This is a genomic window from uncultured Tissierella sp., assembly GCF_902479755.1.
Lineage (GTDB): Bacteria > Bacillota > Clostridia > Tissierellales > Tissierellaceae > Tissierella > Tissierella carlieri.
In genome coordinates this window covers 1-57,671 of record NZ_CABSQO010000026.1, presented here as the reverse complement: position 1 = coordinate 57,671, position 57,671 = coordinate 1, and the positions used below count along the sequence as shown (strand labels likewise).

Here is a 57,671-nt window from a genome sequence, read left to right as displayed (position 1 = left end):
GAAAAATGGTAAAAGAATAGACACAAGGATACTAACACAATCAGCTTTTCTAGTGGCGTTGTCAATTGCATTGACAAGATTTGCATCTATTATGGTGCTTCCGACTTTGAGAATAGGCTTTGGAGAGTTACCAATAATGTTGAGTGGAATGTTATTTGGACCAATAGTTGGGGGAATATCTGGAGCAGCTGCAGATCTAATAGGTATTATGGTTAATCCTCAAGGACCACCTCATTTTGGATTCACTTTAAGTTCTATGTTATGGGGTATAATACCAGGGCTTTATGTTCTCTATTTCAGAAGAAAAGATACAAAGAGCAATCCATTCTCGATACTAAGAGTTTTTGCTATGGTTAGCACATGTTATATAATAATATCTTTGGGTTTAAATACTTACTGGCTATCTCAGTTATATAACAAAGGTATTATTGTGATACTACCAAGTAGAATTCTAACAGCTTTAGTTAATATACCAATTCAAAGTATGATTATCACTTACTTGATAAAATATCTTAAAAACATTGTAGCATTCTAGGAGGTTTAAATGAAAAAAGTATTAGCTTTAGTTGGTAGTCCTAGGAAAGGAAAAAATACAGATAACTTATTAGAATTTTTATTAGATGGAATTAGAGAAAATGATTATGAAATTAACAAAATATATTTAATTGATAAAAAAATAAATCCTTGTACTGGATGCGATTATTGCGGAAAGATAGAAGCCTGTGTAAGTAAAGACGATATGAGTTCTATTTATGAAGGCTTTGATAATAGTGATATAATAATATTAGCAGCACCTATTTATTTTAACTCAGTAAATGGGGTGACAAAAAATATGATAGATAGATGCCAAAAATATTGGTCCTTAAAATACTCTTTAGGTAAGCAGTACAAGCGAAATGAAGAGAGGACAGGTGTGTTTTTAGCTACAGGCGGAGCTCCCTTTGCATATAATCAGTTTAATGGCTCTATAGCTGTGATGGACTATTTTTTTAAGGCTATAAATGCTAATTACAAAGGAAACTATTTTATATCTAATACAGATGAGGAGCCTGTAGATAAAAGATTAGATGTTAAGGAAGAATTATATGAAATAGGCAAAAATATTTGGAACATAAAAGACTTCTACCTTCACAGGTAGAAGTTTTTTATAACGAATAGGAAAGTTCCACTTTAATGTTTCATATCAAGAACTTGACCATAATGAATTTTAAGCAGATCACTTAAATTTTTGATTCCGGGCAAATCGCTTATGCATTGGTCAATAAAAGCATTCTCTAATATGACATTAAAAGCTTTTCTTATATAAGGAGGTGTAAAAAATGATAAGATTTTTAACGGCTGGCGAATCCCATGGTGAATCTCTTGTAGGCATAATTGATGGAATACCTGCTAATCTATATCTGGATATAGATTATATAAATAAAGACTTGAAAAGGAGGCAGATGGGGTTTGGTAGATCAGCTAGAATGCAAATAGAGAGTGATGAAGTAAATATATTATCAGGTGTAAGTAAAAATTTTACCACGGGAAGTCCTATTACTATATCCATTAAAAATAGAGGTACAAATATTGAATTGGTAGAGGTTACCAAACCAAGGCCAGGTCATGGAGATTTAGCAGGTGCATTAAAATATAATCAAAAGGGTGGCAGGAATATTCTAGAGAGAGCATCGGCAAGAGAAACAGCTATGCGTGTAGCCTTAGGCAGTATCTGTAAACTCCTATTAAAAGAATTTAATATAAATATTTACAGTCATGTTATAAATATAGGTGGTGTAAATTCAAATATTGATTATTACAATGGCTTGGAAATTAGGGAGCTTACTGGAGTTGATCAGTCAAGTATTAGAGTAATTGATAAATGTTCTGAGAAGAAAATGATAAATAAAATCCAAGAAGCAAAAGAAGATGGAGACACATTAGGTGGGATTATAGAAATTATAGCCAGTAATATTCCTATAGGATTAGGTAGTCATGCTAATTGGGATACAAAACTAGATGGAAGACTGGCAGCAGCATGTATAAGTATACAGGGGATAAAAGGTATTGAATTTGGATTAGGGGGTATTGCAGCATCAGCCTTAGGGTCCAAATTTCATGATGAGATTCTCTACGATGATAATAGGTATAAGAGAAGAACAAATAATGCGGGGGGAATAGAAGCTGGTATATCAAATGGAGAAGATATAGTTATAAGGGTAGCTATGAAGCCAATACCTACTCTTAAGAGACCTTTAGAGACTGTGGATATGCTGACTAAAGAGAAAGCAATTGCACAATTTGAAAGGTCAGATACATGTGCAGTTCCTTCTGCTAGTATAGTTGCCGAGTCCATGGTAGCATATATATTAGCAGACGAATTAATTAAAAAATTTGGAGGAGATTTTTTAGAGGAGATTAAGATTAATTATAATAATTATCTTAAATATTTAGAAAGCAGGTAATGAGATGGTGTGGAAACAGGTAGATAATATATGGGAAGAATTATATCAATATTTGATTGATGATAATTTTATTCTTGTAACTGATAAGAATGTATATAATATATATAAAGAAGAATTAGAGAATTTATTAAAGGGGAGAGAAGAAATATATATAATTCCTTCAGGGGAAGCCAGCAAAAACCTAGAGGAATTATCCAATATATATAGTTTATTAATCCAAAGGAATATTGATAGAAAAGGTAGGATTCTTTGTCTAGGTGGCGGAGTGGTAGGGGATTTAGCAGGTTTTGCTGCTGCGACATACAAAAGAGGAATTGAATATGTTCAGATTCCTACAACTTTATTATCTCAAGTTGATAGCAGTATAGGAGGTAAGACGGGAATAGATTTTTCTGGCCATAAAAATATAATAGGTTCTTTCCATTTTCCTTTAATAACTTTAATTTGTACTTCCTTTATTCATACATTGCCAGAAAAAGAAATCACCTGTGGACTTGGAGAAATAATTAAATATGGCTTAATCCAGGATTATAATTTTTTTAAATATATAGAGAGAAATATGAATAAAGTTTATAGTAGAGATATGAAGGTACTCTCATTTATTATAGAAAAATCTATAAAAATAAAATTGTCTATGGTAGAGAAAGATAAATTAGATGCTGGTATTAGGCAAAACCTAAACTTTGGACATACTGTTGGTCATAGTATAGAATCTTTTTTTGGATATACAAAATATAATCATGGTGAGGCAGTTATACTTGGTATGATGTATGAAAGCAATATTGCCTATAAAAGAAATCTTATAGATAAAGAATATTATAATGAAATCATAAAAGTATTGAGTCCTTTAGTGGAACAAATAATTTTTAGTAATGATGAAATAAATATTCTTTTAGAATATATGAAGAACGATAAGAAAAATAAATATGGGAAGATTTCCTTTATTTTACCTGTAGGAAGGGGTAAAGTAAATATATTTTATGATGTAGAAGAAGAACTTATTATAAAAGCAATATTAAATGATTATAAAAAGGAATAATTTATGAGAATTTTCCTATGAGTTATAAAACCAGTTGAAAATAAATTTTTTATAGTTGAAAGGGTGTAGATTTTGAAGATAGAAGGAATAAAAGCTTTAAGAGGTGAAATAAAAATACCAGGTGATAAATCTATTTCTCATAGGGCGGTAATGCTTGGCTCCATTTCTAAAGGAGAAACGACTATTGAAAATGTTTTATTATCTGAAGATACTTTAAGAACAATTGAATGTTTTAGAGAAATGGGTATTAAAATAGATATCGATGGAAAAGAGAATAGGGTGAGAATTCAAGGCAAGGGGATATATAGCCTAGAAAAACCTAATAAACCTCTAGATTGTGGCAATTCAGGTACTACAATGAGGTTGTTAGCTGGAATACTAGGGGGGCAAAAATTTTCTTCAACTCTTATAGGAGATGATTCTTTAAGTAAACGACCAATGGATAGAATTATTATTCCCTTAACCAAAATGGGGGTAAATATTAAAGGGGAAGAAAATAAATATCCCCCACTTAGGATCTATCCTTCAGATGGATTGCAGGGAATTGAATATGAGTTACCTATTGCTAGTGCTCAAGTGAAGTCTTCTATTCTCCTTGCTTCTATTTACAGCAAAGGAAAGACTAAAGTTATAGAGAAAAAAACAACTAGAGATCATACCGAAAGAATGCTTGAATATTTTGGGCAAGGGGAGTTTAAAGGCAAGGAAATTTATGTTCCTGGAGATATTTCCTCTGCATCATTTTTTATAGTAGGAGCTAGTATAATTAAAGATTCCTCTATTGTCATTAAAGATGTGGGAATTAATCCTACGAGATCAGGGATTATTGATGTAATAAAGGCTATGGGAGGAAATCTCAGGATAGAAAATATAAGAACTATAAATAATGAGCCTATTGGAGATATACATGTTTCCTACTCTCCATTGAAAGGAATTAAATTAGATGAAAACATTATAGGAAGGTTAATTGATGAGATTCCTATAATAGCTGTAGCTGCTGCCTTTGCAGAAGGTACTACAATAATTAGAAATGCAGAAGAGCTTAAATATAAAGAAACTGATAGGATAAAGGCTATGGTTAATGAGCTGAGGAAAATGGGTGCTGACATTGAAGCGTTGTCAGATGGATTAATAGTAAATGGGAAAAAATCTTTAAATCCGACCAATGTGAATACTTATAATGATCATAGAATTGCAATGGCTCTATCTATAGCAGCCTTAAATATAATAGGAGAATCGAAGATTATAGATACTCAATGTGTAAATATATCATATCCTAATTTCTATGAGACCATGTGGGAGATATTGGAATAGTCTTTGATTTTTTTGGGACAAAGTTTTATAATAAATCTAGGATACATAATTTATAGGAGGATGAAGAAAAATGAGAACACAATTACCAATAGCTTTATCAAATAAACATATACATTTAAGTCAGAAAGATTTAGATATTTTATTTGGAGAAGGATATCAATTGACAAAGATGAAAGACTTATCTCAACCAGGGCAATATGCCTGTGATGAAAAGGTTGACGTTGTAGGACCGAAAGGCATATTAAAGGGCGTAAGAATATTAGGACCAGTTAGATCAAACACTCAATTTGAGTTATCAATATCAGATGCCTTTGCATTAGGTGTAAAACCAATGGTTAGAAATTCTGGTGATATTAAAGGTACTCCAGGGGCAAAACTTATTGGTCCAAAGGGTGAGGTCGAAATATCAGAAGGCATCATAGTAGCAGCAAGGCATATTCATATGCACACAAGTGATGGAGAAGAATTTGGGGTAGCAGATAAAGATATAGTAAGTATAAAAGTAGGTGGAGAAAGAGGTTTAGTATTTAATAATGTATTAGTTAGAGTATCTGAAGATTTTGCTCTTGAAATGCATGTTGATGTAGAAGAAGGAAATGCAGCAGGAATAAAGAATGGGGATTTGGTGGAGTTAGTCAAATAACTTTGGAGGTGACATGATGGTAAATATATTAGGAATGATAGATCATACTGTATTGAAGCCAGAAGCCACAAAAGATATGATTGAAACTTTATGTAAAGAAGCAATGGAAAATAATTTTGCTGCTGTATGTGTAAATCCTTATTATGTAAAATTTTGTAAGGATATTTTAAAGAATTCAAATGTAAAAGTGGCGACTGTTGTAGGATTTCCATTAGGTGCCAATACAAAAGAGGTTAAAGCTTTTGAAGCTATAGATGCAATAAACAATGGTGCTGATGAAATAGATATGGTAATTAATATAGGAGCTTTAAAGATAAAAGATTATAAAACTGTTAAAGATGATATAAAAGCTGTGGTGGAATCATCTAGAGGTAAAGCAATAGTAAAAGTAATAATAGAGACATGCCTTCTTACTGATGAAGAAAAAATTAAGGCCTGTGAATTTTCTATGGAAGCAGGAGCTGATTTTGTGAAAACATCAACGGGATTCTCCACAGGCGGTGCAACTGTAGAAGATGTAAGGTTGATGAAATCTGTAGTAGGAGATAAATTAGAAGTTAAGGCATCTGGAGGAGTTAGAGATTTGGAGTCCGCAAAGAAAATGATAGAAGCAGGTGCTACTAGATTGGGAACTAGCTCTGGTGTTAAAATAGCAAAAGAAATCTAAAAAAATAAATATTTTCCTTTTCTTGTTATAAAATTTGAAAATTATGAAAAACTATAATAAGAGGAGGGATAAATTGAAAAGATATTTATTATTTATATTAGCTTTAATGTTGTTTTTACAAATTGGCTGTAAGGCTGTTAAAGACGAAGAAATAGTTGAGATAGAGGAGCCGGAGGATACAGCAGTAGAAGTATCAATCGAAGATAAGATAATAATAGATAGGTCAGAAGATTTGGCGGATTATGTAGTTGAACTTTTTGGTATAGATGATGCAGCAACTATTATCTTCAACGATACAGCGCTGGTTTCTGTAATCATGGCACATGATACAGTGCTTACAGAAGATACTAAAGACTTAATTAATAGCTTAGTCATGGAAAAGGATGCAGGGATTAAAGAAGTATTAATATCTAATGATGAAAAGACTTTTTTTCAGATTGTACAGATTATAAGTGATCTATTGAATGGTTCACCCTATGATAAACATGTTGGTGAAATTAGTAAAATGATTGAAAAAAACAAATAATAAATCTGAAACCCAATTGGAAAGATTGGGTTTTTTGTATTTTTTTATTAAATACATAATATTAATATAAGTAACAAATTTAATTTTGGGTATAGTAAAATAATATATGAGAAGGAGGAATCAATTTGACACTAAAATCAGAAAGAATCAAAATTGGAAATGGGATATATTTAAACTTAATAAGAACAGATAAATTTAAATCTAATTTACTTAGTTATTATTTTTTAAGACCCTTGTCTAAGGAGGAGGTTACCAAAAATGCTTTACTGCCCTTAGTCCTTAAGAGAGGTACAGCTGAATATGATACAAACTTAAAGATACAAAGAAAGCTAGAAGAAACCTATGGAGCAAGCCTAAGTATAGCTATTAATAAAAGAGGCGAGAAGCATGTTCTTAGATTTACTGTAGAGACTGTTAATGGTGATTATGTAGGTGATGGAGATTATATTTATGAAGTAATTAATCTCTTGAAATCTATTATTTATAATCCAGCTTTGGAAAAAGGATATTTTAGAAGAGATTATGTTGAACAAGAAAAAGAAAATTTGAGACATAAAATTGAAGGAAGAATAAATGATAAAAGATCTTATGCCCTAGATAGATGTATAGAAGAAATGTGCAGAAATGAAAAGTTTAGTATTTTTCCGTTAGGTAATATAGATGATTTGGAAAATATAGACGAAGGCATATTGTATAAGCATTATCAAAATGTAATTAATACATCTCCTATAGAAATATTTTATGTTGGGGAATATGATGAAAAATTAATAGAGTATATTAAAAATATAGAAAAAGTAGAAAGAGATAGCGTTATCACTATACCAAGGGAACAAATTATATCAGGAGTTCAAACTAAAAATATGGTGCATGAAGATTTAGATGTAACTCAAGGGAAATTAGTACTGGGTTACAGAACGGGAATTCCCTATGAGGATAGATTATATAATGGCCTTATAGTAGCAAGTGATATTCTAGGTGGGGGGCCAAATTCTAAATTATTTAGAAATGTAAGAGAAAAGGAAAGTTTAGCTTATTATATTACTTCTACTATTTATAAATATAAATCCATTATGTTAATAGATGGTGGTATTGAATTTAATAATTTTGAAAAAACAATAGATATTGTAAAAGAGCAGTTAGAAGAAATGAAACATGGAAACTTTACTGACGAAGATATAGAGGTATCAAAAAAATCCATAAAATCTTCAACGGAATCTATTAGAGATAGTATTTTTCTTATATCGGAATATTTCTTTAGTCAAATATTATCTGAAGATAGTAGATCTTTGGAAGAAATTTTAAGAGATATTGATAGTGTTAGTAGAGAAGAGATAACAGAAGCTATGTCGAAGGTTGTTCTTGATACTATATACTTCATGAAAAATTCAAAAGCTTAGAAATGACATAGATACTAAAACAGCCTAAAAATAGAAGGAGGTATATAAGTTGGATATCAAAATATACGAAAACGAAAAAATAAGAGAAAAACTTTATTATAAAAAGATGAAATCTGGCTTAAAAGTTTATTTTATGCCAAAGGAAGGATATACAAAACAATATGCAATATTTGCCACTGATTATGGTAGCATTGATAATGTATTTACACCAATAGGAGAAAAAGAAACAGTAGAAGTGCCTGAAGGCATTGCACATTTTTTAGAACATAAACTTTTTGAAGAGCCTGAACAAAATATTTTTGATAAATTCTCCAGATTAGGAGCAAATGTTAACGCTTATACTAATTTTACTCAAACAGCATATTTGTTTTCATCTACTGAAAACTTTTATGATAATCTGGCCCTATTGGTAGAGTTTGTACAGCATCCATATTTTACTGATGAAAATGTAGAAAAAGAAAAGGGAATTATTGCCCAAGAAATAAATATGTATAGAGATAATCCAAGTTGGAGGGTATTTTTTAATTGCCTAGGTGCAATGTATAATGAAAATCCAGTAAAAATAGATATAGCTGGAACTGTGGAAAGTATCCAAAATATAAACAAGGAACTACTTTATAAATGCTATAACACATTCTATAGCCCAACCAATATGGTTATATTTATCGTAGGCGATCTATCCTTTGATGAGATAATCAAAGTAATAGATGAATCAGAGAAAAAGGATTATAAGGAAGTAGAAAAAATCAATAGAGTTTTTCCAGAGGAACCTAAAGAAGTAAGAGAAAAGTTTATTGAAGAAAGCATGATGACGTCTAGCCCTTTGTTTTATATTGGATTTAAGGATACAAATAATGAGCTAGAGGGAGAAAAGCGAGTTAGAAAAGATTTTATTACAAATTTTATACTTGATATGTTATTTGGATCTAGCTCTGTATTTTATAATGATATGTATGAAGAAGGGCTTATTGATAGTAGTTTTGGAGCATATTATACAGGGAAAAAATCCTATGGACATTCTATGATTGTAGGTGAATCAAAGGATCCCAAAGAGGTATATAATAGAATCATGTTGTTCTTTGAAAAAGAAATAACTTCAATTTTATTAGAAGAGGATTTCAATCGTATAAAGAAGAAAAGTATGGGAGAGTTCCTAATGGGGCTGAATTCTGTTGAATTTATTGCAAATACATTTATTTCTTTGTATTTCGATGATTTCTTATTAATAGATTATTTAGATATCTTGGAATCTATTGAATATAAAGATATAGTTGAGAGATTTAACAATCATTTTACAAAAGATAATTCTGTCTTGTCCATAATAAATCCCTTGAGATAATAGAAATCAATCTTAATTTGTGATATACTAGTCCAATGAAGTATTTTGAAAGGTGGTTTTATTATGGATCCAATTGCATTTCAGATTTTTGGACTTGAAATTAGATGGTATGGTATTTTAATTGCTACAGGGGTACTAATAGGTACTATACTTGCTATTCGAGAAGCTAAAAGAGTTGGACTTGATGAAGAAACTTTAATGGATTTCCTAATATGGGAAGTTCCTTTATGTTTAGTAGGTGCGAGATTGTATTATGTAGTATTTAGTTGGGATATGTATAAGTATAATCCTATAGAAGCATTAAATATTAGAAATGGGGGATTGGCAATACATGGAGCCATAATCACTGCTATTATTGTAGCCATTATTTTTACCAGAATTCGCAAAATAGATTTTTGGACAATTGCAGATGTATGTGCTCCTAGCTTAATACTAGCTCAGGCAATAGGGCGATGGGGAAATTTTATAAATCAAGAAGCCCATGGTGGTCCTACAAATTTACCTTGGGGAATTATGGTAAATGGAGTAAAGGTACATCCTACTTTCCTTTATGAATCCATTTGGAATTTCTTAGTTTTTTTGTTCCTTCTATGGTATGGAAAGAATAAACAAAAAGTTAAAGGAGAAGTTTTTCTATTATATTTATCCTTATATTCATTTATTAGATTTTTTATAGAAGGACTTAGAACGGATAGCCTAATGTTTGGACCAATTAGGGTTGCGCAGCTTGTAAGTGTAATAGGAGTTGTTATTCCAATGTATATATTTTATAGAATAAGAAAAAATATAAAGAATAAATTTTAACTGTTGGTAAAAAATGCCAGCAGTTTTTTTATGTCATTTTACCCTGTAATGTCGAAAAATAGAGAACTATGACTAAAGTACTAAATTGTTTTTTTTCAAAAAAGGGTGGAAGGATTTTTTAATTTAGTGTAGAATAGTATATATAGTGGTAGAAAGTGGTGGAAAGTGGTAAGAAATATACAGCAAGTGAGTGATTGGTATGTTTATTGGTGAATATCAACATACTTTAGATACTAAAGGAAGAATAATAATGCCTTCTAAATTCAGAGAAGAATTAGGGGAAGAATTTGTTATGACTAAAGGACTTGATAATTGCCTCTTTGTATATCCTAAAAATGAATGGGCTGTTTTAGAAGAAAAACTTAAAACATTACCACTTACCAACCGTGATGCGAGAGCATTCATTAGGTTCTTCTTTGCAGGAGCTAGTGAAGGTGCTTTAGATAAGCAAGGGAGAGTTCTTATACCAGCTAATCTTAGGGAACATTCCAGATTAGATAAAGATGCTGTAGTTATAGGTGTATCTACTAGGATAGAGATTTGGAGCAAGGAAGAATGGGATGCTTACAATGATGATGATAATTTATCTTATGATAGTATAGCAGAGAAGATGGCTGAGTTAGGGATATAACTGGGGGAGATTGTATGAAATTCGAGCATATATCAGTTTTATTGAAGGAAATATTAGATGGATTAAATATAAAAGAAGATGGAATATATGTAGATGGAACTTTAGGAGGTGCTGGCCATTCAGCTGAGATTGTGAAGAGATTAACTACAGGAAAGTTAATAGGAATAGACCAAGATTTAAATGCATTAAAAAAAGCAAGTGAAGTACTTAAAGAATATAGTGACAAGGTAATATTAATTCACAATAACTATGAAAATATATATGAAGTATTAAGTGATTTAGGGATTGAAAAAGTAGATGGAATTCTTTTGGACTTAGGTGTGTCATCACATCAGTTAGATGAAGAAAGCAGAGGGTTTTCCCATAATAAAGATGCACCATTAGATATGAGAATGGATGAGACAAGTTCTTTTTCTGCTTGGGATGTAGTAAATAAGTATTCTGAAGAAGAATTGGAAAAAATCATCTGGAATTACGGTGAAGATAGATGGGCTAGAAGGATAGCTAAGTTTATTGTTGAAGAAAGGAAAGAAAAATCTATTGACACAACACTTCAGCTAGTGTCAGCTATTAAGAAAGCAATACCAAAGGAAGTAAGGAAAGATGGACATCACCCAGCTAAGAAAACATTTCAAGCGATTCGCATAGAAGTAAATAGAGAGCTAGATGTTTTAATAGAATCAATTCCTAAGATGGTGAACCTTTTAAATCCAAATGGTAGATTAGCTATTATTACTTTTCATTCTTTAGAAGATAGAATTGTAAAAGAAGGATTTAAGGAATTATATCTTGACTGTATTTGTCCACCACATTTACCAAAATGTGTATGTCAGAAAACTAGAGAGATAGAAATTATTACTAGAAAACCAATAATACCAAGCGAAGAAGAAATAACTATAAATCCTAGGTCTAGATCAGCTAAGCTTAGGATAGCTGAGAAACTTAATGTTCTAAATAGAAAAGGGGGAGAATAAATTGTTAGTAGCGAAAGAGCTTAGTTATTACCCTACAGAAGCACTAGAAGTCAAAGAGAAACCAAGAAAGAAAACAAGGAAAATACAAGAAAAAAAGAAGAAGAAAAATAATAGCCTTGCAAAGCTGACAATTATGAGTATACCTATGGTAATCTTAGGGATAGCTTTATCTATATTATTTCGATATGCAAATATAACAGCAGTGAGACAAGAAATAACTAATTTAGAAAGGCAGAAAGTAGAGCTTGAGAAGGTAAAATTAGATTTAGTAGCTGATCTTGAAGGAATAAAATCCTCAGTAAAAATTGCAGAGGATGCAGTTACAAAATTAGGCATGAATTATCCAACTGAGGGACAGATAGTATACGTTTCAATAAATGACAATAAAGTGGAACATGTGGAAAAAAATAGTATTGGAAAGCAAATAAGAAAGGTATTTAGCATGGTTACAAACTTGTTTTAGGAGGTAGTTGCTTTGGCAAAACCCAGTTATTCATCTAAGAAAAGATTATTATTTGTTTTTGGTGTAGTAGTTATGGTTTCTATACTTTTGATTGGAAGATTAGGTTACTTACAGATAGTAAAAGGTGAAGAACTGAAGAAAGGTGCATTAGAACAGTGGACCAAAGGAATAACTATAAAATCAAAACGTGGAGTTATTTATGATAGGAAAGGCAAAAAGTTAGCAGTAAGTATAACAGCATCTACAGTATGGGCTAGTCCGCCTGATATAAAAGATGCTCATAAAACGGCAAAAGAAGTGGCGAGAGTTTTAGGCCTAGATGAGGAAGTTGTATATACAAAGATTACTAAAAAGATAGGAACTGAAAAATTAAAACAGTGGATAACTAGAGAAGAAGCCGCAGAGTTGAGAAAATTAAAATTACCTGGTATAGAAATAGTAGATGATAATAGAAGATATTATCCATATGGAAATTTTGCTTCTTTTGTATTAGGTTTTACTGATATTGACAATAATGGATTATATGGGATTGAAAGGACCTATGACAAATATTTGACTGGTACACCAGGAAAATGGGTAAAAACTACAGATGCAGCAAGTAGACAATTACCTTTTGATGGTGAAAAGATATATGAAGCATCAGATGGGCTGTCAGTTGTTTTAACTATAGATGAGACAATACAACATTTTGCAGATAAAGCAGCTGAAGAAGCTGCAATAGTTACAGGCGCTAAGAATGTTTCTATTATATTGATGGAACCAAAAACAGGAGATGTTTTAGCGATGTCTTCTAAGCCGGATTATGATCCTAATAATCCAAGAATACCATTAAATGAAGAAACTAAAAAAGAATGGGAAGCATTGCCACAGGAAGAGCTTCAAAAACGTTGGTATGATATGTGGAGAAATTTTGCTATCAATGATGCCTATGAACCAGGATCAACATTTAAGGTAATTACTGCAGCTGCTGCCATTGAAGAGAATATTGCTAACCTAAACTCTCACTTTTATTGTAATGGGTTTGTTAGAGATATAAAAGGTGTATTATTAAGATGTGCTAGATGGTATAATCCTCATGGAGATCAGACATTTATAGAGGCAATGAACAATTCCTGTAACGTAGCTTTTGTTGATTTAGGTAGAAAAGTAGGGAAAGAATTATTATATAAATACATAAAAGCTTTTGGATTTGGTGAAACCACAGATATAGATTTAAATGGAGAACAGGGAGGCATTATACCAGCTAGTACAGATAGCATAAAGGAAGTAAATTTGGCTACAATGTCCTATGGTCATGGTATAGCAGTTACTCCTTTACAGTTAATTAATGCAGTATCTTCCATTGCTAATGGTGGTAATTTAATGAAGCCTAGACTTGTAAAAGAGTTAATAGATGATGAAGGAAAAATTGTTGAAACATTTGAGCCAGAAATAAAAAGAAAGGTTATATCAGAATCAACTTCTAAGACTATAATGGAAATGTTAGAAAATGTAGTTAGTGAAGGTACAGGAACTAAGGCATATATTCCAGGATTTAGAGTAGGTGGAAAAACAGGTACTGCTCAGAAGATTATTGATGGTAGATATGCACCAGGTAAGTATATTGGCTCTTTTGTTGGTGTAGCTCCAGCAGATAACCCCCAAGTGGCAATATTGGTTGTAGTAGATGAACCTGTTGGGCAATATTATGGGGGAACTATAGCAGCACCTATAGCTAAGACTGTGTTAGAAGAGACTTTGAACTATCTCGAAGTTACACCAGTTTTTACAGAAGATGAGAAAGGGCAAATTATTGAAAAGGTAATAGTACCAGATGCGAGAAATATGAAGATTGGTGATGCAGGAAAGATTTTCACTGAGAAAGGACTAAAGTATACAACTGAATATTTAAACTTAACCTCTGATTCAGTTGTAATAGATCAATTTCCATTGCCAAATACAGAAGTTCAAAAAGGTTCAATAGTAGATTTATATGTAAATGAAAAAGCAGGAAAACGAATCATAATGCCTTATCTTATTGGAAAAGATAAGGAAGATGTAATTAAAATTCTTGATGAGTTAAATCTAAATTATGAGCTAAAGGGAGAAGGAAAAGCCAAGACTCAAAATCCAATACCTGGTGAAGAGATACCTATCAATACAAAAATAGAGGTTGAATTTGGTGAGACATAAGAGTAATATAATTAGAGGCAACTTAAATGAAGTTGCCTTTTAGTTAATATTTTCATATAGGATAAAAGAAAGTAGGTGCATTATGAATCTAAAGTATATTACAAGAGACTATGAATTTGAGTTAATTAAAGGAAAACTAGACATAAATATAACTGGAGTTGAAAATGATTCAAGGAAAATACAAAAAGGGAACCTATTTATTGCAGAAAAAGGATTTACTGTAGATGGACATGATTACATTGACAAGGCAATAGAAAATGGAGCTGTAGGAGTAGTAGTAGAGAAGCAAGTATCTATTGATGAGGATATTACAGTAATTAAGGTGGAAAATTCAATAGATGCACTGGCAAAATTTTCTGGTATCTTTCATGAAGAGCCATGGAAGAATCTGCAGATGATAGGTATAACGGGAACTAATGGCAAGACATCTATCACTTATTTTATTAAAAGCATATTAGAGGAAAACAATAAAAAAGTAGGGATTATTGGAACTATTGGAGCAGTTATTGGAGATGAAAATATAAAAATTGATAATACTACGCCAAATGCCTTAATTATTCATGATTTATTAAAGAAAATGGCAGATATAGAAACAGATACTTGTATTATGGAAGTTTCATCTCATTCTTTAGAACTTAAAAGAGTAGAGTATATGGATTTTCAAATAGGATTATTTACTAATCTTACTAAAGATCATTTAGACTATCATGAAACAATGGAAAAATATTTTAATAGTAAATTAAAGCTTTTCTATAAAACAGATAAAGCTAATATAATAAATATAGATGACGATTATGGAAAGAAGATTGTTGAAATAGTAGGGGAAAGGGTGCCTTTACTAACATATGGAATAAAGGAAAAGTCAGATGTTTTTGCATCTGATATAGAATTTACATTATCTAAAGTCAGATTTACTTTAAATACTCCTAAGGGTAAAACTAATGTACTTCTAAATGTACCAGGAGAGTTTAGTGTATATAATGCATTGGCAGCAGCAGCTTGTGCATATTCATATGAAATTCCTTTAGAAATTATTAAAAAGGGGCTAGAAGCAGTTGAAGAGATAAAGGGAAGATTCGAGGTTGTGCCTACAAATACTGATTATACGGTTATTATTGATTTTGCCCATACTGCAGATGCTCTAGATAAGGTACTTACTGTCATTGATGAATTTGCAGAAGGTAGAAAAATAGTTGTATTCGGGGCAGGTGGCAATAGAGACAAGACTAAAAGGCCAGAAATGGGAGAAACTGTAGGACGTCATGCAGATTTATTTATAGTTACATCAGATAATCCAAGGTATGAGGACCCAGAGATGATAATTGAAGATGTTTTGGTTGGTACAAGAAAAGCAAATGGAAAATATATAAAAATAGTTGATAGAATAGAAGCCATAAAATATGCGATAGATAATGCTAGACCTAAAGATATAATATTGCTAGCTGGAAAGGGGCATGAAACTTATACCCTTATTAAGGGAAAAACTTATCCCTGTGATGAAAGACAAATTGTTCTTGATTATTTACATTCAAAGAATAATTAAGACTTGGATTAGATACTTGAGAGGAGAAAATAAATGATTGAATATATAGATATTTTTAGAACAATTTCCATTTCTTTTTTGATTACTCTTATTCTGGGTCCAATAATGATTCCATTATTAAGAAGACTGAAAATAGGGCAAAGTGTTAGAGATGATGGACCACAAACCCATTTAAAAAAATCTGGAACCCCTACTATGGGTGGAATTATTATTTTTATAGCTTTAGTCATTACAGTATTGACATCAGGTATGATGAATAAGGATATGTATATTCTGTTAATATCTACTTTTGGTTTTGGTTTAATTGGATTTATTGATGACTACATAAAAGTAGTTAAAAGAAGATCATTAGGACTTCGAGCTTATCAAAAATTAATAGGGCAAGTAATGTTAGCTACTGTACTGGCAGTTTATCAATCATCTACATCTATTTTAGGCACTAAACTGATTGTACCTTTCTTGAACAATCAATATTTAGATTTAGGTCCTCTTTATATTCCATTTATTGCTTTTGTAGTAGTAGCTACTGTAAATGCAGTAAACTTAACTGATGGCTTAGATGGATTAGCATCTGGTGTCACATTAATAATATTATCCTTTTTTGGACTTATTGCATTAAATTGGGGTATGGGAAGCATCTCCATATTTTCAACTGCATTGGCAGGAGCATGTCTGGGATTTTTGATACATAATGCACATCCGGCGAAGGTATTTATGGGAGATACTGGATCATTAGCCTTAGGAGGTGCAGTCGCAGCCATAGCCATACTATTAAATATTCCCCTTGTAATACCAATAGTAGGTGGAGTTTATTTTATAGAGACTTTATCGGTAATTATACAAGTAGCATCTTTTAAATTAACTGGGAAAAGAGTATTTTTGATGGCACCGCTACATCACCATTATGAGCAAAAAGGCTGGAAAGAAACTAAAGTAGTAGCAGTGTTTTGGACTGCCACAGTAATTCTTTGTTTGATTGGAATTTTAAGTTTAATTTAAGGAAAGTGAGCTGGTTTTATGTACTTGAAAAATAAAAGGGTTTTAGTTCTTGGACTTGGTGTCTCTGGATTGTCTACTGTAAAAGCTCTTCATAGATTGGGAGCAAATATTGTAGTATCTGATTCTAAAACTAAAGAGGAATTGAAGGATTTTTTTGATAATACTAAAGATATATATGTTGAAAAACATTTAAATACTAATGATATACCTTTAGAGGATATTGATTTAATAGTTAAAAGTCCTGGTATTCCACCAACAGCTCCTATTTTACTAAAGGCTCAGCTAAGAAATATTGAAATAACAACAGATATTGAACTTGCATATAGGATTTCTCCTACAGATAGGATAATAACCATAACAGGTACTAATGGAAAAACAACTACTACGGCTTTAATAGGTGAAATTTTTAAGAAGGCTGATTACAATACATATGTTGCAGGGAATATCGGTGTTGGTATTCTATGGAATATGGTGAATGCAGAAAAAGAAGATGTTTTTGTAATAGAAGCCAGTAGCTTTCAATTAGAAAATACTATATATTTTAAACCAAGAGTAAGCCTTATAACTAATATTACACCAGACCACTTAAATTGGCATGGTTCATTAAATAATTATATTAGTGCTAAGAAAAAGATATTTAAAAATCAAGATGAATCTGATTATACAGTATTAAATTATGATGATAAGACTCTTAGAGAAATGGAAGAGGAAGTTAATTCAAATATTATTTGGTTTAGTGTAAATCATAAATTAGATAATGGTGTATATATTGATGGTGACTATATAGTTATAAAAGATGGAGAAACCATTATAAAAGCCCTACCACACAAAGACCTTAAAATAATATTAGAAAATGCACTAGCAAGTATTGCAGTAGGATGGGCTATGGGCATAGACGTAGAAATAATAGCAAAAGTTTTATCAGAGTTTAAAGGATTAGAACATAGAATAGAATATGTAGAGACTATAGATGAAATGTCTTTTTATAATGATTCTAAAGGAACAAATCCTGATTCAACTATTAAAGCAATAGAAGCTATAAATAGTCCAATAATATTAATAGCAGGTGGGTATGATAAGGGATCTGAATTCGATGAATTAATTAAATCTTTTAATGGAAAGGTTAAAGATCTAATACTTTTAGGAGAAACTAAGGAAAAAATTAAAGAAACTGCTTTAACTTGCGGATTTAATAATATACATTTAGTAGAAAATATGCATGAAGCAGTTAAATTAGCTTATGACCTTGGTCAAGGGAAGGATAATATTTTATTATCTCCTGCTTGTGCATCTTGGGATATGTACAGTAACTTTGAAGAAAGAGGTCAAGATTTTAAGGATGCCGTTTATGGTCTAAAGGAGGATTAAAATGGCAAAAGGGAAATCAGTGAAAAAGAAAAAAGCTGTTGATTTTAGTTTGCTTATGGGAGCTTTAATTTTAGTATTTATTGGTATAATCATGGTATTTAGTTCATCCTGGCCAGAGGCTATGCAGGACTTTGGAGATGGTTATCACTTTTTAAAGAAACAAATAATAGCTGCATCTGTAGGCCTAGTGGGAATGATAATTTGTATGAATATTGATTATAAAATTTGGAAAAAATATTCATTTTTAATATATTTATTAGCGTTAGGTTCGGGGGCTTTACTTTTTACCCCTTTAGGTATATCTCTTAAGGGTGCTAGAAGATGGATTAATTTAGGATTTACAACCTTTATGCCTTCTGATGCTATAAAGATTGGCTCAATTATTTATTTTGCAAACTTTCTTTCAAATAAGAAGGAACATATAAGAACTTTAAAACAAGGAACAATACCAGCTTTAATTATTATAGGTATATCCTGTGGTTTTGTATATGTACAAAAAGATTTAGGCACTACTATTACCTTAGCAGGTACCTTAATGAGTATGTTCTTTATAGCTGGAATGAATTTATCTCATTTGATTTTCATGGGTATAGGTGTAGTGGGTCTGGGATTTTTAGTATTATCAGGAGAGCATAATGCCTATAGACGAAATAGAATAACTGCATTTAGAGACCCTTTTGCTTATAAACTTGATATTGGCTGGCAAGCGGTACAATCTTTATATGCTCTAGGTTCAGGTGGATTATTTGGTTTAGGATTAGGGAAAAGCAGACAAAAGTTTTCATATATACCTGAGTCCTACAATGATTTTATATTTTCAATTATAGGGGAAGAATTAGGTTTTCTAGGTACTTTAACTGTTATTCTAATATTGATGTTAATTATTTGGAGGGGAATACGTATCGCACTTAGTATAGATGATAGTTTTGGATGCTTCTTAGCATCAGGAATTACAGCTTTAGTGACAGTTCAATCTTTAATTCATATAGCAGTAGTAACATCGTCTATACCTACTACAGGAATTACGCTACCTTTCGTTTCTTATGGAGGTACTTCCTTGATGATTTATATGTCTGCCATAGGAATATTACTGAACATTTCAAGGCATGCAAATTTAGATAGGAGCTGAAGATTATGAAGTATTTGATTACAGGTGGAGGCACTGGAGGGCATATCTATCCTGCTTTAGCCATTGCAAAAGAAATAAAACGTAAAGATAAAAATGCAGAAATTCTTTATGTTGGAACAGAAAAAGGTTTAGAATCAGAGCTAGTTCCAAAGGAAGGATTTCAATTTAGAACTATAAGAGTGAAGGGAATGCCTAGAAAAATAAACAAAGAATCACTTATAGCTATTAAGGAATTAATTCATGGAATCAATGACGCAAAAAAAATAATAAAAGATTTTAGGCCAAATGTAGTAATAGGTACTGGCGGATATGTATGTGGACCAGTGGTATATATGGCAAAAAAGAAAAAAATACCTGCATTAATACATGAACAAAATGCTTTTCCTGGTATTACAAATAAAATATTATCAAGATATGTTGATAAAGTTGCTGTAACTTTTGACGAAGCAAAAAAATATTTTAAATATCCTGATAGAGTTTTAAATACTGGAAACCCAATTCGCAAAGAAATTCTTGAAATAAATAAAGAAGAAGCATATAAAGTGTTAGATATAGATAAAAATATTCCTTTTGTTTTATCTTTCGGAGGTAGTGGAGGACAAAAAACTTTAAATGACGCAATGTATTATTTCATAAAGGAATCTATGGGAAAGGGAGATATACAGATAATACATGTAACAGGTAAAAGATTTTATGATGAATTCATAGACAGATTAAAAAAGGATAATATTAATTTAAATAAGAATATTAGAGTATTTCCCTATTTATATCAAATACCTGAAGCCATTAATATTGCAACACTTGTGGTTACTAGCTCAGGAGCTATTACTTTGGCTGAAATTTCCGCTGTGGGAGTTCCAAGTATTTTGATACCAAAATCATATACCGCTGAGAATCATCAAGAATTTAATGCTAGAGCCTTTGAAAATAAGGGGGCTTCTATATTAGTTCTTGAGAAGGATATAAAAGAGAATACATTAAATGATATTATATATAGTGTAATTCAAGATAAAGAAAGATTAGCACAAATGGCAAGTAAAAGTAAAAAGCTTGGGAAAATTGATGCATCAGAAAGAATAGTTGAACTCATAAATACAATTGTCAAATAATAATATGTAACCCCATTTTCATCCATGCATAATATGGTCATATATACTTAATTATGAGCATACATGGAGGTGATTTGGTGGAAAAGTATATTATTAATGGTGGGAATAGATTAACAGGTGAAATTTCAATTTCGGGTGCTAAAAATGCTGTGTTACCAATATTAGCAGCAACAGTTATAGGCGGAAATAAGAGTATTATATCGAATATCCCTAATCTTAGAGATGTTGAAATAATGAAAGAGATACTGATAGCATTAGGTTGTGCTGTTGATGGAACAGGGAGTACAATGGTAATTGATTCTAAGCCACTGAATCAAATAATAGTTCCGGAAGAGTTAGTTAGAGAAATGAGATCATCCATTATCTTTATGGGTGCTATGTTGGCGAGAACTGGTGAGGTTATTATTTCTTATCCAGGTGGTTGTGAAATTGGTCCGAGACCTATAGATTTACACCTTAAAGCTTTAAGAAATATGGGGGCAGAAATCGAAGAGTCTCATGGACATTTGTACTGTAAGGCAGAAGGGCTTAAAGGTGCAGATATACAACTAGATTATCCTTCTGTAGGAGCTACGGAAAATATAATTTTAGCTGGAGTGACGGCAGAAGGTACAACAATAATTAGAAATGCAGCTAGAGAGCCAGAAATAATTGATTTGCAGAATTACTTAAATAAATCTGGGGCAAGAATTTCTGGAGCAGGGACATCTGTTATTACAATAGAAGGTGTAAAAGATCTCAGAGATGTAACACATAGCATAATATCTGATAGGATTGTAACGGGAACAATTATGACTGCGGCAGCAATAACTGGAGGAGATATAATAATTAATAATGTTATTGTAGACCATGTTATTGGAATTATAGCAAAGATGAAGGAAGCAGGTGTTATGATATATAGTAATGGTACTTCTATGAAGGTGACAGGACCGAGGAGAATAAACCCCATTGAAATGTTACAAACCCTTCCTTATCCTGGATTTCCAACCGATATGCAAGCTCAAATGATGGCTCTTTTATCAATAGCTAATGGAACTAGTATAATCTCTGAAACAGTATTTGAGAATAGATTTAAGCATGCTGAAGAGCTTACTAGAATGGGGGCAAATATAAAAACCTTTGGGAGAGTTGCAGTTATCAGTGGAGTAAAGGAACTAACAGGTGCTAAGACAACAGCTAAGGATTTAAGGGGGGGAGCTGCTTTAACTTTGGCAGGACTTGTTGCAAGAGGAACTACAGAAGTTTATAATATTCATCACATAGAGAGAGGATATGAAGATCTTCATTTAATGTTACAAAAATTAGGTGCAGATATTATCAAGAGTAATTAGCAGCTTTTGCTGCTAGTTATTTAGAAGGACAGGCCTAGGGGTGAAGACAATGAAAAAGATTTCCCGTGTGGAAAGAAAAATGAGAAGAAGAAGGTTCTTTTTTCGATTTGTATTATTAATATCTTTAATTTTATTAGTATTTGCACTAGCTCTTAATTCTGATTTTTTTGTTATAGATAATATAAAAGTAATAGGGAATAATAAAATCCCAAAAGATAATATAATTAGTGCATCATCTATAAATATTGGAGAAAATATATTTAAAGTAAGTACTAAGTCGGGAAAACGAGGTTTAATGAATTTACCATATATAAAGGAAGTAAAGATAAAAAGAAAGCTTCCAAAAGGAATTATTATTGATATTATAGAACGTAAAGAAATAATACAGATAAAAGAAATTTCCTCTTTTATATTGCTTGATATTGAGGGGTATATACTAGATATTGTAGATATTCAAAATGAAAAATTACCACTATTGTTAGGTTTGAAAATAGAAGATAAGAAACCAGGAGATAATATATTTTTAGAATCAGAAACTAAGGATAATATTGAGTTTATATCTGAAGGACATGCTATTGGATTATTACCAAAAATGAAAGAAATTAACATGGTAGATAATAACAATGTTAATATAAGACTAATTGATGGTATTTCTGTTGCCTTTGGTACCCTTGATAATGTAAAATATAAGTTGAACTACTTAAATGAAATATTAGAAAATATTGAGAAAGAACAAATACCATGTAAGATGATCTTAATGGATAGAGGAGATAATCCTATAGTTGTACTTGATGAAGAAGGGGAGGGGTAAAATGAAAAAAGCTAAGGAATATATTGCATTAACATTAGTATCGATTTTTTTGGGGGTTATTTTATCCATCCAGTTTAAAACCATAAATAAAACTGTTGGTGAAGGAGTTTTACCTACACAGAGGGCGCAGCAATTAGCTGTGGAACTTAAGAAGGCTCAAAACGAAAGAGAATCCCAAACCAAAAGAATTGAAGAACTGGAAGCTAAAATAAAGCAATATGAAATGAGTGAAGTGGATAAAAATGTGTATGCAGAAAATCTATATAATGATACAATGAAATATAGAACGCTTGCAGGATATTTAGACTTAGAAGGACCTGGAATTGTAATGGAGATAAATGATCCGCCTGTAGATCTTGAATTTGGTGAAGGATATAGTATTATAGATGAACTAGAATTAGTACTTCAAGTAATATCTGTTTTAAATGCAGCTGATGCTGAAGCTATATCTATTAATGATCAAAGGTATACAGCCTTTACAGAAATAGAAAAGGCAGGAAATCATATTGAAATAAATGGAGTATCTACTAGTGTTCCAATTGTTATTAAAGCCATTGGAAAGCCAGAGACATTGGAATCAGCATTAAATCTTAAAGGTGGAATAGTTACACATTTAAGATCTTATGATTATCTTGTTCAAGTAAACCAAGAATCTAATATTACTATACCAAAATATAGAAAAATCAAGGAATTTATATATTCAAGTCCAGTTGAAGAAAATATAAATCAATAGGGGTGATTATTATGAAAAACAATAATCCTAGAGTCATCCTAACCTTATTTAGTATTATAATAGGTATTTTTATAGCTACTCAAATAAAAATGAAACTTGAGACGTATGCTCCAGTAACTCTTAAATCATTACAAGCAACAAAAGCTGAAATCATCTCAATCAATAATGAAATTTCTGAATTAAATAAACTAATTAAGATGAAAGAAGAGGAATTAGAGCTGCTGGAAAACATTGCAAAAGGTGACGATAATATAATAGATATTCTATTAGAACAAATTAAATACAATAAAATACATTCTGGTCGAACGGATCTGAAGGGTCCAGGAGTTGTTATTACTATGTATGATAATCCAGAAGAAACGGTTGTAGGATTTGATATTAATGATGATGTTATTCATGATGTAGACATATTAAATATAATAAATGATTTGAGAATAGCAGGAGCAGAGGCTATAAGCATCAATGGTGAAAGGGTACTTGCTACATCAGAAATAAAATGTGGTGGTCCTACTATTAGAATAAATGGGAGAAGTTCAGCGACTCCTTTTGTTATTAAAGCTATTGGTGATCCAAAGCTACTATATGCTGCTGTCAATGCACCTGGAACTTATGGTGATATATTAAAAAATGTATATCAAATAGGTTTCGAACCAGAAATACAGGATTCAATAACAATTCCTGGTTTTACAAGAGCATTTAATTTTAAATACGCCAAAAAATTAGGGGAGGGTGATTAATTTGTTTTTTGCACTAATTGGAATTTTAATAGGGGCTATAATAGGCTTTATGTTGCCATATACTTATAATACATCCTACTCACTTTATATATCAGTAGCGATATTAGCTTGTTTAGATTCGGTGTTTGGCGGTATAAGGTCTAATTTGGAAAAAAACTTTAATATAAATATATTTATTTCAGGTTTTTTTGGAAATGCAGCTTTAGCAGCGTTTCTTGCTTATTTAGGTGATAGACTTGGAGTTCCTCTATATTATGCAGCTATATTTACTTTTGGAGGACGACTATTTGAAAACTTTGCACAAATTAGAAGGATTCTGCTATTCAAAAGGAAGGAATCTAATTAATTGATGTATTGAAACTATATTAAATATAAGATTATCTACAATAAGATAAGGGGGAAAAAATATGTTTGATTTTGATGTTGATGTAGATCAATTTGCTAAAATAAAAGTTATTGGCGTTGGTGGTGGTGGAAACAATGCAGTTAATAGAATGGTTGAACACGGAGTTAGAGGTATTGATTTTATAGCATTAAATACAGATAGACAAGCTTTATATTCTTCAAAGGCAGAGGTAAAGCTTCAATTAGGAGAGAAATTGACTAGAGGATTAGGTGCTGGTGCTAATCCAGATATTGGGGCAAAGGCTGCGGAAGAAAATAGAAATGATATAATGGAAGCTATTAAAGGTGCTGATATGATATTTATAACTGCAGGAATGGGTGGTGGGACTGGAACAGGAGCAGCGCCTATTGTGGCAGAAATAGCTAAGGAATTAGGCATTCTTACTGTAGGTGTAGTTACAAAGCCCTTTACATTTGAAGGGCCTAGAAGATTAAAACATGCCGAGCAAGGAATAGAAGAATTAAAGTCTAAAGTAGATACTTTAGTTACAATACCAAATGATAGATTGCTTCAGGTTTCAGATAAAAAGACTACTATGGTTGAAGCATTTGTGATGGCAGACGAGGTACTTAAAGAAGGTATCCAAGGGATATCAGATTTGATAGCAGTTCCAAATCTTATAAATTTGGACTTTGCAGATGTTAAAACAATAATGCAGGATAAAGGTATTGCGCATATGGGTATAGGCATGGCTTCAGGTGATAACAGAGCTACAGAGGCTGCGAAGCAAGCAATAAAATCTCCTCTGTTAGAAACTTCTATAGAAGGAGCAAAATCTGTATTATTGAATATTACAGGTGGGGAAGATTTAGGTATTTTTGAAGTTAATGAAGCTGCAGATCTAATTAGGGCATCTGTAGATAAAGATGCAAATATAATATTTGGTGCAGGAATAGATGAAAACCTAAAGGATGAAATTAAAATAACTGTTATTGCTACAGGATTTGACATGTTATCCAAAGATATAAATACTACAAAATCAGGAGTAAATGATATTAATGCTAATAGAGCTGCGGGAAATGAGGCAGCACCTACTCTTGATAATGAAGAATTAGATATTCCAATTTTTCTTAGGAGAAGAGATAAAAAAGAATTATAATAAAAGCAAGAAAAACGTATCTTATTGACGAGATACGTTTTTTTATTTGCTCATAAAGTGACAAAAATTTTACATTTTATGTCCTATAATCTTAATTAGAGAATAAAATAAATCAAAGGAGGTATTCCTTTGTATATAATAGCAGAGTATCTATTTATCGAAAATTTCATAATAAATTACGCTATATTACAAAGTACAAAGATAATTACTAGGACCAAAACGACTAAAGGCAGAATTTTTATTACTTCTACTATAACTGCTTTATATCCTTTTGCTTTATTTTTTCCGTCTTTAAGTTTTCTTGCAAACTTTTATATGAAAATAGTAATATCTTTTATAATAGTAAAACTTGCATACAACTCTAAATCTCTAGTTTTATATATAAAGCAATTATCTGCCTTTTATGTTATATCTTTTATTTTTGCAGGAGCAAGTATTGGTTTTTATTATTTTACTAATAATTATTATAATGTATTATTTAAGCCTGATTATCTGGGAGGTAGATTTCCTATAAAATATATAATATTAGGAGTAGTATTAGGAGGAATCATGATTAAGAATATGGTACATTATTATCAAGAAAAATTATCTAAAGAAAAAGAGCTGTTAAGTGTAACAGTTCATTTAAATAATGAAAAATCATCTTTTACAGCATTAACAGATACAGGTAATTCATTAATTGAGCCATTATCTAAATTACCAGTTTTCGTTGTGGAGTATGAGGTTATAAATAATTTACTGCCTAAATTCATAAGAGAAACTTTTGAAGAAAATAAGGAAGATGATTTCACTGTTGTTGAGAAGATGATGGAAGCTTTGAAAGAAGAAATCACAATTCGAATTATCCCATTTAAATCAGTTGGCTCAAAAAATGGAATTTTAATAGGATTTAAACCAGATTATATAACGATTTCAAATGGCGATTTTATCGCAACCCATGATGATTTATTAATAGGGATATTCAATGGTAGGCTTTCTGCGGATAATCAATATAGTGGTTTGTTAAATTTAAGGATATTAAACAGGGGGGATTTATGTGTTAATGAAAATTAAGATGAAATTACATAAGCTTTTATATAAGGTATTAAGTAAGTTAAATCTAGTTAAAGGAGTTTATTATATAGGTAGTGGAGAGGTATTACCTCCTCCACTAAAACCTGAAGAGGAAGAATATTATTTATCATTACTTAAAACAGATGAAAGTGTTAAAGGAATTCTTATTGAAAGAAACTTGAGATTAGTAGTATATATAGCAAGAAAATTTGAAAATACAAAGATATCGATTGAAGATCTTATTTCAATAGGTACAATAGGATTAATTAAAGCTGTAAATACTTTTGATCCAGATAAAAATATAAAGCTAGCGACATATGCATCTAAGTGCATAGAAAATGAAATCTTAATGTATTTAAGGCGAACTAGCAAAATGAAATCTGAAATATCTCTAGATGAACCTTTAAATATTGATTGGGATGGTAATGAACTTTTACTATCTGATATTCTTGGTACAGATGGAGATGTAATATTTAAGGATATAGAGATGGAAGTAGATAAAACTCTTCTCAAACAAGCAATAGATAGGTTATCTAACAGAGAAAAAGCTATAATAGAGATGAGATTTGGTCTTTATAATGGAAAAGAAAAAACCCAAAAGGAAGTAGCTGACTTGTTAGGGATTTCTCAATCATATATATCACGACTAGAAAAAAGGATAATTAAAAGACTTAGGAAAGAAATGGTAAAGTTGATGTAAATTGGTTAGCCTCTAATATTATTTTATGAATAAAAATAATATTAGAGGCAATAATTTTATACGAAAGGGGCAATACAGCATGAAAGGATGAAAATAAATGCATATATCTAAAGTAGAGATATGTGGAGTAAATACTTCAAAACTTCCAGTACTAACTAATGAGCAAATGCAAAAATTATTTATTAAAATAAAAGCAGGAGATTTAAAAGCAAGGGAAGAATTTATTCAGGGAAATTTAAGACTAGTACTTAGCATTATCCAAAGATTTAATAGAAGAGGAGAACATGTTGATGATTTATTCCAGGTAGGCTGTATTGGTTTAATAAAAGCCATAGATAATTTTGATTTAAGCCAAAATGTACGATTCTCTACCTATGCTGTGCCTATGATTATAGGAGAGATAAGAAGATACTTAAGAGATAACAATTCAATTAGAGTTTCTAGATCACTTCGTGATATCGCATATAAGGCTTTGAATGCAAGAGAACAATTAATTAATAAAAATTCTAAAGAGCCGACTATATATGAGATAGCGGAAGAGTTAAATTTACCAAAAGAAGATGTAGTATTTGCTCTTGAGGCAATACAGGAACCAGTTTCTCTATTTGAACCAATATTTCATGATAGCGGTGATGCCATATTTGTTATGGATCAAGTAAAGGATGAGAAGGCCGAAGATGAAATATGGTTGAGGGAAATAGCACTTAGGGAAGCCATGGGTAAATTAAATAATAGGGAAAAACAAATATTGAATTTAAGGTTTTACGAAGGAAAAACTCAAATGGAGGTAGCTGAAGAAATTGGTATTTCGCAAGCACAAGTATCAAGGCTTGAGAAAAATGCTTTAAGACAAATGAGAAAATATGTCTAGCACCATAATAAACTATATATAAATCATAAAAATAGGACCTGATAGCAGAAGGTTTGATATTTCATCAACTTAGAGTTAGAGAATCGCTTTTATAACTTAAAGAAAGGTCTTATTTTTTACCTTAAATACGATGCAAAAAAGATTCTATCAATATTTTGATAGAATCTTTTTATGATTTGTCTTATCTCAGCAAATTATAGTCATATTTTATCTTTATTATTATATATACATAGTAAAAGGTTAAATATTAAGGAAGAGGTGGAACTATGTTTAAATTATCAGAAATAAGAGAAAAAGAAATAATAAATATAAACACTGGTCAAAGAATGGGATATGTTGATGATTTTGAATTAAATCTAGAAAATGGACGTATTGATGCAATAATAATATTAGGGGCAGGAGTAGGTAAAGTATTGGGTCTATTTGGTAAGAATTCAGAAATAGTTATTGATTGGAATGATATAGTAAGAATAGGTACAGATACTATTTTAGTAGATTATAAAAACGAAATATCTAGTTAGACATTTTGTATTCATTATACTATAATAAAGTTGTAGAATATTAGAAGAGGTGAAAATATGAAATGTCCATTTTGTTCATACTTTGAATCAAAGGTAATAGATTCTAGACCTACCGATGAAGGACAAGCAATTCGCAGAAGAAGAGAGTGCATAGAATGTGGTAAGAGGTTCACCACTTATGAAAAAATTGAAGAAATACCTCTTATAGTAGTAAAGAAAGATGGCAATAGACAATCTTACAATAGAAATAAATTATTAAATGGAATAATAAAGGCTTGTGAAAAGAGGCCTGTTTCTGTAGGCACTATTGAAGGGATTGTAGATGATATAGAAAAAAACTTGTATAATTCTTTGCAGAAAGAAATAAAATCTGAGGAAATTGGAGAAATGGTAATGAATAAATTAAAAGATGTTGATGAAGTGTCATATGTAAGATTTGCATCTGTTTATAGACAGTTTAAAGATTTAAATTCATTTATGGAAGAATTAAAAAAAATATTAGATGAAGGAAATGAAAATAGGAGATAAATATGGAAATTATAAAGAAATATAAAGATAATATTTTATATTATCAAATAGAGGGATTTAACTTTGATGAAAAGATGAATCATATTTTTTCGACGAGGATAGGCTGGGAGCAGGACAAATTATTTAATAATTTATCTGAAGTATTAAATATACATGAAGAAAATATCTATAGAGCAAAACAAGTTCATGGAACGGATGTACTGATTATAAAAGATCAAAATATTATTGAAGTAAGTACCCAAGAGAAGGATGGATTTATAACCAATAAAAAGGGTATAGCACTTTGTACTTACCATGCTGATTGTGTACCTATTTATTTTTATGACAATATTAAAGAAGTAATAGCCTTGGCCCATGCTGGCTGGAAGGGAACTTTAAATAATATAGTCAAAGTAGTAATAGAAAATATGATTGAACATTTTGGATGTAATATAGAAGATATTTCAGCTGCAATAGGTCCATCTATCGGATCTTGTTGTTATGAAATAGGACTTGATGTAGAAAAACTCTTTAAGAAACAATATCCTGATTATATAGATATGATTATATATAGGGATCATAAGATGTACTTAGATTTATGGAAAGTAAATAAGATGAATCTCATAAATCTAGGAGTAAGTGAAAAGAAAACTTTCTTAAGTAAATTATGTACATCTTGTAATATAGATAATTTATATTCCTATAGAAAAGAAAAAGGAACAAAAAATAGAATGATTGCAGCTATAACCTTAAATCATTAAACTAAGGATGATAGAATGAAGAAAATAGACTTAAACAAAATCATAATGCAAAATATTTTGCATCATGCAGATATAGGGATTCACGTCATAGATAATGAGAGACGGACTGTAATCTATAATAAAGTTATGGCTCAGCTAGAAGGGCTAGATACAAATCAAGTAATTGAAAAGGATATTTTAGATATCTTTCCTAGTCTAAATGAAGAGACATCTACTTTAATAAAGGTACTTCATACAGGAGAAGCTATTTTAAATAGTACGCAATCCTATTTAAACTTTAAGGGACAAAGGATAACTACTATAAATTCAACTATACCTCTTTATTCGGATGAGAAGATAATAGGAGCTCTTGAAATAGCTAATAACATAACACATATTAAAAACTTATCTGATCAATTAATAGAATTACAAAATGAACTATCATCAACTAAATCATCAAAGAAAAGTCTTAGAGCTAAGATAAAAAGATATAATTTTGATGATATTATAGGCGAAGATCCGTCTATGTCATTAGCTAAGAAAATAGCAAGAAAGGCTAGTAATTCAAGTTCCAGTGTGCTTATATATGGAGATACAGGTACTGGTAAAGAACTGTTTGCCCAGAGTATCCATTATGGAGGTATAAGAGCTAATAAACCTTTTATAGCACAAAATTGTGCTGCTATACCCGAGGCACTATTAGAAGGAATATTATTTGGAACTGACAAAGGAGGATTTACAGGAGCAGTTGAAAGAGAGGGAATTTTTGAACAAGCTAATGGTGGAACTCTAATGTTAGACGAGATTAATTCTATGTCATTGCCTTTGCAAGCAAAGCTTTTAAGGGTATTGCAAGAAGGATATATAAGACGTGTAGGAGGGACAAAAGATATACCTATTGACGTACGAATAATAGCTACTACAAATGAAGAACCTTTAGAGACCTTAAAGAAAGAAACCATTAGAAAAGATTTATATTACAGATTAAATGTTATTTTTATACAGATACCATCATTAAAGGAACGAAAAAAAGATATTTTAGTATTATCAAATCATTTTGTCAATAAATATAATTCTCTTTTAGGAAAGAAAATAGAGAAGATATCTGAAGAGGTAATAAATTCTTTCATGGAATATACTTGGCCTGGAAATGTTAGAGAATTAGGCAATGTTATAGAAGGAGCTATGAATATAGTAGATGATGAAGAAAGGATATTGAAAAAGGAAGATTTTATTTCTTCCATCTATATAATGCAAGATAAGCCTTTGAAAAATGCTATTGTCTTTCAGGAGAAAAATAAAACTTTACCTAACATATTAGAAGAGATGGAGAAGGATATTATATTTAATGCTTTAAATAATAATCAATATAATATATCTAAAACTGCAGAAGAATTGGGAATAAAAAGACAGACATTACAGCATAAATTAAAAAAATATAAGAGGTAATGCAATAATATTTGCATCTAGATGCAAATATTATTGCATTTTTTTATATATTTTAAAATTTAAAATTGTTTGAAAATACTTTTGTTTGCTGTGATAAACCGCTATAAATAGACAATTTTCTATAAGTATAATAATTCTTTAAAAAGTTGGCAAAGATATTGCATATATAATAAGTGTGACAAAGACATTGCATATATAATAAATTAAAATTAATTAAGGAGGTTTATTTCATGAGAAAAGATAATGTAAGAGTAATTGTATGGGGTTTAGGAGCAATGGGTAAAGGTATAGCAGAAATGCTTTTAAACAAGAAAGGTGTAGATATAGTTGGAGCAGTTGTAAGAGGGGACAAGATAGGAAAATCTATGTATGACTTCTTAGATATTGAAAGAGGAAATAGAAAAGACTTACTTACAGGTTCTTATGAAGATGTAATAAAAGAAGGTGTTGCAGACATCGTAGTAATTGCTACTGATTCATTTACAAGAGATTCTTTTGATAAAATGAAATATTGCCTTGAAAGAAAAATTAATGTAGTATCTACTGCAGAGGAAATGGCATATCCACAAGCACAAGAACCAGAATTAGCTAAAGAATTAGATAGAATAGCTAAAGAAAATGGAGTTACTGTATTAGGTACTGGTATCAACCCAGGACTTATTATGGACTTACTAGTAATTACACTTACTGGAGCATGTATAGATGTAGAAAGCATTAAGGCTGAGAGAATCAATAATCTTTCACCATTTGGTCCAGCAGTAATGCATGGCCAAGGAGTAGGTATTACTGTAGATACATTTAACAAAAGAGTAGCAGAAAATGATTTAGCTGGACACGTAGGATTCCCAGAATCAATCACTATGATAGCAGATGCTTTAGGATGGAAATTAAGTGATGAAATTAAATTAGATAGAGCACCTATTGTTTCATCAGTATATAGAAAAGCTCCATATGCAGAAGTGCAACCTGGAGATGTAGCTGGATGTAACATGAAAGGATTTGGCTATGTTGATGGAGAGCTAAAAATTGAAATGCTTCATCCACAACAAGTTGAACCACAATTAGAAGGTGGAACAACAGGAGATTATATAACAATAAAGGGTACACCAAATATCAATATGCAAATTACCCCTGAAGTACCAGGAGGTATTGGGACTATAGCTATGACAGTTAATATGATTCCAAACGTAATCAACGCAAGACCAGGTTTAAAAACTATGATAGATTTACCAGTTCCAAGGGCTATCATGGGAGATATGAGAGAATTAATAGAAGACTAATTAAAACAATTAACAATTAACGAAGAACAATTAACAATTAAAAGATAAGGAGATATTCCCCCAAAAGAGTATGGGTGTTTCTCCTGTCTTTTTTACAAGGTTAATGAGTAATCTAAGGTAATGTTTTAATTGTTAATTGTGAACTGTGCATTGAGAATTGATTAAATGGAGGGATATAAATGGATGCAAAACGTGGTGATTGGGTAAGAATTCATAATATAGTATTAGAAGTAGGACAAAGAGCAACAAGTATTCCAGAAGATACACAAAATGTACCACTAGAGATGTGGGTTAAAGGATTTTTATTAGACGAAAGTGCAAATATCGGTGATAAAGTAAAAGTAGAAACTTATATCGGAAGAACAGTAGAAGGAGATTTATTAGAAGTTAATCCATATTACAAACATGACTTTGGAAAATGTGTTCCTGAACTTTTATATATAGGTCGTCAAGCAAGAGAATTATTGGCAAAGGATGGTGAATAATAATGACTAGAGATATGAGTTATGATGCTGTTATGGCAAGAAGACCAGAGATAATGAAAAAAGCAGTTGGTATAGATTATGAAATATTTGAGTCAGGTAGCATAGCTTTTGACTATGAAAAGATGATGAGAGAAACAGGCTATAGTCTACAAGAAATTGAGGAAATCCAAGGAAGAACAGGAGTAGGTAATACTCCAGTATTTGAACTTAGAAATTTAACGGAATTAGCTAGAAAATTTGCACCAAAAGGAAAGGGAGCAAGAATATTTGTTAAAGACGAGGCAGGAAATCCTTCTGGTAGCTTTAAAGCAAGAAGAGCAGCTACAGCATGTTATCATGCAAAAAAATTAGGATATAAAGGCGTTATAGCAGCTACATCAGGTAATTATGGTGCTGCAGTAGCATCTCAAGCTGCAATGCAAGGTCTAAAATGTATCATAGTTCAAGAATGTTATGATTCTAGAGGAGTAGGTCAGCCAGAAATAATCGAAAAAGCTAGGGCATGTGAAGCTTATGGTGCAGAAGTAGTTCAACTAACAGTAGGACCAGAGCTATTCTATACATTCCTAGTATTATTAGAAGAAACTGGTTATTTTAATGCTTCTTTATATTCTCCATTTGGTATAGCTGGAGTTGAAACTCTAGGATATGAACTATCTATGGAATTTAGAGAAAGAGAAGGAAAAGACCCAGATGTAGTAGTTATTACAAATGCTGGTGGAGGAAACTTAACTGGTACTGCTAGAGGATTAATCAAGGCAGGAGCAACTAATACTCAAATAGTAGGCGCAAGTGTTAGTTTACAAGGGCTTCATATGGCCTCAGATACACAATTTAACAAAAAATCATTTACAACAGGACATACAGGATTTGGTATACCCTTCGCTACTTGGCCAGATAGATCTGATGTTCCTAGATCAGCAGCTAGACCTCTAAGATATATTGACAGATATGTTACTATGAACCAAGGTACAGTATTCTATATGACAGAATTATTAGCTCAATTAGAGGGACTTGAAAGAGGACCAGCAGGAAATACTGCATTATCGGCTGCTTTTAAACTAGCGCAAGAAATGGATGAAGACCAAATAATAGTAGTACAAGAAACAGAATATACAGGAGCAGGTAAACATATTAATCCTCAACTTACATTTGCTAAGGAAAATGGAATAGAAGTAATAATAGGTGATCCAGCTGATGAGATACCTGGAAAGAATATAATACTTCCAAAAGACCCATCCTATATTAAGTTACAAGAATTAGATTTGAATAAAACTAGAAGATCTTATATAAGAAATGCAGTAGATCATGTTAAAGCAACTAAAGCAACTAAAGAAGATATAGATTTCCTTGTTGAAGACACTAGATCAAATGCTGAATTTGTCAAATCTGTGTTAGATGAATTAGGAATAAGCTATTAATAGGAGGTTGAAAAATGAGTAGAGCAGATGATTTTCAAGATAGAAGAAAACATTTAGCTAATTTAACAGAAGAAGAATTGGAAGCTAGGTTTTGGGAATTAGCTGGAAAGATAGTTGATCCAATAGTTGAATTAGCTAGAAAAAACACATCTCCATCTATTGAAAGATCCGTATTACTAAGAATGGGTTTTTCAAGTATAGAAGCCAAATCTATTGTTGATGGAGCAATTGATAGAGGGCTAATGGGTAAAGGTGTAGGACATATAGTTTACAAATTAGCTAAGGAAAAGAATATGGACATTAGAGAAGCAGGGCTTAAACTAGTTAATGGTGAAATGTGGGATGACGTAGTAGTTTTATTTAAAGGAGGTGCCAACTAATGGAATTAAAACCAAATAAAAAATTAGACATAGAATATATTTTAAAAGATATTGATAAATATAAACCTAGAAGAAGAGGCTGGCACTGGAGAGAAGGAACAGAAGAAAAGAGACAAATAGGTAAGTTTGAATATTATGATACATCCGAATCCTTAGAAAATAGTCAACCGTTACCAGCTGCAAAATATTTTGATAATATAGATCCACAACCAAAGGCTGTAATCACAACAGAAATTGCATCAGGTAGGTTTGAAGATGATATAAGACGTATGAGAATGGCTGCATGGCATGGAGCAGACCATATAATGGTTATTAGAACAGCAGGACAATCTCACTTTGAGAGCCTTATAGAAGGAACTCCTCAGGGAGTAGGTGGAATTCCTATTTCAAGAAAACAAGTTAGAGCTCAAAGAAAAGCTTTAGATTTTATAGAAGACGAAGTAGGAAGACCAATTAACTACCACTCCTATGTGTCTGGTGTAGCAGGTCCAGAAATTGCAGTAATGTTTGCTGAAGAAGGAGTAAATGGAGCTCATCAAGACCCTCAATATAATGTTCTTTATAGAAATATAAACATGATTAGATCCTTCGTTGATGCAGCAGAAGCTAAGAGGGTTATGGCTTGGGCAGATATAGCACAAATAGATGGTGCTCATAATGCAAATGCTACTGCAAGAGAAGCGTGGAAGGTAATGCCAGAGCTTATGGTACAACATGCTATAAACTCAATATTCTCTGTAAAAGTTGGAATGAAGAAAGAAAATATCTGTCTTTCAACAGTACCACCAACAGCACCACCAGCACCATGTATGAGATTGGATTTACCTTATGCTGTAGCTTTAAGAGAATTTTTCAGAGAGTATAAGATGAGAGCACAAATGAATACAAAATACATGGAATCTTCTCCTAGAGAAGCAACTGTAACCCATGTGCTTAACCTATTAATTTCTCAATTAACTAGAGCAGATATTCAATCTACAATCACTCCAGATGAAGGAAGAAATGTACCATGGCATATTTATAATATTGAAGCAGTAGACACGGCTAAACAAGCCTTTGCTGGTATGGATGGATTAGGTGCAATGGTTGAAATCAAGAGAGATAAAGGCGAGTTAGCAGATAAGGTTAGAGAACTAAAAGAAAGAGCTATCCTATTCATGGAGGAAATCATTGAAGCTGGTGGATACTTTAACGCAGTAGAAGCTGGATTCTTCGTTGACTCCGGATATTATCCAGAAAGAAACAACGATGGTATAATTAGAAAAGCTGATGCTGGAGTAGGAGAAGGAACAGTATACGAAAGAGATGCTGATTATATGGCTCCAGTAACTGCACACTTTGGATATAATAACGTGGGTCAATATAATGAAAGCTTAGTAGATAATCCAGCTGCTCTAATCGATGGAGGAACATTTGAAGATCCATCTAAGATTATATTTATAGATGAATTAGATGAAAACGATAATGTTAATGTAAGACTAGAAGAAGTTAAGGAACTTAGAACTACATCTAAGATTAAGCCTGAGATGGAATGGCTTGGAGATGGTATTGTCTTACAAACATTATTCTTACCTACTGACGAAAGAACAGCAGAATTTGCTGCTATTGAAATAGGCAAGAAAATGGGATTAGAAGATGTAGAGGTAATCCACAAAGAAATAATGCAAGAAGCTGAAGGAACTCGTATAGAGTTAAAAGGTAGAGTTGCATTTACTATAGATACTAAGGATTTAGTTATACCTCCAAAACCAAAGGTATTAACTGAAGAAGAAATCCGTGAAGATATTAAAGCTAAGCCAATGAAGATTGTAGCAGCAACTGTTGGTGAAGATGAACACTCCGTAGGTATTCGTGAAATCATTGATATTAAACATGGTGGAATAGAGAAATATGGTATTGAATGTCATATATTAGGTACGTCAATACCAGTTGAAAAATTAGTTGACGCAGCGATTGAATTAAATGCTGATGCAATTCTTTCATCAACTATTATTTCTCATGATGATATCCACTATAAGAACATGAAAAAATTAAATGACTTATGTATTGAAAAAGGTATAAGAGATAAAATCATCCTTGCGGCTGGTGGAACTCAAGTATCTAATGAGTTAGCTATTGAATCTGGTATGGACGCTGGATTTGGTAGAGGTACAAAAGGAGCCCATGTTGCTACATTCTTAGTTGAAAAGAGAAGAGCGATGAGCAATGAAAATTGATCTATTAGTTGCAGAGATAGGTAGTACTACAACTGTAGTTAATGCATTTAATGATTTAGATACCTGCCCGAAATTTATCGGGCAGGGTCAATCTGCTACATCTGTATTAGAAGGTGATGTTAATATTGGACTAAAAGGGGCTATAGATGATTTAGCAAAAAATCTTGGTGAAGAATCTATAGACTATGATGAACTTATAGCGACTAGCTCTGCAGCTGGAGGTCTTAGAATGACCGTTCATGGATTAGTATATGATATGACTGTTAAAGCTGCTAAAGAGGCCGCATTAGGTGCAGGAGCTAATATTAAATTCATTACAGCTGGTAGGCTACGAAAGTCTGATCTAAGAAAGATAGAAGAAATAAAGCCTAATATCATCTTAATTGCAGGTGGAGTAGACTATGGTGAAAGAGATACAGCACTTTATAATTCAGAGCTTATTGCAGAATTGAATTTAAACATACCTGTTATATATGCAGGTAATATAGAAAATCATGAAGATGTAAAGGATGCTTTTGAAGGCAAACAAACAGAGCTTTATATAGTTGATAATGTTTATCCTAAGATTGATGAATTAAATGTAGAACCTACAAGAAAGGTAATTCAAGAAGTCTTTGAAAAGCATATAATTCACGCACCAGGTATGGAGCGTGTAAGGGAAATGGTAACTGGTCCTATTATGCCAACACCAGGAGCGGTAATGGCAGCTTCTCAGCTTTTATACGATGACATTGGAGATTTAGTAACAATTGATGTAGGTGGAGCTACAACAGATGTTCATTCAGTTACAGAGGACAGTGATGAAATATCAAGAATTTTAATTAATCCAGAGCCTAAGGCTAAGAGAACTGTAGAAGGAGACCTTGGAGTTTATGTGAGCATGAAAAATGTAGTAGATATGGTAGGGAAAGAAGAATTAGTTAAGGAACTACAAATCACCATGGAAGAACTGGAAGATCTAATTGCTCATCATAAGCCAATTCCAGAGACAGATTTAGAAAAGCAGTTTGTAGAAAAGTTGACATTGCATGCAACTATTACAGCAGTGAGAAGGCATGCAGGAGGACTTAAGCATCTATATGGACCAAGTGGTAAGAAAACCATTGCAGAAGGTAAAGATTTAACCCAAGTAAAATATATAATTGGTACAGGTGGTGCACTAACACGGTTGCCTAATAGAAAAATGATACTTGGAGAAATTGCACTTTCCAATAAAGGAAATGATTTACTTCCAAATGCTGAGGCTGAAATATTAATAGATAATCATTATATAATGGCTTCACTTGGAGTAATGGCTAAGAAATATCCAGAAGAAGCATTAAGGCTATTAGAAAACAGTCTTAAGGGGGAATAAAATATGAGTTATCCCAAAATGACAGTTAATTTAGAAACTATAAAAAATAATGTAAGATCTGTAGTTGGATTATGTAACAGCCAAGGTATAAAAGTTGCAGGAGTAACAAAGGTTTTCTGTGGTAATCCTAGAATTGCTAAAGCATATATTGAAGGTGGAGTATCTTATCTAGCAGATTCTAGGATTGAAAATCTTATAAGATTAAAAGAACTAGACATACCAAAAATAATGTTAAGATTACCTATGAAATCCGAAGCAGAAAAAATAGTAGAGTATGCAGACATATCCCTTAACTCAGAATTAGATACTATTACTTCCTTATCAGAAAAAGCTTTGGAGAAAGGGAAGATTCATAAAATCATTTTAATGGTAGATTTAGGAGACTTAAGAGAAGGATATTATGATGAAAAATCTCTATTTAATTCTATAGAAAAGATGATAGAATTGAAAGGTGTTAAAATTATAGGTCTAGGTACTAATCTAACATGCTATGGTGGAGTAATACCAACTAAAGAGATTTTAAATAGATTAGCTAAATTAGAGAAACAAATAGAAGAAAAATATAATATAGAATTAGAAATCTTATCTGGAGGAAATTCAAGTACAGTTCATTTGCTACCAGATAACAAAATTGATAGATTAAATAATTTAAGACTAGGTGAATCTTTAATACTTGGAACTGAATCAGCCTATGGAGAACAGATAGAAGGTACAAAAAATGATGCGTTTACCCTTCAAGTGGAGATTATTGAAGTAAAAGAAAAACCTTCGTTGCCTACTGGAAAGATAGGAAGAGATGCCTTTGGAAATATACCAACTTTTATAGATAGGGGAGTTCGCAGAAGAATTCTTTGTGCTGTAGGAAAACAAGACGTTGACTTTGAAGCTCTTTATCCATTAGACGAAGGGATAATTATCCTTGGTGGTAGTTCGGATCATCTTATACTAGATGGATCAGATAGTGAGGTAGATTATAAAGTAGGAGATATTATAGAATTTAGAATGTCTTATGTTGGTATACTGAGAGGTATGACTTCCGAATATGTTGAAAAAGAGATAATTGAATAATTAAAAGAATAGAAATAAAAAGTCTTGAAAAAGTAATATTTTTTAAGACTTTTATTTTTATTTAAGTAATACTTAAATAAAAATAAAAAATATTGAAAAAATTCTAAAAAAAAGAAGGAATTTTTAAATTTTTGTCGAATATTATATATAATGTCAATAGAATAAACACATGTCAGCATAGTGGACAAAATTAAGGAGGAATAAAATGAAAGATAATTATTCATCAATTGATAAGGCTTTCCTAATTTTAGAAAATTTAGCCGTACCACCTTACGAAAAAACTGCTTTAGAAATAAGCGAAGAATTGAAAATACATAGAAGTACAGTACATAGGATACTTAATATTCTAATAGAAAATAAAATGGTTCATCAAAGTCCAAGTTCTAAAAAATATTCTATTGGACCGGGATCATATCATATAGGGGCTGCCTATTTATATAATCACACTAGTATGGAACAAATAAGGATAATATTGGAGGAGTTAGCTAAAGAAATAAAGCAATCAATAGGGTACGCAATTCTATTAGAAGATAGGATATTAAGTTTGTTCGAATTGGAAAGCTATCAACCTATTCAGATAGGATTTAAAGTGGGAACTTATTATCCAATACATTGTGGAGCTTATGGTAAATGTATTATGGCATATTATGAGCCCTATGATAGATTAGAGGAAATAGTTTATTCAAGCAATCTAGAAAAAAAAGGTCCAAATACTATTACTGATCCAAAACAATTATTACAAGAATATTCAAGTATAAGACAGCAAGGTTTCGCAATAAGTGATGAAGAAAATATGAAAGGCCTTGTAGGTATAGGAGTTCCAGTTAAGAATTTTAATAATAAAGTTACAGCATGCATAGCTGTAAAATATATTAAAGGTAATATTGTTGATGCGGAAAGAGATACGATTTTACGAAAATTAATGCATTATGCAGACAGAATTAGCAAATTAAATTTATAAGGGAGGGAAAATTATACTATCTTGACTGCATCTTAGTAAAAAAATTGTGATAAAAAATAGGAGGGATTTTCATGGTAGAAAGTGTAAAAAAGAAAAAATTTAAAGTACCACATACCTATGTAATTCTTTTTTCAGTTATTATCATCATGTCAATATTGACTTATGTAATCCCAGCTGGAGAATTTGACAGAGTAAAGGATGAGGCTACAGGAAGAACCTTGGTGAGTCCAGATTCATTTCATAATGTTGAACAAAATCCTATAAAACCTTTTGCATTAGTTCAGGCTGTGCCAAGAGGAATGGAAGATGCAGCACAAATAATTTTTTTCATATTCATTGTAGGTGGAGCATTTCAAATTATTACAGCAACTGGAACTATTGAGGCGGGTATAGGGAGATTAGCAAAAAGATTGAATGGTAAAGAGAATTTAATGATTCCAATATTTATGGTGATATTTGGCATTGGTGGAGCAACCTTTGGTATGGCTGAGGAAACTATAGTATTCGTACCTATAGGTATAGCTTTAGCTAGGGCCTTGGGATTTGATGCAATTACTGGAACAGCAATGATAACCTTAGGAGCTGCTTGTGGATTTAATTCAGGATTTATGAATCCTTTTAGTGTAGGTGTAGCTCAAGGTATTGCTGAATTACCTTTGTTTTCTGGAATCATTATGAGAATAATTATATTTGTGGTATTACTAATAATTACTGCTATTTATATAATTCGATATGCAGAAAAAGTTAAGAAGGATTCATCTAAAAGTGTAGTTGCAGAATTGGAGTTAGAAGAAAGAGGTAAAATAATAGATTTAAATAATGTCCCTACAATGAGAGTTCATCATAACATTATATTATTGACAGTTATTGCAGGATTTGCCGTAATAATTACTGGGGTATTTAAATTTGATTGGTATATCTTAGAAATTGGTTCTACATTTTTAGCAATGGGTGTTATAAGTGGACTAATTGGTGGATTAGGACCTAGTAAAATTGCTCAAGAATTTGTCGTAGGTGCAAAATCTATTGCATTTGGAGCACTAGTTGTAGGGGTAGCTCGTGGCATCTTAATAGTTATGAAAGATGGTTTAATAATAGATAGTATTGTATACGGTTTAGCTAAAGCAATTCAAATATTACCTAAGTCTATATCGGTTATTGGAATGTATATAGTTCAAGTAATAATTAACTTCTTCATTCCATCTGGTAGTGGTCAAGCTGCTGCAACTATGCCGATTATGGTTCCATTATCAGATTTATTAGGAATTACAAGACAGACAGCAGTTATGGCATTCCAATTTGGTGATGGATTTACCAATTCTATTATTCCTACTTCTGCAGCACTAATGGGATATTTATCTATGGGTAATATTCCTTATGAAAAATGGTTTAAGTTCATATGGCCTTTAATGTTAATCTGGATTGGAACTGGCATGGCGTTCTTAGTAATAGCTAATGCAATATCTTATGGGCCATTTTAACATAAAGATTGGAGGGGACTACATTGATAGATTATAAGAATTTTTTTTCTGAGGAAGAGTTAATAAAACTGACTCAGGAATTGGTAAGAATACCTAGCCATAAAGATGCGGAGAATCGTGAGAAGGAAGTTGCAGAATATATTTATAAATTTAGTAAAGAAAATGGCTTAGAAGTAGAATATCAGGAAGTAGACGGACTTAGGAAAAATGTTATAGTGAATCTAAAAGGCGAAGGAACTGGTAAAACCCTTATGTTCAATGGACATATGGATACTGTGCCTCCTTATAATATGATAATAGATCCCTATGGTGGAGAAGTTAAAGATGGCTTTATATGGGGAAGAGGAACTTCAGACATGAAGGGACCTATAGCTTCTATGTTAATAGCTATGCTTGCTATTAAGAGATCTCATAAATCTATGAAGGGCAATATTATTTTCACTGGTGTATTGGGTGAAGAAGAACAAAGTGAAGGTACTGAAGCCCTAGTAAAATCAAATATCAAGGCAGATGGTGCTATTGTAGGTGAACCATCTAATTATGAATATGCCATAGGACATAGAGGATTGGAATGGATAGAAATAAAAGTTAAAGGTAAGGCGGCACATGGTGGAGTTCCACATTTGGGAATTAATGCGATTTCTAAGACAGCAAAACTGATTCTAAGGATTGAAGAAAGGTTAATGCCTAAATTAGCAGAAAGAGATAATGAATATATGGGACCTTCAGTTATGAACTTTGGGAGAATTGAAGGAGGAAGTCAACCAAGTACAGTAGCAGATTGGTGTTCTATCAAGATTGATAGGCGATATATTCCAGGAGAAAGTGTAGATTCTGTATTTAAAGAGCTTGAAGATATAGTTTTGGAACTAAAAGAAGAGGATAGAGAATTTGATGCAGAGATAATAAGAATGGATAATAATTTCTTAACATTAGATCATCTCTATTTGATGACAGATCCTGAGGACCCTATAGTCGTTGCAACTAAAAATGCTTTGATCCAAGTAAGTGGCGAAAAACCCAATTTGACAAGAAGAAGAGGCTGGACAGATGCAGCACTACTATCAAACTTTGGCAATATTCCAACAGTAGTTACAGGACCCGGAGATATTTCTTATTCTCATACTAAGGATGAAAGAATTCCTATAAAGCATTTGATAGACTATGTAGAGATTTATTGTAGAATAGCTGAAGAATTTTGTCAAATCCAATGATTTATAAATATTATAGGCAGAATAAAATTTCTGCCTATAATATATAGGAGGTTAATTCCATGATTAAAGATAGAATAAAAGGAAACTATCTAAGAAAAAAAATAATTAGTTCTGAAGAAGCTTCACTGCTTATTAAAGATGGGATGATCATAGGAACCAGTGGATTTACACCTTCAGGTTATCCGAAAGAAATTCCTTTAGCATTAGTTAAGAGACTAGATGAAAGTAAGGAAAGAATTTCTATAACCTTAATTACAGGAGCTTCAGTGGGAGATGAGATAGATGGAGAATTTGCTAAAAGAGGTATTATTAGTAAGAGGATACCATATCAGACTAATGATTGCTGTAGAAATAGTATAAATAATGGAGAAATTAGTTTTGTTGATATTCATCTAAGTCATTTATCCCAATATATAAATTATGGCTTTTTAGGTAAAATTGATTTGGGGATCATTGAAGCCGTTGAAATTTCAGAAGAAGGATATATTATTCCATCTACTTCAGTTGGTATTACCCCAACAATAATTGAAAAAGCAGAAAAATTAATAATAGAAATAAATACTAGTCAGCCAAGAGAGTTAAGAGGAATTCATGATATATATCAAACAAAAAATCCACCATATAGAGAGCCAATACCCATAGTGAAAGCTTCTGATAGAATTGGAGAAAATTTTATACCTATAGATTTAAATAAGGTGGCAGCTATAGTCATAACTGATAAAAGAGATGATGTTAGGCCCTTTGCATCTATTAATCAAAATAATATAAAAATGTCAGGATATCTAATAGATTTTTTAGAGGAAGAAATTAAAAGAGGAAGGATACCTAAAGAACTACTACCTTTTCAATCTGGAGTAGGATCCGTAGCTAATGCAGTTTTAGGAGGATTTAAGAATTCAAACTTAAAAAGTTTAAATTTCTATACAGAAGTAATACAAGACTCCATGTTGGAATTAATAGATTATGACAAGGTTAATATTGTTTCTGGCACTGCTATAACCCCATCTCCTGAGGGGTTAGAAAAATTCTATAAAAACTTAGATAAATATAGGAAAAAGATAGTTTTGAGACCACAGGAGATAAGCAATAATCCTGAAATAATTAGAAGATTGGGAGTTATTGCTTTAAATACAGCTATTGAGGTAGATATTTATGGTAATGTAAATTCTACACATATATTGGGGAGAAAGATGATGAATGGAATAGGTGGTTCTGGAGATTTTGCTAGAAATTCTTATATTTCTATTTTTTTCACTGAATCCACCGCAAAAAATGGTAATGTTTCTTCCATTGTACCCTGTGTTTCTCATGTAGATCATACTGAACATGATGTAGATATAATAATAACAGAAGAAGGAGTGGCAGATTTAAGAGGATTATCGCCTAAAGAAAGGGCTTTAACAATAATAAAAAATTGTAGCAATAAATATTACAAGCCAATGCTTATGGATTATTATAAAACGATAACAAAGATCAATGCTTCTCATACCCCTAAAATACTAAAAGAAGTTTTTTCTTGGCATGAAAAATTTGAGAAAAACGGGACTATGAGAATTTAAAATCGCTAAGCCATGAGGAGGAAAGAATATGTATGATTTAATTATAAAAAATGGCACTTTAGTAGATTTTGACAAAAATAAGTTAACGGTTAAAGATATTGGAATTAAAGATAATAAAATTGCATCTATAGATAGTAGTCTCAATAGCGGAAGAAAAATAATAGATGCAAAGGATAAAATCGTATCTCCAGGGTTTATTGATATTCATATGCATGAGGAAAAAATTATAGATGGTGAAGATGAGGAAATTTACGATATAGCATATAAAATGCTTAAAATGGGTGTTACAACCTGTGTTGGAGGAAATTGTGGAAATAATAGACAAAGTATTGATGAGTTTTTTAACTTTATAGACAGTAATGGAGCTCCCATAAATTACATGATCTTTGCTGGTCACAATTATTATAGAAATAAACTTGGCATAGATAGATATAAGGAAGCAACTAAAGAACAAATAGAAAAAATGATAGATTTAATAAAAGAGGATATAGGAAAAAATGGTGCTGTAGGATTATCCTTTGGTATAGAATATTCTCCAGGAATATCCTTGGAAGAGATTCTAGAAATCTGTAATTCTATAAAAGAATATGATATTTTGATATCAGCACACTATAGAGCCGATGCTAAAAAAGGAATAGACTCTATAAAAGAGTTGATAATGATTTCTCAAGCCACGGGATTGCCTATGCAGATATCTCATCTCGGGAGCTGTACTGCTATGGGACAGATGAGAGAATCTTTAGATATCATAAAAGAAGCCATAGATAGAGGAATAGATGTAAGGGCAGATTGTTATCCCTATGATGCCTTTAGTACTTTTATAGGGAGTTCAGTTTTTGATGATGGGTGTTTTGACAATTGGAACAAAAGCTATGACTCCATATTGTTAACGGAAGAACCCTATAAAAATATCAGGTGTACAGAAGAAATATTTTATAAAGTAAGAAAAGAATATCCGAATATGTTGGCAGTAGCTTTTGTAATGAATGAAGATGAAGTTATTGAATCCTTGAAAGAATCTTTTGTCTATGTAGCTAGTGATGGTCTACTGAATAAAGGACAAGGACATCCTAGAGCGGCTGGTACTTTTCCTAGAATAATTGGAAGATATGTTAGGGATGGCAATAGGTTAGAGCTGATAGATCAATTGAAAAAGATGACTAAACTACCCGCTGAAAGACTAAAACTAGCACATAAAGGTGAGATAAAAGTAGGAATGGATGGAGATATTGTCATTTTTGACTATGATAAAATAATAGATTGTGCAACTTTTGATAATCCAACAGCATCTCCTTTAGGAATAGAGTATGTTATAATAAATGGCGAAATAGCTTTACAAAATAATGAGATATTACAAAATAGGCTAGGGAAAGTGATTAGGAGATTTTAAATATAAAATTAGGTGGGATTAATATGATAGAGAGAATTAATAGTATTACTTACGGTATATTAGATGATTTAAAGAAATTGAATGAATATATTTACAATAACCCAGAATTAGGATATGAGGAGTTTAAATCTTCAAAGGCTCATATCAATCTTTTAAGAGAATATGGATTTCAGATAGAGGAAGAATATCTTGAAATAAAAACTGCATTTAAGGCTAGATATGAAAGCAATAAAGAAGGTCCTACAATATGTTATTTATCTGAATATGATGCTTTGCCGGGAATCGGGCATGGATGTGGTCATAATTTACTTGGAACTACTAATACAGGGGCAGCTATAGTTTTAAGGCATTTATTAGATGAAATAGGAGGAAAGGTTATAGTTTTTGGAACTCCTGCAGAAGAAACCAGCGGAGCAAAGGTTACAATGGTAGAAAAAGGAGCATTTAAGGATATAGATATAGCTATGCTAGCTCATCCAGCACCTGTATATAATAAAAGTGGGACATCTTTAGCTTTGGAACCAATACAATTTAGCTTCAAAGGTAAAGCTTCACATGCTGCCTCAGATCCAGAAAAAGGTATTAATGCATTAGATGCCGTAATAATGACTTTTAATAGTATAAATGCTCTGAGGGAGCATATATTGCCCTCTGCTAGAATTCATGGAGTGATAACTGAAGGTGGTAAAGCGGCAAATATAGTTCCAGACTTAGCTATTGCTCAATTCTATGTAAGAACTGCAACGAAAGCTTACTTACAAGAATTAGCGGAAAAAGTTAAGAACTGTGCTAGAGGTGCCGCATTAGCTACAGGAACTACTTTGGAAATATCTAATTATGAATTTATATATGATGATTTAGTAACCAATGAAAGTTTATCAAATGTATTTAGCGAAAATTTAAGGATTCAGGGGATAGAAAATCCTGATAATATAAAACTGTCTTTTGGTTCTTTGGATATGGGAAATGTAAGCCATGTGTGTCCAGCTATTCATCCATACTTTGGCATATATGGTGATGAAAGTATTGCTGCCCATACTGAAGAATTTAGAGATGCCACTTTAACTGACAAAGCTTATGAGAATATGATTATTACAATTAATGCATTAGTAAAAACTGGAGTCCAAGTTATTCAAGAAAAAGATTTACTTGAAAGGATAAAAAAAGAATTTAAGAATTTAAAAAAATGAGAACCGGTAAATCTAGTTTTTATTTTTTTCTATAAATGAGAAACTTCATTGAAAATTAGTTTTTGATGTATACATAAAGGATAAAACATGCCTAGTATGAGGAGTTGTGAAAAGTTATAGTATTAAATATTTATAATTATGGCTATTTTGAGCAAAATAATAAATGTATGAATAGTAAAGGATATTTTATAATAAAAAAATTTTTTTTATAAAATATCCTTTATTTTTTAAAACATGTACAAATGTTAGTATTTTAACACTTTAGAAGTTGGCATGAAATTTGCTTTATATTATTATAGACTTTAATATAATACAAAATCTAAGGAGGCACAGTTAATGTCAAAAGAACCAAAAAAAGATGTAGAAGATATTTTAGAAAAGTCAGAAGGACTGCAACGCTCCATGAAAACACATCAAATAATGATGCTTGGTATTGGAGGAACCATTGGTACTGGATTGTTTCTAGGATCTGGTTATGTACTACAGCAAGCTGGACCAGGTGGTACATTAATAGCATACTTATTTGGCGCAATAATAATGTACCTGATGATGTTTTGCTTGGGCGAATTATTAGTTGAAATGCCTGTTGCAGGAACAGTACAGGCTTATGCAACAGAACTTATTAATCCAAGTATGGGATTTACTGTAGGATGGGTAAAATGGTTATCTTATGCTATTACTATACCATCGCAACTAGTTGCATCATCAATAATTATGAAAAATATTTTTCCTAATGTGAATTCAATGATATGGATAATAGGTTTTACTATACTACTATTTATTATGAATGCAGTACCTAGTGATAAATATGGAAAATCATCTTTTATATTTAGTAGTATAAAATTTATATTAATAGTTGTATTCTTAATATTAGGATTGGGAATGATTACTGGATTAGTAGGGAAAGAAGCAGTTGGATTTAGGAACTTCGTAAATGACGGAGGACTTTTCCCAAATGGTGCAAAAGCTGTAATTATGACAATGATGACAGCAGCATTTGCCTATGGCGGAGCTGATATTTTTGCTGCTGCTGCAAGTGAAAGTGAAAATCCAGAAAAAGATTTACCTCGTGCAATTCATGCTACAATCTGGGGTTTGATAATAGCTTATATTGCATCTTTAGTCGTTTTAATTGCGGTGCTTCCTTGGAGAAGTGCAGACTTGGCTGGAAGTCCCTTTGCTTATGTTTTTAAATTAGCTGGTATCCAATCAGCAGAGTTGATAGTTAACGTTGTTGTATTAACATCAGCACTTTCATCGGCAAATGCGTTTATATATTCAAGTACAAGATCATTATGGTCAATGGGCAATTTTAATCAGGCACCGAAATTTGTCTCAAAGGTTAATAGTAAAAAGGTTCCTATGAATGCATTAATCGTTACAATGCTATTTGCTGTTGCTGCGGTTATATCAAGTATAGTAGCACCTGGAACTGTATATTTATTCTTAACTTCAATAATTGGAATCAGTAATATTTTCATTTATATATTATATGCAGTATGTTTATTCATATTTAGAAAACAATACAAAGAAAAGGGCGGTAATATAGAGAATATAAAATTTAAAACACCATTCTATCCTGTAACGCCTGCACTACTGATAGCATTATGTATAATACTATTCATTGGTATGTTCTTTGATCCTACACAAAAATTAGCTTTAATTCTAGGCATTCCAACTTATGCAGCTTTTTATATAGGATCAACTTTATATAATAAATCCAAGAAACAAGGATTATAAAAATTAGGAGGTAAATTATGAATAAGGAAATTGCAGCAAGAATTGAGCAGATCGCAGTAGAATTAACAAACCAACTTAGTGTAGTTGAAACACCAGGAGAATTAGATTCAGTACAAAAAGTTTATGATATTTTTTCAGAAATGGACTATTATAAAGAAAATCCGGAGCATCTAAGATTTGTAGATGCGGTCAAGGATAAACTTGGCAGAAAATCTGTTTTAGCAATGCTAAAGGGAAAGAAAGGCAATAGTAAAAAAACTGTATTGATGATAGGTCATACAGATACAGTTGGTATCTCTGATTATGGCAGCTTAAAAGAATATGCAAACAAACCATATGAATTAACAGAGAAATTTAAAGAAATAGCATCTACGCTACCAGAGGAAGTTAGACGTGATCTTGAATCAGGAGATTATTTATTTGGTCGAGGACTTTTCGATATGAAAACTGGTGATGCTATTATAATGGCATTGATGGAAGAAATATCAAAGGATATAGAAAACTTTGAAGGTAATTTGATATATGCTGCTGTTTGCGATGAAGAAGGAAACTCAGGCGGTATGTTATCTGTAATACCTGAATTAGTAAAAATACAAGAACAAGAAGGTTTTGAATATCTAGCACTTTTAGATACAGACTATATGACATCTGAGTTTGAAGGTGATGAAAACAAATATGTATATATAGGAACAGTAGGAAAACTAATGCCGTCATTCTATGTAGTAGGTAAAGAAACACATGTTGGTGAATCATTTAAGGGAATAGATCCAAACCAAATAGCTTCTTCTATTACAAATAGAATCAATCTGAATGCAGATTTTTGTGATGTGGCAGAAGGTGAAGTTTCACTTCCTCCAATTACTTTAAAACAAAGAGATTTAAAACCAGAATATTCAGTTCAAATAGCAAAAACAGCTACTTTGTTCTTCAACTATGCAACACATTGCAGCACACCAGATGAAGTACTAGTAAAAATGAAAGGTGCTGCTATAGAAGCTTTTCAATCAACTATTGATAATTTAAATATACAATATGAAAGATTTTGTAAATTAGCAGGAAGAGAATATAAAAAACTGCCATGGCAAGCAAGAGCATTAACTTATGAAGAACTATATACAAAAGTGAAATCAGAGATGGGAAATGAACTTGATGAAAGAATTGCAAAGCTTACAGAAGAAATGTTAAAAGATGAATCCATAGATCAAAGAGATTTTTCATTGAAATTAGTAGAAGAAGTTCACAGTCTATGGTCTGATAGAGAACCAGTTGTTATAGTATACTATACACCACCATACTATCCTCATATTTATGTAGAGGGAAGTGCACCAAAAGAAAAAGCATTGCTAGATGCAGTAGCAGATGCTGTGAGTACAACTGAATCAGATTATAAATTAGTTTATAAGAAATTCTTCCCATACATCTCAGATTTAAGTTATGGTGCAGCACCAAAAGATCCAAAAATCATAGCAGCATTGAAAGATAATATGCCTGGATTTGGAACTAAATATGATTTACCATTAGAAGATATGCAAAAATTAGACTTACCAGTATTAGACATAGGAGCTTTTGGTAAAGATGCTCATAAATTCACGGAAAGAATAGAGAAAAAATATTCTTTTGAAGTAGCACCAGTATTAGTATATAAAACTATTATGAATCTATTAAAAAATAATTAGATAAAGATAAATTGTAGCTGAAAAAGTGAAACCTCACTTAAGGTTGAGGGAAATGGAGAAGGACACTATTAACACAGTGTCCTTCTAGCTGTTTAGGATTTATAATAGAAAAGTTCCATCTGACATGTAAACAAGAAGTTATAAAGATTGCTGTGAATTATAGTAAATTGTAAATACTTACCTATATGAAAATTATAGTAATAGAAGACGATGAAGTAACTTTTGGGAATAGAAATATGGTATAATAATAAGTATAATAACTTTATGAAATAAGCAAGTATTAAAAGTAAGATAAGAAAAGCTTTTGAAAGAATTGAAACATAAATTAAAGCTCATATGAAAACTTCAAAAAGATATAAGTTTTATATCTAACAAGAATATTGAGGAAGAATCAGTAAAATAATTTCTTATTTTTAGAATTAAAAATAAATCATCTTAAATCGTATAGATATTGCTGAATCATTATATGCTAACTTTTACAAATTGACTAATTCAGTTAACTGCTATAGTATAATATTATATATAACTAAAATTAATTAGGTGATAATATGGATTTATTTACTTTAAGTATGGAAGAAAAATTGAAGAGAAATGCACCTTTAGCTGATAGAATGAGACCTGAGAAAATAGATGAATTTGTAGGACAAGAGCATATCTTAGGAGAGGGTAAATTTTTAAATAGAGCAATAAAGGCAGATAGAATTACTTCGATGATATTTTTCGGACCTCCTGGAACTGGTAAAACTACTCTAGCTATGATAATAGCTAATAGTACAAATATGATATTTGAAAAATTATCTGCTGTAACATCGGGAGTAAAGGATATTAGAGAAGTAATGGATAGAGCAGAAGAAAATTTAAAGCTATATAATAAAAGGACTATTCTTTTTGTAGATGAGATACATAGATTTAACAAATCTCAGCAAGATGCATTACTTCCCTTTGTAGAGAGAGGAATAATTATTTTAATAGGGGCTACTACAGAAAATCCTTATTTTGAGGTAAATAAAGCTTTATTATCTAGAGTCATGATTTTAAAGTTAGAATCATTGACTAGAGATAACTTAAAGAAACTTATAAATAATGCTTTATTTAATAATGACAAAGGATTAGGAGAATATAAGATAAATATAACGGAGGAAGCAATAGATTATTTAATTACCATAGCAGATGGGGATGGTAGAACTATACTTAACTCTCTTGAAATAGGAGTACTTTCAACACCGAGAGACGAGAGTGGAGTTATAAAAATAGATTTGGATACAATAAAAGAGTCTATTCAAATAAAGACAGCTAGATACGATAAAAATGGTGACGAGCATTATGATACTATTTCCGCATTTATTAAAAGTATGAGAGGTGGAGACGCCGATGCAACTTTGTATTGGCTAGCAAAGATGATTAATGCAGGAGAAGACCCTAAATTTATCGCAAGGCGTATAATCATATGTGCTTCAGAAGATGTAGGAAACGCTGATCCAAATGCATTGAGTATTGCAGTATCAGCTTTCAATGCTGTAAATGTAATAGGTATGCCAGAAGGAAGAATACCACTAGCTCAAGCTGCAGTATATATAGCTACAGCTCCAAAGAGCAATGCAGCCTATGTTGGTATAGATAAGGCTTTAGAAGATATAAGAGCTAAAGAAATAGGTAAAGTTCCAATTCATTTAAGAGATGGTTCTTATCCAGGAGCTAAAAATTTAGGAAATGGTATAGGTTATAAATACCCTCATGATTATGAAGGAGCATTTATTTCGCAAGAATATTTACCTAAAGAACTTCTAGGTAAGAAATATTATGAGCCTACAGAAAATGGATATGAAAAAGAAATAAAGAACAGATTATTAGCTTATGGTAAAGAATTATAATAAATAGAATTATCAGTTATTTTTAAATTTATAAAAAATATTAGTGGGTGATAGTATGTTTGAACAATATGATTCTAAGAATGTAGTTATCGTAAATAACAAAGGCGAAATTATTTATTTTACTATGAATAATTTACCTGTTTATGATTTGATGTTGGAGAATACTATGGGAAGAAAGCTCACCTCTCTTTACAAGAATTTAGATAATAACAATAGTTCCATGATTGCTGCCATAAAAACTGGAAAATCCTTTATTAATTTAAAGCAAGGATTAAAAACTCAAAGAGATAATTTAATATATCAGGTTGGATCCACATATCCACTTATAGAGGATGGTAGGATAATAGGAGCAATTGAATTTGCAGATATTGTAAATGAGGATAATACTAGTATATGCAATAGACTTTATAAGCATGAAATATGCTATAAAGAAAATGGTACATGCTATACAATTGATGATATAATAACCCAAAACCCTAGAATGCTTGAAATTAAAGAAAAGATTCGTAGGGTATCAAAAACAGAGTCTACTGTTTTGATTCAAGGTAATACTGGTACAGGAAAGGAATTAGTAGCACACTCTATTCATAACTGTAGTAATAGAAGATATGGTCCTTTTATCTCTCAGAATTGTGGTGCTATACCAGAAAATTTACTTGAGGGCATTTTATTTGGTACAGCAAAAGGAAGCTTTACATCTGCTGAAGATAAAGAAGGGCTTTTTGAGCTAGCTAAAGGGGGAACCTTATTTTTAGATGAAATAAATTCATTAAGTCCCGTATCACAAGTGAAGCTTTTAAAGGCGATTGAAGAGAAAAGAATTAGGAGAATAGGAGGAACACAAGAAATACCTTTAGATATAAGAATTGTTGTAGCATTAAATGAAAGCCCAGAAAAACTTGTAAAAGAAGGCAGGATGAGAAATGACTTATATTATAGACTCTCAGTGGTTCAAATTATTTTACCTGATTTGATTGCTAGAAAAGATGATATTGAACTTTTATCTAATTATTATATAGAAAGATATAATCAAGAATTAGACTATAATGTAAAACCAATTTCAGAAGAGTTACTTTCTGCATTTGAAGAATATCATTGGCCTGGAAATATTAGAGAACTTCGAAATATAATAGAGGGTAGTTTTAATACTATTATAAGAAATGAGATTACAATAAAAGATGTACCAAGAAGAATTTTTGAAAGTAAAAATATTTCTGCCATAAAAGTTTTAGAGAGTTCTGGTTATGATTTAAAATCATATTTAGAAAATCACGAAAAAGATATTATTTTAGAAGCATATAAAACTCATCAGAATAATTTAAGCTTAACAGCTAAATCCCTAAAAATTTCAAAGCAATTATTAAAATACAAGATAGATAAATATATAAAATGATGTAATATGTCAGTATATGTGAATAATTCACATATAAAACGTAAAAGATATTTTACGGTAAAAGAAATTTTACCATAAAATATCTTTTTTATTTGATAAAAAAGTATCAAAATATACTGAAAATTATTCATATTCATAATTGACGTTATTGATATAAATTTTGCTCTAATAATAGATGTAGGAATTAAAATTATTTTAATGAGGAAACAAAAAAGGAAATCTTCCCATAAAAAACCTTTTTTATTTGATAAAAAAATATCAAAATATACTGAAAATTAACTATATTCATAATTGACTTTATTGGCATGAAATTTGCTATAATATATGGGTATAGAAATTAAATTTATTTTAAGGAGGAAGCAAAGAATGGATTCATTTGTAAACTTTATTGTCAACATCTCTAATTGGATTTGGGGAACGCCAATGCTTGTTATTTTATTTGGTGGCGGATTAATTCTTAGTTTTTCTTTAGGTTTTTTCCAATTTAAGTATTTTGGCTACATTTGTAAAGAAACATTCGGTAAGATGCTTAAAAAGCCTGAAAAAGGTGAAGGTACTGTATCACCTTTCCAAGCTGCTACTGCTGCTTTAGCTTCTACAATAGGTGCATCTAATATTGTTGGTGTACCTGTTGCTATAGCTTTTGGCGGACCCGGTGCAGTTTTTTGGATGTGGCTTACTGCTTTAATAGGTAGTGCCTCAAAATTTAGTGAGATTGTCTTAGGTATCAAGTATAGACAGAAAAATGAACTTGGAGAGTTTGTTGGTGGACCTCAATATTATTTAGATAAGGGGTTAAATATGCCATGGTTAGGTAAATTTTTTGCATTTTTCTTGATGCTTGAAATTGTTCCATCTGTAGCTACTCAAACTGTTTCAGTAGTACAAACAGCTGCGACTCTTAATATTCCAAACTGGGTTTCAGGAGCAGCAGTTGCTATTTTAGTAGGTATTGTTGTTTATGGTGGAATTCAAAGAATAGTTCAAGTTTCAGAAAAATTGGTTCCTTTTATGGCAGGACTTTATTTATTAGGTGCACTAGTGATTACTATTGTAAATATTGGTGAATTACCTTCTATTCTTGTTTTGATATTTAAACATGCATTTACTCCTATGGCTGCTGTTGGTGGATTCGGTGGTGCTGCTATATCACAAGCTATTAGTCGTGGAATTGCAAGAGGTACTTATTCTAACGAAGCTGGTATGGGTACTGCTCCTATAGCTCATGCTGCTGCAGTAACTGATCATCCAGTTCGTCAAGCATTCTGGGGTATATTTGAAATAATAGTTGATACTTTAATGGTTTGTTCTATGACAGCTATGGTTGTTTTAACATCTGGATTATGGAAGACTGTTCCTGCATCAGAAGCGGCTAGTATGCCTGCAAGAGCATTCCAAGCATTGCTGGGATATAATCTTGGTGGTGGAATTGTAACTTTAAGTATTACATTGTTTGTAATTTCAACGATTATAGTTATTGTATTTTATGGTGAAAAACAAGCTGAATATTTATTTGGAACAAAATTTGCCCAAGTAATGAAATTTGTTTACTTAGTAGCTATTTTCTTAGGTGCATATGGTGGTATTGAGTTCCTATATAGTTTCTTAGATATACTGCTAGCATCTATTATCATTCCTAATATGATAGGATTAGTATTGATGAGAAATCAAGTTAAGGAATTGAAGGATGATTTCTTTAACAATCCTGCTTTTTATCCAAAAGCTAAAGCAAAATAGATAGATTACAAGGATTGAATTATCTTCATGATTTTTAGTAAAATATTTTAGGAGGCACATATGAATAGTCAGATTGCAGCAAGAATTGAGCAGATAGCAGTAGAATTAACAAATCAACTTAGTGTAGTTGAAACACCAGGAGAATTAGATTCAGTACAAAAAGTTTATGATATTTTTTCAGAAATGGACTATTATAAAGAAAATCCGGAGCATCTAAGATTTGTAGATGCGGTCAAGGATAAACTTGGCAGAAAATCTGTTTTAGCAATGCTAAAGGGAAAGAAAGGCAATAGTAAAAAAACTGTATTGATGATAGGTCATACAGATACAGTTGGTATCTCTGATTATGGCAGCTTAAAAGAATATGCAAACAAACCATATGAATTAACAGAGAAATTTAAAGAAATAGCATCTACGCTACCAGAGGAAGTTAGACGTGATCTTGAATCAGGAGATTATTTATTTGGTCGAGGACTTTTCGATATGAAAACTGGTGATGCTATTATAATGGCATTGATGGAAGAAATATCAAAGGATATAGAAAACTTTGAAGGTAATTTGATATATGCTGCTGTTTGCGATGAAGAAGGAAACTCAGGCGGTATGTTATCTGTAATACCTGAATTAGTAAAAATACAAGAACAAGAAGGTTTTGAATATCTAGCACTTTTAGATACAGACTATATGACATCTGAGTTTGAAGGTGATGAAAACAAATATGTATATATAGGAACAGTAGGAAAACTAATGCCGTCATTCTATGTAGTAGGTAAAGAAACACATGTTGGTGAATCATTTAAGGGAATAGATCCAAACCAAATAGCTTCTTCTATTACAAATAGAATCAATCTGAATGCAGATTTTTGTGATGTGGCAGAAGGTGAAGTTTCACTTCCTCCAATTACTTTAAAACAAAGAGATTTAAAACCAGAATATTCAGTTCAAATAGCAAAAACAGCTACTTTGTTCTTCAACTATGCAACACATTGCAGCACACCAGATGAAGTACTAGTAAAAATGAAAGGTGCTGCTATAGAAGCTTTTCAATCAACTATTGATAATTTAAATATACAATATGAAAGATTTTGTAAATTAGCAGGAAGAGAATATAAAAAACTGCCATGGCAAGCAAGAGCATTAACTTATGAAGAACTATATACAAAAGTGAAATCAGAGATGGGAAATGAACTTGATGAAAGAATTGCAAAGCTTACAGAAGAAATGTTAAAAGATGAATCCATAGATCAAAGAGATTTTTCATTGAAATTAGTAGAAGAAGTTCACAGTCTATGGTCTGATAGAGAACCAGTTGTTATAGTATACTATACACCACCATACTATCCTCATATTTATGTAGAGGGAAGTGCACCAAAAGAAAAAGCATTGCTAGATGCAGTAGCAGATGCTGTGAGTACAACTGAATCAGATTATAAATTAGTTTATAAGAAATTCTTCCCATACATCTCAGATTTAAGTTATGGTGCAGCACCAAAAGATCCAAAAATCATAGCAGCATTGAAAGATAATATGCCTGGATTTGGAACTAAATATGATTTACCATTAGAAGATATGCAAAAATTAGACTTACCAGTATTAGACATAGGAGCTTTTGGTAAAGATGCTCATAAATTCACGGAAAGAATAGAGAAAAAATATTCTTTTGAAGTAGCACCAGTATTAGTATATAAAACTATTATGAATCTATTAAAAAATAATTAGATAAAGATAAATTGTAG

Annotated in this window: 52 protein-coding genes (1 of these 52 running past the window's edge); all 52 read left to right on the top strand. The window is 31.5% G+C overall.

What is annotated here, in order from left to right; translation table 11 throughout:
• Positions 1 to 535, top strand: partial view of a folate family ECF transporter S component gene (locus RDK80_RS13845; RefSeq protein ID WP_216561208.1) — the 3' portion only. Its footprint begins 2 nt before the window's first position; 535 of the gene's 537 nt are visible here — the last part of the coding sequence; the start codon is cut by the window's left edge — 1 of its three bases falls inside, at position 1; the stop codon is at positions 533 to 535.
• Between the two features lie 9 nt (positions 536 to 544).
• Positions 545 to 1,138, top strand: a complete 594-nt coding sequence (locus RDK80_RS13840; protein ID WP_216561206.1) for a flavodoxin family protein — start codon at positions 545 to 547, stop codon at positions 1,136 to 1,138.
• Between the two features lie 181 nt (positions 1,139 to 1,319).
• Positions 1,320 to 2,444, top strand: a complete 1,125-nt coding sequence (gene aroC, locus RDK80_RS13835; RefSeq protein ID WP_308524583.1) for a chorismate synthase — start codon at positions 1,320 to 1,322, stop codon at positions 2,442 to 2,444.
• Positions 2,445 to 2,448: 4 nt separating this feature from the next.
• On the top strand, positions 2,449 to 3,483 hold the full coding sequence (gene aroB, locus RDK80_RS13830) for a 3-dehydroquinate synthase (protein WP_308524582.1): 1,035 nt from the start codon (positions 2,449 to 2,451) through the stop codon (positions 3,481 to 3,483).
• 72 nt (positions 3,484 to 3,555) lie between these two features.
• Positions 3,556 to 4,797, top strand: a complete 1,242-nt coding sequence (aroA, locus tag RDK80_RS13825; protein ID WP_246565891.1) for a 3-phosphoshikimate 1-carboxyvinyltransferase — start codon at positions 3,556 to 3,558, stop codon at positions 4,795 to 4,797.
• 70 nt (positions 4,798 to 4,867) lie between these two features.
• A complete protein-coding gene (gene pduL, locus RDK80_RS13820; protein WP_216561202.1) occupies positions 4,868 to 5,440 on the top strand; it encodes a phosphate propanoyltransferase in 573 nt (190 codons plus the stop codon).
• A gap of 16 nt (positions 5,441 to 5,456) precedes the next feature.
• Positions 5,457 to 6,107 (top strand): deoxyribose-phosphate aldolase, encoded by a 651-nt coding sequence (deoC, locus tag RDK80_RS13815; protein ID WP_094900731.1) that lies wholly within the window; start codon positions 5,457 to 5,459, stop codon positions 6,105 to 6,107.
• Between the two features lie 73 nt (positions 6,108 to 6,180).
• Positions 6,181 to 6,633 (top strand): YhcN/YlaJ family sporulation lipoprotein, encoded by a 453-nt coding sequence (locus RDK80_RS13810; protein ID WP_158220084.1) that lies wholly within the window; start codon positions 6,181 to 6,183, stop codon positions 6,631 to 6,633.
• Positions 6,634 to 6,758: 125 nt separating this feature from the next.
• Positions 6,759 to 8,030 carry an EF-P 5-aminopentanol modification-associated protein YfmF gene (gene yfmF / locus RDK80_RS13805; RefSeq protein ID WP_094900735.1) on the top strand — a complete coding sequence of 424 codons (1,272 nt, stop codon included), beginning with the start codon at positions 6,759 to 6,761 and terminating at the stop codon, positions 8,028 to 8,030.
• A 49-nt stretch (positions 8,031 to 8,079) separates the two neighbouring features.
• The gene (yfmH, locus tag RDK80_RS13800) at positions 8,080 to 9,369 is read left to right on the top strand and encodes an EF-P 5-aminopentanol modification-associated protein YfmH (RefSeq protein WP_308524581.1); all 1,290 of its coding nucleotides are present in this window, start codon (positions 8,080 to 8,082) and stop codon (positions 9,367 to 9,369) included.
• Positions 9,370 to 9,432: 63 nt separating this feature from the next.
• Positions 9,433 to 10,173, top strand: coding sequence for a prolipoprotein diacylglyceryl transferase (gene lgt / locus RDK80_RS13795; RefSeq protein WP_308524580.1), 741 nt, complete (start codon positions 9,433 to 9,435; stop codon positions 10,171 to 10,173).
• Positions 10,174 to 10,372: 199 nt separating this feature from the next.
• Positions 10,373 to 10,804, top strand: a complete 432-nt coding sequence (gene mraZ, locus RDK80_RS13790; RefSeq protein WP_094900815.1) for a division/cell wall cluster transcriptional repressor MraZ — start codon at positions 10,373 to 10,375, stop codon at positions 10,802 to 10,804.
• A gap of 14 nt (positions 10,805 to 10,818) precedes the next feature.
• A complete protein-coding gene (gene rsmH / locus RDK80_RS13785) occupies positions 10,819 to 11,778 on the top strand; it encodes a 16S rRNA (cytosine(1402)-N(4))-methyltransferase RsmH (RefSeq protein ID WP_216561198.1) in 960 nt (319 codons plus the stop codon).
• A gap of 1 nt (position 11,779) precedes the next feature.
• On the top strand, positions 11,780 to 12,241 hold the full coding sequence (locus tag RDK80_RS13780) for a hypothetical protein (RefSeq protein ID WP_308524579.1): 462 nt from the start codon (positions 11,780 to 11,782) through the stop codon (positions 12,239 to 12,241).
• 12 nt (positions 12,242 to 12,253) lie between these two features.
• Positions 12,254 to 14,413, top strand: coding sequence for a penicillin-binding transpeptidase domain-containing protein (locus tag RDK80_RS13775; protein WP_308524578.1), 2,160 nt, complete (start codon positions 12,254 to 12,256; stop codon positions 14,411 to 14,413).
• A gap of 82 nt (positions 14,414 to 14,495) precedes the next feature.
• Positions 14,496 to 15,956 (top strand): UDP-N-acetylmuramoyl-L-alanyl-D-glutamate--2,6-diaminopimelate ligase, encoded by a 1,461-nt coding sequence (locus tag RDK80_RS13770; protein ID WP_216561192.1) that lies wholly within the window; start codon positions 14,496 to 14,498, stop codon positions 15,954 to 15,956.
• 33 nt (positions 15,957 to 15,989) lie between these two features.
• Entirely contained in the window at positions 15,990 to 16,955 is a 966-nt protein-coding gene (mraY, locus tag RDK80_RS13765) for a phospho-N-acetylmuramoyl-pentapeptide-transferase (RefSeq protein ID WP_216561190.1), read from the top strand.
• Positions 16,956 to 16,973: 18 nt separating this feature from the next.
• Positions 16,974 to 18,323 carry a UDP-N-acetylmuramoyl-L-alanine--D-glutamate ligase gene (gene murD, locus RDK80_RS13760; RefSeq protein ID WP_308524577.1) on the top strand — a complete coding sequence of 450 codons (1,350 nt, stop codon included), beginning with the start codon at positions 16,974 to 16,976 and terminating at the stop codon, positions 18,321 to 18,323.
• A 1-nt stretch (position 18,324) separates the two neighbouring features.
• Positions 18,325 to 19,452 carry a putative lipid II flippase FtsW gene (ftsW, locus tag RDK80_RS13755; RefSeq protein ID WP_256311710.1) on the top strand — a complete coding sequence of 376 codons (1,128 nt, stop codon included), beginning with the start codon at positions 18,325 to 18,327 and terminating at the stop codon, positions 19,450 to 19,452.
• A gap of 5 nt (positions 19,453 to 19,457) precedes the next feature.
• The gene (gene murG, locus RDK80_RS13750) at positions 19,458 to 20,561 is read left to right on the top strand and encodes an undecaprenyldiphospho-muramoylpentapeptide beta-N-acetylglucosaminyltransferase (protein WP_094900751.1); all 1,104 of its coding nucleotides are present in this window, start codon (positions 19,458 to 19,460) and stop codon (positions 20,559 to 20,561) included.
• Positions 20,562 to 20,638: 77 nt separating this feature from the next.
• A complete protein-coding gene (gene murA, locus RDK80_RS13745) occupies positions 20,639 to 21,892 on the top strand; it encodes a UDP-N-acetylglucosamine 1-carboxyvinyltransferase (RefSeq protein ID WP_308524576.1) in 1,254 nt (417 codons plus the stop codon).
• A 49-nt stretch (positions 21,893 to 21,941) separates the two neighbouring features.
• On the top strand, positions 21,942 to 22,703 hold the full coding sequence (locus RDK80_RS13740; protein ID WP_308524575.1) for an FtsQ-type POTRA domain-containing protein: 762 nt from the start codon (positions 21,942 to 21,944) through the stop codon (positions 22,701 to 22,703).
• A gap of 1 nt (position 22,704) precedes the next feature.
• Entirely contained in the window at positions 22,705 to 23,436 is a 732-nt protein-coding gene (locus RDK80_RS13735) for a DUF881 domain-containing protein (protein ID WP_216561180.1), read from the top strand.
• Positions 23,437 to 23,447: 11 nt separating this feature from the next.
• A complete protein-coding gene (locus RDK80_RS13730; RefSeq protein ID WP_216561178.1) occupies positions 23,448 to 24,173 on the top strand; it encodes a DUF881 domain-containing protein in 726 nt (241 codons plus the stop codon).
• Positions 24,166 to 24,519: a small basic family protein gene (locus RDK80_RS13725; RefSeq protein ID WP_374041673.1), complete on the top strand. Its 354-nt coding sequence runs from the start codon at positions 24,166 to 24,168 to the stop codon at positions 24,517 to 24,519. The genes RDK80_RS13730 and RDK80_RS13725 overlap by 8 nt, the downstream gene beginning before the upstream one ends.
• Positions 24,520 to 24,580: 61 nt before the next feature.
• Positions 24,581 to 25,678, top strand: coding sequence for a cell division protein FtsZ (gene ftsZ, locus RDK80_RS13720; protein ID WP_216561174.1), 1,098 nt, complete (start codon positions 24,581 to 24,583; stop codon positions 25,676 to 25,678).
• Positions 25,679 to 25,807: 129 nt separating this feature from the next.
• On the top strand, positions 25,808 to 26,731 hold the full coding sequence (locus RDK80_RS13715; protein WP_216561172.1) for a sigma-E processing peptidase SpoIIGA: 924 nt from the start codon (positions 25,808 to 25,810) through the stop codon (positions 26,729 to 26,731).
• On the top strand, positions 26,721 to 27,431 hold the full coding sequence (gene sigE / locus RDK80_RS13710; protein WP_216561317.1) for an RNA polymerase sporulation sigma factor SigE: 711 nt from the start codon (positions 26,721 to 26,723) through the stop codon (positions 27,429 to 27,431). The genes RDK80_RS13715 and sigE overlap by 11 nt, the downstream gene beginning before the upstream one ends.
• 97 nt (positions 27,432 to 27,528) lie before the next feature.
• Positions 27,529 to 28,302: an RNA polymerase sporulation sigma factor SigG gene (gene sigG, locus RDK80_RS13705; RefSeq protein ID WP_094900767.1), complete on the top strand. Its 774-nt coding sequence runs from the start codon at positions 27,529 to 27,531 to the stop codon at positions 28,300 to 28,302.
• A 266-nt stretch (positions 28,303 to 28,568) separates the two neighbouring features.
• Entirely contained in the window at positions 28,569 to 28,823 is a 255-nt protein-coding gene (locus RDK80_RS13700; protein WP_094900769.1) for a YlmC/YmxH family sporulation protein, read from the top strand.
• Positions 28,824 to 28,880: 57 nt separating this feature from the next.
• Complete coding sequence (nrdR, locus tag RDK80_RS13695) at positions 28,881 to 29,351, top strand: transcriptional regulator NrdR (RefSeq protein ID WP_094900771.1); 471 nt, start codon at positions 28,881 to 28,883, stop codon at positions 29,349 to 29,351.
• A gap of 2 nt (positions 29,352 to 29,353) precedes the next feature.
• Positions 29,354 to 30,091, top strand: coding sequence for a peptidoglycan editing factor PgeF (gene pgeF, locus RDK80_RS13690; RefSeq protein WP_216561170.1), 738 nt, complete (start codon positions 29,354 to 29,356; stop codon positions 30,089 to 30,091).
• 15 nt (positions 30,092 to 30,106) lie between these two features.
• Positions 30,107 to 31,519, top strand: a complete 1,413-nt coding sequence (locus tag RDK80_RS13685; protein WP_094900775.1) for a sigma-54-dependent Fis family transcriptional regulator — start codon at positions 30,107 to 30,109, stop codon at positions 31,517 to 31,519.
• 230 nt (positions 31,520 to 31,749) lie between these two features.
• Complete coding sequence (ord, locus tag RDK80_RS13680; RefSeq protein WP_308524574.1) at positions 31,750 to 32,799, top strand: 2,4-diaminopentanoate dehydrogenase; 1,050 nt, start codon at positions 31,750 to 31,752, stop codon at positions 32,797 to 32,799.
• Between the two features lie 179 nt (positions 32,800 to 32,978).
• On the top strand, positions 32,979 to 33,284 hold the full coding sequence (ortA, locus tag RDK80_RS13675; protein ID WP_256311721.1) for a 2-amino-4-oxopentanoate thiolase subunit OrtA: 306 nt from the start codon (positions 32,979 to 32,981) through the stop codon (positions 33,282 to 33,284).
• A gap of 2 nt (positions 33,285 to 33,286) precedes the next feature.
• Positions 33,287 to 34,705: a 2-amino-4-oxopentanoate thiolase subunit OrtB gene (ortB, locus tag RDK80_RS13670; protein ID WP_308524573.1), complete on the top strand. Its 1,419-nt coding sequence runs from the start codon at positions 33,287 to 33,289 to the stop codon at positions 34,703 to 34,705.
• A gap of 14 nt (positions 34,706 to 34,719) precedes the next feature.
• Positions 34,720 to 35,085: an ornithine aminomutase subunit alpha gene (locus tag RDK80_RS13665; protein WP_216555239.1), complete on the top strand. Its 366-nt coding sequence runs from the start codon at positions 34,720 to 34,722 to the stop codon at positions 35,083 to 35,085.
• Positions 35,085 to 37,301, top strand: coding sequence for a D-ornithine 4,5-aminomutase subunit OraE (gene oraE / locus RDK80_RS13660; protein WP_308524572.1), 2,217 nt, complete (start codon positions 35,085 to 35,087; stop codon positions 37,299 to 37,301). Before RDK80_RS13665 ends, oraE begins: the two co-directional genes overlap by 1 nt.
• On the top strand, positions 37,291 to 38,655 hold the full coding sequence (locus RDK80_RS13655; protein WP_216555257.1) for a GlmL-related ornithine degradation protein: 1,365 nt from the start codon (positions 37,291 to 37,293) through the stop codon (positions 38,653 to 38,655). The genes oraE and RDK80_RS13655 overlap by 11 nt, the downstream gene beginning before the upstream one ends.
• A gap of 3 nt (positions 38,656 to 38,658) precedes the next feature.
• The gene (orr, locus tag RDK80_RS13650; protein ID WP_308524571.1) at positions 38,659 to 39,723 is read left to right on the top strand and encodes an ornithine racemase Orr; all 1,065 of its coding nucleotides are present in this window, start codon (positions 38,659 to 38,661) and stop codon (positions 39,721 to 39,723) included.
• 205 nt (positions 39,724 to 39,928) lie between these two features.
• Positions 39,929 to 40,684, top strand: a complete 756-nt coding sequence (locus RDK80_RS13645) for an IclR family transcriptional regulator (protein ID WP_308524570.1) — start codon at positions 39,929 to 39,931, stop codon at positions 40,682 to 40,684.
• Positions 40,685 to 40,755: 71 nt separating this feature from the next.
• Positions 40,756 to 42,165, top strand: coding sequence for a TIGR00366 family protein (locus RDK80_RS13640; protein ID WP_308524569.1), 1,410 nt, complete (start codon positions 40,756 to 40,758; stop codon positions 42,163 to 42,165).
• Positions 42,166 to 42,188: 23 nt separating this feature from the next.
• The gene (locus RDK80_RS13635; RefSeq protein WP_308524568.1) at positions 42,189 to 43,379 is read left to right on the top strand and encodes a M20 family metallopeptidase; all 1,191 of its coding nucleotides are present in this window, start codon (positions 42,189 to 42,191) and stop codon (positions 43,377 to 43,379) included.
• A 59-nt stretch (positions 43,380 to 43,438) separates the two neighbouring features.
• Complete coding sequence (locus RDK80_RS13630) at positions 43,439 to 44,938, top strand: succinate CoA transferase (RefSeq protein WP_308524567.1); 1,500 nt, start codon at positions 43,439 to 43,441, stop codon at positions 44,936 to 44,938.
• Positions 44,939 to 44,966: 28 nt separating this feature from the next.
• Positions 44,967 to 46,328 carry an amidohydrolase family protein gene (locus RDK80_RS13625; protein WP_308524566.1) on the top strand — a complete coding sequence of 454 codons (1,362 nt, stop codon included), beginning with the start codon at positions 44,967 to 44,969 and terminating at the stop codon, positions 46,326 to 46,328.
• 23 nt (positions 46,329 to 46,351) lie between these two features.
• Positions 46,352 to 47,518 carry a M20 family metallopeptidase gene (locus RDK80_RS13620; RefSeq protein ID WP_308524565.1) on the top strand — a complete coding sequence of 389 codons (1,167 nt, stop codon included), beginning with the start codon at positions 46,352 to 46,354 and terminating at the stop codon, positions 47,516 to 47,518.
• 336 nt (positions 47,519 to 47,854) lie between these two features.
• Positions 47,855 to 49,258, top strand: coding sequence for an amino acid permease (locus RDK80_RS13615; RefSeq protein WP_256311731.1), 1,404 nt, complete (start codon positions 47,855 to 47,857; stop codon positions 49,256 to 49,258).
• A gap of 17 nt (positions 49,259 to 49,275) precedes the next feature.
• Positions 49,276 to 50,934: a M20/M25/M40 family metallo-hydrolase gene (locus RDK80_RS13610; RefSeq protein WP_308524564.1), complete on the top strand. Its 1,659-nt coding sequence runs from the start codon at positions 49,276 to 49,278 to the stop codon at positions 50,932 to 50,934.
• Between the two features lie 548 nt (positions 50,935 to 51,482).
• Positions 51,483 to 52,805, top strand: coding sequence for a replication-associated recombination protein A (locus RDK80_RS13605; protein ID WP_308524563.1), 1,323 nt, complete (start codon positions 51,483 to 51,485; stop codon positions 52,803 to 52,805).
• 55 nt (positions 52,806 to 52,860) lie between these two features.
• Positions 52,861 to 54,198, top strand: a complete 1,338-nt coding sequence (locus tag RDK80_RS13600) for a sigma 54-interacting transcriptional regulator (RefSeq protein ID WP_308524562.1) — start codon at positions 52,861 to 52,863, stop codon at positions 54,196 to 54,198.
• A 366-nt stretch (positions 54,199 to 54,564) separates the two neighbouring features.
• Positions 54,565 to 55,935: a sodium:alanine symporter family protein gene (locus RDK80_RS13595; protein WP_216555327.1), complete on the top strand. Its 1,371-nt coding sequence runs from the start codon at positions 54,565 to 54,567 to the stop codon at positions 55,933 to 55,935.
• 60 nt (positions 55,936 to 55,995) lie between these two features.
• The gene (locus RDK80_RS13590) at positions 55,996 to 57,654 is read left to right on the top strand and encodes a M20/M25/M40 family metallo-hydrolase (RefSeq protein WP_308524561.1); all 1,659 of its coding nucleotides are present in this window, start codon (positions 55,996 to 55,998) and stop codon (positions 57,652 to 57,654) included.
• Positions 57,655 to 57,671 lie beyond the last annotated feature (17 nt).

What these genes read in the sequence shown, in the direction of transcription:
- RDK80_RS13840 (WP_216561206.1), top strand. Translation starts at nt 545, where the DNA reads ATGAAAAAAGTATTAGCTTTAGTTGGTAGTCCTAGGAAAGGAAAAAAT.
- aroC (WP_308524583.1), top strand. Translation starts at nt 1,320, where the DNA reads ATGATAAGATTTTTAACGGCTGGCGAATCCCATGGTGAATCTCTTGTA.
- aroB (WP_308524582.1), top strand. Translation starts at nt 2,449, where the DNA reads ATGGTGTGGAAACAGGTAGATAATATATGGGAAGAATTATATCAATAT.
- pduL (WP_216561202.1), top strand. Translation starts at nt 4,868, where the DNA reads ATGAGAACACAATTACCAATAGCTTTATCAAATAAACATATACATTTA.
- deoC (WP_094900731.1), top strand. Translation starts at nt 5,457, where the DNA reads ATGGTAAATATATTAGGAATGATAGATCATACTGTATTGAAGCCAGAA.
- lgt (WP_308524580.1), top strand. Translation starts at nt 9,433, where the DNA reads ATGGATCCAATTGCATTTCAGATTTTTGGACTTGAAATTAGATGGTAT.
- mraZ (WP_094900815.1), top strand. Translation starts at nt 10,373, where the DNA reads ATGTTTATTGGTGAATATCAACATACTTTAGATACTAAAGGAAGAATA.
- rsmH (WP_216561198.1), top strand. Translation starts at nt 10,819, where the DNA reads ATGAAATTCGAGCATATATCAGTTTTATTGAAGGAAATATTAGATGGA.
- RDK80_RS13770 (WP_216561192.1), top strand. Translation starts at nt 14,496, where the DNA reads ATGAATCTAAAGTATATTACAAGAGACTATGAATTTGAGTTAATTAAA.
- mraY (WP_216561190.1), top strand. Translation starts at nt 15,990, where the DNA reads ATGATTGAATATATAGATATTTTTAGAACAATTTCCATTTCTTTTTTG.
- murD (WP_308524577.1), top strand. Translation starts at nt 16,974, where the DNA reads ATGTACTTGAAAAATAAAAGGGTTTTAGTTCTTGGACTTGGTGTCTCT.
- ftsW (WP_256311710.1), top strand. Translation starts at nt 18,325, where the DNA reads ATGGCAAAAGGGAAATCAGTGAAAAAGAAAAAAGCTGTTGATTTTAGT.
- murG (WP_094900751.1), top strand. Translation starts at nt 19,458, where the DNA reads ATGAAGTATTTGATTACAGGTGGAGGCACTGGAGGGCATATCTATCCT.
- RDK80_RS13740 (WP_308524575.1), top strand. Translation starts at nt 21,942, where the DNA reads ATGAAAAAGATTTCCCGTGTGGAAAGAAAAATGAGAAGAAGAAGGTTC.
- RDK80_RS13735 (WP_216561180.1), top strand. Translation starts at nt 22,705, where the DNA reads ATGAAAAAAGCTAAGGAATATATTGCATTAACATTAGTATCGATTTTT.
- RDK80_RS13730 (WP_216561178.1), top strand. Translation starts at nt 23,448, where the DNA reads ATGAAAAACAATAATCCTAGAGTCATCCTAACCTTATTTAGTATTATA.
- ftsZ (WP_216561174.1), top strand. Translation starts at nt 24,581, where the DNA reads ATGTTTGATTTTGATGTTGATGTAGATCAATTTGCTAAAATAAAAGTT.
- sigE (WP_216561317.1), top strand. Translation starts at nt 26,721, where the DNA reads ATGAAAATTAAGATGAAATTACATAAGCTTTTATATAAGGTATTAAGT.
- sigG (WP_094900767.1), top strand. Translation starts at nt 27,529, where the DNA reads ATGCATATATCTAAAGTAGAGATATGTGGAGTAAATACTTCAAAACTT.
- RDK80_RS13700 (WP_094900769.1), top strand. Translation starts at nt 28,569, where the DNA reads ATGTTTAAATTATCAGAAATAAGAGAAAAAGAAATAATAAATATAAAC.
- nrdR (WP_094900771.1), top strand. Translation starts at nt 28,881, where the DNA reads ATGAAATGTCCATTTTGTTCATACTTTGAATCAAAGGTAATAGATTCT.
- pgeF (WP_216561170.1), top strand. Translation starts at nt 29,354, where the DNA reads ATGGAAATTATAAAGAAATATAAAGATAATATTTTATATTATCAAATA.
- RDK80_RS13685 (WP_094900775.1), top strand. Translation starts at nt 30,107, where the DNA reads ATGAAGAAAATAGACTTAAACAAAATCATAATGCAAAATATTTTGCAT.
- ord (WP_308524574.1), top strand. Translation starts at nt 31,750, where the DNA reads ATGAGAAAAGATAATGTAAGAGTAATTGTATGGGGTTTAGGAGCAATG.
- ortA (WP_256311721.1), top strand. Translation starts at nt 32,979, where the DNA reads ATGGATGCAAAACGTGGTGATTGGGTAAGAATTCATAATATAGTATTA.
- ortB (WP_308524573.1), top strand. Translation starts at nt 33,287, where the DNA reads ATGACTAGAGATATGAGTTATGATGCTGTTATGGCAAGAAGACCAGAG.
- RDK80_RS13665 (WP_216555239.1), top strand. Translation starts at nt 34,720, where the DNA reads ATGAGTAGAGCAGATGATTTTCAAGATAGAAGAAAACATTTAGCTAAT.
- oraE (WP_308524572.1), top strand. Translation starts at nt 35,085, where the DNA reads ATGGAATTAAAACCAAATAAAAAATTAGACATAGAATATATTTTAAAA.
- RDK80_RS13655 (WP_216555257.1), top strand. Translation starts at nt 37,291, where the DNA reads ATGAAAATTGATCTATTAGTTGCAGAGATAGGTAGTACTACAACTGTA.
- orr (WP_308524571.1), top strand. Translation starts at nt 38,659, where the DNA reads ATGAGTTATCCCAAAATGACAGTTAATTTAGAAACTATAAAAAATAAT.
- RDK80_RS13645 (WP_308524570.1), top strand. Translation starts at nt 39,929, where the DNA reads ATGAAAGATAATTATTCATCAATTGATAAGGCTTTCCTAATTTTAGAA.
- RDK80_RS13640 (WP_308524569.1), top strand. Translation starts at nt 40,756, where the DNA reads ATGGTAGAAAGTGTAAAAAAGAAAAAATTTAAAGTACCACATACCTAT.
- RDK80_RS13630 (WP_308524567.1), top strand. Translation starts at nt 43,439, where the DNA reads ATGATTAAAGATAGAATAAAAGGAAACTATCTAAGAAAAAAAATAATT.
- RDK80_RS13625 (WP_308524566.1), top strand. Translation starts at nt 44,967, where the DNA reads ATGTATGATTTAATTATAAAAAATGGCACTTTAGTAGATTTTGACAAA.
- RDK80_RS13620 (WP_308524565.1), top strand. Translation starts at nt 46,352, where the DNA reads ATGATAGAGAGAATTAATAGTATTACTTACGGTATATTAGATGATTTA.
- RDK80_RS13615 (WP_256311731.1), top strand. Translation starts at nt 47,855, where the DNA reads ATGTCAAAAGAACCAAAAAAAGATGTAGAAGATATTTTAGAAAAGTCA.
- RDK80_RS13610 (WP_308524564.1), top strand. Translation starts at nt 49,276, where the DNA reads ATGAATAAGGAAATTGCAGCAAGAATTGAGCAGATCGCAGTAGAATTA.
- RDK80_RS13605 (WP_308524563.1), top strand. Translation starts at nt 51,483, where the DNA reads ATGGATTTATTTACTTTAAGTATGGAAGAAAAATTGAAGAGAAATGCA.
- RDK80_RS13600 (WP_308524562.1), top strand. Translation starts at nt 52,861, where the DNA reads ATGTTTGAACAATATGATTCTAAGAATGTAGTTATCGTAAATAACAAA.
- RDK80_RS13595 (WP_216555327.1), top strand. Translation starts at nt 54,565, where the DNA reads ATGGATTCATTTGTAAACTTTATTGTCAACATCTCTAATTGGATTTGG.
- RDK80_RS13590 (WP_308524561.1), top strand. Translation starts at nt 55,996, where the DNA reads ATGAATAGTCAGATTGCAGCAAGAATTGAGCAGATAGCAGTAGAATTA.